This window comes from Streptomyces spirodelae (assembly GCF_017676385.1).
Taxonomy (GTDB): Bacteria; Actinomycetota; Actinomycetes; order Streptomycetales; family Streptomycetaceae; genus Streptomyces; species Streptomyces spirodelae.
This window is the reverse complement of sequence record NZ_JAFFZN010000006.1, coordinates 1-56357: the sequence shown is the minus strand read 5'-3', so window position 1 is coordinate 56357 and position 56357 is coordinate 1. Positions and strand designations below refer to the sequence as shown.

The 56357-nt window shown below is 72.1% G+C and carries 49 protein-coding genes (1 of these 49 running past the window's edge); 21 read left to right on the top strand and 28 right to left on the bottom strand.

Annotated features, from left to right (window positions below; all coding sequences use genetic code 11):
- A protein-coding gene (locus JW592_RS08935; protein ID WP_209264403.1) for a response regulator crosses the window boundary here: on the bottom strand, window positions 1–500 show its 5' portion. The gene continues 205 nt to the left of window position 1, outside the view; the window shows 500 of its 705 coding nt (coding positions 1–500); its start codon is at window positions 498–500; its stop codon lies beyond the left edge, outside the window.
- Window positions 501–601: 101 nt separating this feature from the next.
- On the opposite strand from JW592_RS08935, the gene JW592_RS08930 reads away from it, so the two are divergent.
- From JW592_RS08930 to JW592_RS08915, 4 genes are all read left to right on the top strand, one after another.
- Window positions 602–1960 carry an MFS transporter gene (locus JW592_RS08930; RefSeq protein ID WP_209264402.1) on the top strand — a complete coding sequence of 453 codons (1359 nt, stop codon included), beginning with the start codon at window positions 602–604 and terminating at the stop codon, window positions 1958–1960.
- 59 nt (window positions 1961–2019) lie between these two features.
- Entirely contained in the window at window positions 2020–3843 is a 1824-nt protein-coding gene (locus JW592_RS08925) for a GAF domain-containing sensor histidine kinase (protein ID WP_209264401.1), read from the top strand.
- A gap of 117 nt (window positions 3844–3960) precedes the next feature.
- The gene (locus JW592_RS08920) at window positions 3961–4764 is read left to right on the top strand and encodes an HAD family hydrolase (RefSeq protein ID WP_209264400.1); all 804 of its coding nucleotides are present in this window, start codon (window positions 3961–3963) and stop codon (window positions 4762–4764) included.
- Entirely contained in the window at window positions 4761–7130 is a 2370-nt protein-coding gene (locus JW592_RS08915) for a glycoside hydrolase family 65 protein (RefSeq protein WP_209264399.1), read from the top strand. Before JW592_RS08920 ends, JW592_RS08915 begins: the two co-directional genes overlap by 4 nt.
- Window positions 7131–7240: 110 nt before the next feature.
- Here the strand turns inward: JW592_RS08915 and JW592_RS08910 are convergent, their stop codons facing one another.
- The gene (locus tag JW592_RS08910; protein ID WP_209264398.1) at window positions 7241–8473 is read right to left on the bottom strand and encodes an acyl-CoA dehydrogenase family protein; all 1233 of its coding nucleotides are present in this window, start codon (window positions 8471–8473) and stop codon (window positions 7241–7243) included.
- Between the two features lie 7 nt (window positions 8474–8480).
- Window positions 8481–9503, bottom strand: coding sequence for a phosphotransferase family protein (locus tag JW592_RS08905; protein ID WP_209264397.1), 1023 nt, complete (start codon window positions 9501–9503; stop codon window positions 8481–8483).
- Between the two features lie 188 nt (window positions 9504–9691).
- On the opposite strand from JW592_RS08905, the gene JW592_RS08900 reads away from it, so the two are divergent.
- Window positions 9692–9841 carry a hypothetical protein gene (locus JW592_RS08900; protein WP_209264396.1) on the top strand — a complete coding sequence of 50 codons (150 nt, stop codon included), beginning with the start codon at window positions 9692–9694 and terminating at the stop codon, window positions 9839–9841.
- A 7-nt stretch (window positions 9842–9848) separates the two neighbouring features.
- Here the strand turns inward: JW592_RS08900 and JW592_RS08895 are convergent, their stop codons facing one another.
- From JW592_RS08895 to JW592_RS08880, 4 genes are all read right to left on the bottom strand, one after another.
- A complete protein-coding gene (locus JW592_RS08895; RefSeq protein ID WP_372446472.1) occupies window positions 9849–10376 on the bottom strand; it encodes a gluconokinase in 528 nt (175 codons plus the stop codon).
- Complete coding sequence (locus JW592_RS08890; RefSeq protein ID WP_209264395.1) at window positions 10373–10684, bottom strand: DUF202 domain-containing protein; 312 nt, start codon at window positions 10682–10684, stop codon at window positions 10373–10375. Before JW592_RS08890 ends, JW592_RS08895 begins: the two co-directional genes overlap by 4 nt.
- On the bottom strand, window positions 10681–11079 hold the full coding sequence (locus tag JW592_RS08885) for a YidH family protein (RefSeq protein WP_209264394.1): 399 nt from the start codon (window positions 11077–11079) through the stop codon (window positions 10681–10683). Before JW592_RS08885 ends, JW592_RS08890 begins: the two co-directional genes overlap by 4 nt.
- A 65-nt stretch (window positions 11080–11144) precedes the next feature.
- Window positions 11145–11681: an NUDIX domain-containing protein gene (locus tag JW592_RS08880; protein ID WP_209264393.1), complete on the bottom strand. Its 537-nt coding sequence runs from the start codon at window positions 11679–11681 to the stop codon at window positions 11145–11147.
- Window positions 11682–11795: 114 nt separating this feature from the next.
- Here JW592_RS08880 and JW592_RS08875 point away from each other — a divergent pair, with 114 nt between their 5' ends.
- Window positions 11796–13451, top strand: a complete 1656-nt coding sequence (locus JW592_RS08875; protein ID WP_209264392.1) for an FAD-binding dehydrogenase — start codon at window positions 11796–11798, stop codon at window positions 13449–13451.
- 4 nt (window positions 13452–13455) lie between these two features.
- On the opposite strand, the gene JW592_RS08870 is transcribed toward JW592_RS08875, so the two are convergent.
- From JW592_RS08870 to JW592_RS08855, 4 genes are all read right to left on the bottom strand, one after another.
- On the bottom strand, window positions 13456–14424 hold the full coding sequence (locus tag JW592_RS08870) for an NADPH:quinone oxidoreductase family protein (protein ID WP_209264391.1): 969 nt from the start codon (window positions 14422–14424) through the stop codon (window positions 13456–13458).
- A gap of 64 nt (window positions 14425–14488) precedes the next feature.
- Window positions 14489–15034 carry a TetR/AcrR family transcriptional regulator gene (locus JW592_RS08865; protein ID WP_209264550.1) on the bottom strand — a complete coding sequence of 182 codons (546 nt, stop codon included), beginning with the start codon at window positions 15032–15034 and terminating at the stop codon, window positions 14489–14491.
- 132 nt (window positions 15035–15166) lie between these two features.
- Window positions 15167–16888, bottom strand: coding sequence for an AMP-binding protein (locus JW592_RS08860; protein WP_209264390.1), 1722 nt, complete (start codon window positions 16886–16888; stop codon window positions 15167–15169).
- Window positions 16885–17718, bottom strand: coding sequence for an SDR family oxidoreductase (locus JW592_RS08855; RefSeq protein ID WP_229375469.1), 834 nt, complete (start codon window positions 17716–17718; stop codon window positions 16885–16887). The genes JW592_RS08860 and JW592_RS08855 overlap by 4 nt, the downstream gene beginning before the upstream one ends.
- Window positions 17719–18224: 506 nt before the next feature.
- Between JW592_RS08855 and JW592_RS08850 the strand changes: the two genes are divergently transcribed.
- On the top strand, window positions 18225–18806 hold the full coding sequence (locus JW592_RS08850) for a hypothetical protein (RefSeq protein ID WP_209264389.1): 582 nt from the start codon (window positions 18225–18227) through the stop codon (window positions 18804–18806).
- A gap of 188 nt (window positions 18807–18994) precedes the next feature.
- Window positions 18995–19459 (top strand): MaoC family dehydratase, encoded by a 465-nt coding sequence (locus JW592_RS08845; protein WP_209264388.1) that lies wholly within the window; start codon window positions 18995–18997, stop codon window positions 19457–19459.
- Here JW592_RS08845 and JW592_RS08840 read toward each other — a convergent pair.
- From JW592_RS08840 to JW592_RS08830, 3 genes are all read right to left on the bottom strand, one after another.
- A complete protein-coding gene (locus JW592_RS08840; protein ID WP_209264387.1) occupies window positions 19440–20075 on the bottom strand; it encodes a TetR/AcrR family transcriptional regulator in 636 nt (211 codons plus the stop codon). The genes JW592_RS08845 and JW592_RS08840 overlap by 20 nt on opposite strands.
- Window positions 20076–20141: 66 nt before the next feature.
- A complete protein-coding gene (locus tag JW592_RS08835; RefSeq protein ID WP_209264386.1) occupies window positions 20142–21227 on the bottom strand; it encodes a zinc-binding dehydrogenase in 1086 nt (361 codons plus the stop codon).
- An 86-nt stretch (window positions 21228–21313) separates the two neighbouring features.
- Window positions 21314–22732 carry an aldehyde dehydrogenase family protein gene (locus JW592_RS08830; protein ID WP_209264385.1) on the bottom strand — a complete coding sequence of 473 codons (1419 nt, stop codon included), beginning with the start codon at window positions 22730–22732 and terminating at the stop codon, window positions 21314–21316.
- Between the two features lie 161 nt (window positions 22733–22893).
- Here JW592_RS08830 and hmgA point away from each other — a divergent pair, with 161 nt between their 5' ends.
- The gene (hmgA, locus tag JW592_RS08825) at window positions 22894–24264 is read left to right on the top strand and encodes a homogentisate 1,2-dioxygenase (RefSeq protein WP_209264549.1); all 1371 of its coding nucleotides are present in this window, start codon (window positions 22894–22896) and stop codon (window positions 24262–24264) included.
- 83 nt (window positions 24265–24347) lie between these two features.
- Window positions 24348–25109, top strand: coding sequence for a GntR family transcriptional regulator (locus tag JW592_RS08820; RefSeq protein WP_209264384.1), 762 nt, complete (start codon window positions 24348–24350; stop codon window positions 25107–25109).
- Between the two features lie 86 nt (window positions 25110–25195).
- On the opposite strand, the gene JW592_RS08815 is transcribed toward JW592_RS08820, so the two are convergent.
- Entirely contained in the window at window positions 25196–25462 is a 267-nt protein-coding gene (locus JW592_RS08815) for a hypothetical protein (RefSeq protein WP_099879189.1), read from the bottom strand.
- 296 nt (window positions 25463–25758) lie between these two features.
- On the opposite strand from JW592_RS08815, the gene JW592_RS08810 reads away from it, so the two are divergent.
- Window positions 25759–26976, top strand: coding sequence for a DUF5925 domain-containing protein (locus tag JW592_RS08810; RefSeq protein ID WP_229375526.1), 1218 nt, complete (start codon window positions 25759–25761; stop codon window positions 26974–26976).
- 97 nt (window positions 26977–27073) lie between these two features.
- Window positions 27074–27691 (top strand): hypothetical protein, encoded by a 618-nt coding sequence (locus tag JW592_RS08805; protein WP_209264383.1) that lies wholly within the window; start codon window positions 27074–27076, stop codon window positions 27689–27691.
- Between the two features lie 101 nt (window positions 27692–27792).
- On the opposite strand, the gene JW592_RS08800 is transcribed toward JW592_RS08805, so the two are convergent.
- Window positions 27793–28185, bottom strand: coding sequence for a GntR family transcriptional regulator (locus JW592_RS08800; RefSeq protein ID WP_307805345.1), 393 nt, complete (start codon window positions 28183–28185; stop codon window positions 27793–27795).
- Between the two features lie 97 nt (window positions 28186–28282).
- On the opposite strand from JW592_RS08800, the gene JW592_RS08795 reads away from it, so the two are divergent.
- Entirely contained in the window at window positions 28283–29215 is a 933-nt protein-coding gene (locus JW592_RS08795) for a GNAT family N-acetyltransferase (RefSeq protein ID WP_209264382.1), read from the top strand.
- A gap of 43 nt (window positions 29216–29258) precedes the next feature.
- Here JW592_RS08795 and JW592_RS08790 read toward each other — a convergent pair whose 3' ends face one another.
- Window positions 29259–30455: a MarP family serine protease gene (locus tag JW592_RS08790; protein WP_209264381.1), complete on the bottom strand. Its 1197-nt coding sequence runs from the start codon at window positions 30453–30455 to the stop codon at window positions 29259–29261.
- Between the two features lie 380 nt (window positions 30456–30835).
- Between JW592_RS08790 and JW592_RS08785 the strand changes: the two genes are divergently transcribed.
- Both JW592_RS08785 and JW592_RS08780 read left to right on the top strand, forming a co-directional pair.
- On the top strand, window positions 30836–31852 hold the full coding sequence (locus JW592_RS08785; protein ID WP_209264380.1) for a lytic polysaccharide monooxygenase auxiliary activity family 9 protein: 1017 nt from the start codon (window positions 30836–30838) through the stop codon (window positions 31850–31852).
- Between the two features lie 113 nt (window positions 31853–31965).
- Complete coding sequence (locus JW592_RS08780) at window positions 31966–32604, top strand: pyridoxamine 5'-phosphate oxidase family protein (protein ID WP_229375466.1); 639 nt, start codon at window positions 31966–31968, stop codon at window positions 32602–32604.
- A gap of 10 nt (window positions 32605–32614) precedes the next feature.
- Here JW592_RS08780 and JW592_RS08775 read toward each other — a convergent pair whose 3' ends face one another.
- On the bottom strand, window positions 32615–33553 hold the full coding sequence (locus JW592_RS08775; RefSeq protein WP_372446474.1) for an esterase/lipase family protein: 939 nt from the start codon (window positions 33551–33553) through the stop codon (window positions 32615–32617).
- A 278-nt stretch (window positions 33554–33831) separates the two neighbouring features.
- On the opposite strand from JW592_RS08775, the gene JW592_RS08770 reads away from it, so the two are divergent.
- Together JW592_RS08770 and JW592_RS08765 are read left to right on the top strand one after the other, a co-directional pair.
- Complete coding sequence (locus tag JW592_RS08770) at window positions 33832–36147, top strand: heavy metal translocating P-type ATPase (protein ID WP_209264379.1); 2316 nt, start codon at window positions 33832–33834, stop codon at window positions 36145–36147.
- A 161-nt stretch (window positions 36148–36308) separates the two neighbouring features.
- Window positions 36309–36758, top strand: a complete 450-nt coding sequence (locus tag JW592_RS08765; protein ID WP_209264378.1) for a DUF3515 family protein — start codon at window positions 36309–36311, stop codon at window positions 36756–36758.
- A 44-nt stretch (window positions 36759–36802) separates the two neighbouring features.
- Here the strand turns inward: JW592_RS08765 and JW592_RS08760 are convergent, their stop codons facing one another.
- Complete coding sequence (locus tag JW592_RS08760; protein WP_209264377.1) at window positions 36803–37831, bottom strand: DNA polymerase Y family protein; 1029 nt, start codon at window positions 37829–37831, stop codon at window positions 36803–36805.
- Entirely contained in the window at window positions 37828–41349 is a 3522-nt protein-coding gene (locus JW592_RS08755) for a DNA polymerase III subunit alpha (protein WP_209264376.1), read from the bottom strand. The genes JW592_RS08760 and JW592_RS08755 overlap by 4 nt, the downstream gene beginning before the upstream one ends.
- A gap of 440 nt (window positions 41350–41789) precedes the next feature.
- Between JW592_RS08755 and JW592_RS08750 the strand changes: the two genes are divergently transcribed.
- The gene (locus JW592_RS08750) at window positions 41790–42818 is read left to right on the top strand and encodes an aspartate-semialdehyde dehydrogenase (RefSeq protein WP_209264375.1); all 1029 of its coding nucleotides are present in this window, start codon (window positions 41790–41792) and stop codon (window positions 42816–42818) included.
- A 230-nt stretch (window positions 42819–43048) separates the two neighbouring features.
- Here the strand turns inward: JW592_RS08750 and JW592_RS08745 are convergent, their stop codons facing one another.
- The gene (locus JW592_RS08745) at window positions 43049–44125 is read right to left on the bottom strand and encodes a S1 family peptidase (RefSeq protein ID WP_229375464.1); all 1077 of its coding nucleotides are present in this window, start codon (window positions 44123–44125) and stop codon (window positions 43049–43051) included.
- A 566-nt stretch (window positions 44126–44691) separates the two neighbouring features.
- Complete coding sequence (locus JW592_RS08740; protein WP_372446470.1) at window positions 44692–45606, bottom strand: S1 family peptidase; 915 nt, start codon at window positions 45604–45606, stop codon at window positions 44692–44694.
- A 475-nt stretch (window positions 45607–46081) separates the two neighbouring features.
- On the opposite strand from JW592_RS08740, the gene JW592_RS08735 reads away from it, so the two are divergent.
- Window positions 46082–46540, top strand: a complete 459-nt coding sequence (locus JW592_RS08735; protein WP_209264373.1) for a cell division protein SepF — start codon at window positions 46082–46084, stop codon at window positions 46538–46540.
- A 68-nt stretch (window positions 46541–46608) separates the two neighbouring features.
- Here the strand turns inward: JW592_RS08735 and JW592_RS08730 are convergent, their stop codons facing one another.
- Both JW592_RS08730 and JW592_RS08725 read right to left on the bottom strand, forming a co-directional pair.
- On the bottom strand, window positions 46609–47793 hold the full coding sequence (locus JW592_RS08730) for an acyl-CoA dehydrogenase family protein (protein ID WP_209264372.1): 1185 nt from the start codon (window positions 47791–47793) through the stop codon (window positions 46609–46611).
- 122 nt (window positions 47794–47915) lie between these two features.
- Window positions 47916–49619, bottom strand: a complete 1704-nt coding sequence (locus tag JW592_RS08725; protein WP_209264371.1) for an MFS transporter — start codon at window positions 49617–49619, stop codon at window positions 47916–47918.
- A gap of 325 nt (window positions 49620–49944) precedes the next feature.
- Between JW592_RS08725 and JW592_RS08720 the strand changes: the two genes are divergently transcribed.
- Together JW592_RS08720 and JW592_RS08715 are read left to right on the top strand one after the other, a co-directional pair.
- Entirely contained in the window at window positions 49945–51111 is a 1167-nt protein-coding gene (locus tag JW592_RS08720) for a putative hexosyltransferase (protein WP_209264370.1), read from the top strand.
- Window positions 51112–51403: 292 nt separating this feature from the next.
- Complete coding sequence (locus JW592_RS08715; RefSeq protein ID WP_307805344.1) at window positions 51404–52312, top strand: phosphatase PAP2 family protein; 909 nt, start codon at window positions 51404–51406, stop codon at window positions 52310–52312.
- A gap of 75 nt (window positions 52313–52387) precedes the next feature.
- Here JW592_RS08715 and JW592_RS08710 read toward each other — a convergent pair whose 3' ends face one another.
- The 4 genes from JW592_RS08710 to JW592_RS08695 all read right to left on the bottom strand — a co-directional run bounded on the left by JW592_RS08710 (window position 52388) and on the right by JW592_RS08695 (window position 56164).
- Entirely contained in the window at window positions 52388–52597 is a 210-nt protein-coding gene (locus JW592_RS08710) for an I78 family peptidase inhibitor (RefSeq protein WP_209264369.1), read from the bottom strand.
- Window positions 52598–52865: 268 nt separating this feature from the next.
- Window positions 52866–53852: a helix-turn-helix transcriptional regulator gene (locus tag JW592_RS08705; protein WP_209264368.1), complete on the bottom strand. Its 987-nt coding sequence runs from the start codon at window positions 53850–53852 to the stop codon at window positions 52866–52868.
- A gap of 87 nt (window positions 53853–53939) precedes the next feature.
- Window positions 53940–54914: a hypothetical protein gene (locus JW592_RS08700; RefSeq protein ID WP_209264367.1), complete on the bottom strand. Its 975-nt coding sequence runs from the start codon at window positions 54912–54914 to the stop codon at window positions 53940–53942.
- Window positions 54911–56164, bottom strand: coding sequence for a glycosyltransferase family 4 protein (locus JW592_RS08695; RefSeq protein WP_209264366.1), 1254 nt, complete (start codon window positions 56162–56164; stop codon window positions 54911–54913). Before JW592_RS08695 ends, JW592_RS08700 begins: the two co-directional genes overlap by 4 nt.
- Window positions 56165–56357: the final 193 nt, after the last annotated feature.

Below are 56357 nucleotides of genomic sequence, written 5' to 3'. Positions count from 1 at the left end.
GCCGCCCGGTTCTCGCGGGCCCGCACCCGCGCCATGACCCGCTCCCGCGTCTCCGGGTCGAGCAGCGGGATGCCGGCCGCGACCGTCCGGATGGCGCTGACCAGGTCAGCGCCCCTGATCTGCTTGAGCACATAGCCGGCGGCCCCTGCCATGACCGCGTCCACCATCGCCTCGTCGTCGTCGAAGGACGTCAGGATCAGGCAGACCAGGTCGGGCATCCCGGTCCGCAGTTCGCGGCAGACCTCGATGCCCGCGTGGTCACCGTCCGGCTCGGCGCCGCCCAGCCTGACATCGAGCACCGCGACGTCGGGGCGCACCGCCGGTACCCGGGCCAGCGCCTCCTCCGCGCCGCCCGCCTCGCCGACGACCTGCAGGTCCGGCTCCGCCTCCAGCAGATCGCGCAGCCCTCTGCGCACCACCTCGTGATCGTCGAGCAGGAAGACCCGGACAGGGGCTGTGGGATGGACGGACTCGCCGCCCGGGCTGTCGGAACCCGGCACTGGACCTCCTCGGGACGGGCGGCTTCCAGCCTGCGCCACCGGTGGCCGGAAGAGTAGGGGCCGTTCGGTCCTGCTCAACGGGGGCGGTCTAGGGTTCCGGTATGACCGAGCGGAGCCGACGGCCGCTGGCGGGCGTGCTGGCGGCGATGGCCGTGTCGTTGACCGGCACCCGTATCTCGGCCGTCGCTCTCCCCTGGTTCGTCCTCGTCACCACCGGCAGCACAGCCCGGACGGGACTGGTGGTCCTGTGCGAGATGGCCCCGTACGTACTGGTCAAAGCCTTCACCGGGCCGCTGGTGGACCGGGCGGGGCCGCGTACGGTCTCCTGGCTCACCGATGTGGCCAGCGCGGCGGCGGTGGCCACCGTGGGTCTGCTGCACCTGGTGGACGTGCTCTCCTTCTGGCTGCTGCTGCTCCTCGTCGCCGTGATCGGAGCGGCCCGCGGGCCCGGCGACCTGTCGAAAGAGATCATGGTCCCGGAAGCCGCGGAGCGCGCCCGGGTGCCACTGGAGCGGGCAGCGGGGCTGGCCGGGGTGACCGAGCGGCTCGCCTCCACGGTGGGCCCGGCGGCCGGCGGCGCCGTGGTGGCCCTGCTCGGCGCGCAGGCCGCGCTGTTCGCCATCGCCTGCTGTTTCGCGTCGGGTTCTGCCGTCATCGTCGTGCTGGCTCCGCGCCGCAGGACCAGCGGCCCGGAGGACGGCCCCGGCACAGCGGCCGCGGAACCGGCCGGCTACTGGCGGCGCCTGGCCGCGGGCTTCCGCTTCCTGCGCGGTGACCCGCTGCTGCTGACGGTGATCGCGATGGTCGGGGTCACCAATCTGCTGGACGCCGCCTTCGCCACGCTGCTGCTGCCCGTATGGGCCCGGGAGTCGGGGAACGGCCCGGCCGCGATCGGACTGGCCAACAGCGCGCTGGGGATCGCGGCGGTCGCGGGCAGTCTGGTGGCCGCCGCGATCGGGCACCGGATGCGCCGCCGTGCCGTCTTCTTCGCCGGGTTCCTGCTTGCGGGCGCGCCCCGGTTCCTGATCCTGGCCGTGGACGTGCCGCTGTGGGCGGTGCTGGGGGTCTTCGCGCTCGGCGGCTTCGGGGCCGGCTTCCTCAACCCGATCCTGGGGGCGCTCAACTTCGAGCGGGTGCCCGGCGAGTTGCGGGGCCGGGTCAACGCGCTGGGGGACTCGCTGGCGTGGGCCGGTATCCCCCTCGGCGGCCTCCTGGCCGGTGCGGCGGTCGCCTCTTTCGGGCTGGTGCCGGTACTGCTGGCGTGCGGCGCGGGGTACTTCCTCACCACGAACCTGACCGGATTGCGACCGGAGTGGCGTGAGATGGACCGGCCGCGGCCCTCCCGCCGCGGGAGCGGGAACAGCCGGACGGGGAACAGCGGTACGAGCAGCGGATCCGAGTCCGAGAGCTCCGAGGCCGAGCCGGGAACGACCGCAGATTTGTCGCCTGTTCGGCCGTAGACTGCCGGTTCCGGGGTTCGTGCGGGGGCCTGGAGGAAGTACGGCCTGCGGAGGTGCGCATGGCAGAGGCTGCCAGAGCGGGGCAGCGGCATCCGGACCGGCGAGCGGGCCAGAGCCCGGGCCGCGACGGCGACGGGGGCCGGACCGAGGCCGAGTACCGCGAGGAACTGCCGCACTCCCGACTGGACGAACTGCTGCACGAGCTCCAGACCCGGCTGGATGCCGCGCGCCTCACCCAGGACCGGATGCACAGTCTCCTGGAGGCGGTGCTCAGCGTCGGGCGGGAGCTGGATCTGTCCCAGGTGCTGCGCCGCATCGTGGAGGCGGCGCTGGCGCTGACCAACGCCGAGTACGGGGCGCTGGGCGTCATCGGGGACGGGCAGCGGCTGGCCACGTTCCTGCCCGTGGGCATCTCGCCCGAGCGGGCCGCACGCATCGGACCGCTGCCCTCGGGACACGGCATGCTCGGTGAACTGATCCGCGATCCACGGCCGTTACGGCTCACCGATCTGAGCGAACATCCGGCCAGCCAGGGCTTCCCCGAACACCATCCGCGGATGCGCACGTTCCTGGGCGTGCCCGTACGGGTGCGCGACGAGGTCTTCGGCAACCTGTATCTGACCCAGAAGCGCGGAGGCGCGCGCTTCGACGCCGACGACGAGGCCGTCGTCACCACCCTGGCCGTCGCCGCGGGCGTCGCCGTCGACAACGCCCGGCTGTACGCGGAGAGCCGGCGCCGCGAGCAGTGGCTGGAGGCGCTGGGCGAGATCACCCGACTGCTGCTGAGCGGCGCGACGTCCAACGAGGTGCTGCGGCTGATCGCGCAGCGGGCCCTGGAGGTCGCGCAGTCCGACACCTCGTGTGTGATGCTGCCGGACACCGAGGGCGACGCCGAGGCGCTGCGGGTCGTGGTGGCGGTCGGCGACCTGGCCGAGGAGCAGACGGGAGTGGTCGTGCCCTACGACGACACGCTCTCCGGGCTCGCGGCCCGTACCGGCGAGTCGGCCGTGACGGCGGACATCTCCAGCGACCCGCGTACTCACGCGTTCCCGGACGGGGAGGTGGAGCACGGCCCCGTCGTGGCCGTACCGCTGCTGGCGCAGCAGGACGCGCCCGGCGCGCTGCGGCTGAGCCGGCTCAAGGGCCGTCCGCCGTTCGACGAAACCGAGGTATGGCTGCTCAAGGATTTCGCCGCGCAGGCGGCCCTCGCGCTGGAGATGGCCCAGCACCGTGCCGAGTCCGAGCAGTTGGCACTGTTGCACGAGCGCGACCGGATCGCCCGCGACCTGCACGACCTGGCCATCCAGCGGCTGTTCGCCACCGGGATGACGCTGCAGAGCGCGGGGCGCCTCATCGACCGGCCGGAGGCGGCGGAGCGGGTGAACCGCGCCGTGGACGACCTGGACGAGACCATCAAGATCATCCGCTCCACCATCTTCGCCCTGCGCACCTCGGGAAAGGGCGCGCAGTCCGGCCCCAGCCTGCGCAGAACCCTGGCGAAGGCCGTCAGCGACGCGGCCGACCGGCTCGGCTTCCTGCCCTCGCTGCGGATGGAGGGGCCGGTCGACACGGACGTACCGGCCGAGGTGGCAGAAGAGGTGAGCGCGGTGCTGGCCGAGGCGCTGAGCAACATCGTGCGGCACGCGCGCGCTCACCGGGCGGATGTGGCGCTGCACGTCGGCAAGACGATCGTCCTGACAGTCACCGACGACGGCGTGGGGCTCGGCGACACGGCGCAACGCCGGACCGGCCGGCACGCGGGAGGGCTCGCCAACATGCGGTCGCGTGCCGAGTTGCTCGGCGGCACGCTGACGCTGTCCTCGGTGCCGGGCCCGGGTGACGGCACCCACATCGTGTGGGAGGTGCCGTTGCGCCAGGGGTAGCCGCCCCGCAGCCCACGAACGACGGACAGGGGCACCCCGCACCGGAACAGGCGCCCAGCCGGGCGGCAAAACGCGGGGGCAGGCATGGCGAGCGGACGGCCGGGGGACCCGGCACGCATGACGAACCTCGGTCTGCCGGACAGCATCCGCGCATGTCTGTTCGATCTCGATGGCGTCCTCACCAGGACGGCCGTCGTACACGCCGCCGCCTGGAAGGAGATGTTCGACGCCTATCTGCGCGGCAGGGACGGCCCCGGCTTCCGCCCGTTCGACCCGGTGGCGGAGTACGACGCGTATGTGGACGGGCGACCGCGTGCCGACGGGGTCCGCACCTTCCTCGCCGCGCGCGACATCCGGCTGCCCGAGGGCACCCCCGACGACCCGCCCGGCGCGGAGACCGTCAACGGGCTGGGCAACCGGAAGAACGAGCTGCTGCTGGAGAAGATCCGCACGGACGGAGTCGAGGCGTACGACGGCTCACTGCGCTATCTGCGCGCGGTACGGGAGGCCGGGCTGTACACGGCCGTGGTCTCCTCCAGCGCCAACTGCCGCGACATCCTCGCATCGGTCGGCATCGAGGACCGGTTCGACGTGCGGATCGACGGCATCGTGGCCAGGGAGCGCGGCCTGCCCGGCAAGCCGCGTCCCGACACCTTCCTCGCCGCCGCGCGGGAACTGGGCGTCGAGGCGGGCGAGTCGGCGGTCTTCGAGGACGCGCTGGCCGGAATGGACGCCGGACGCTCCGGCCACTTCGGGTACGTCGTCGGCATCGACCGGACCGGACAGGCCGACGCGCTGCGCGCACACGGCGCCGACGCGGTCGTCCAGGACCTGCGGGAACTTCTCGAAGACGGCGCCGCGCAGCAGGCCCGGCAGGTGCGGCAGAAGCAGCAGGTGCCGGGACAGGAGGAGCGCCCGTGATCAGCCACTCGTCCTACGCCGTCCAGCCCTGGTCGCTGCGCGAGAGCACGCTCAACCTCGATGTGCTGCCGCAGAGCGAGTCCGTCTTCGCCCTCTCCAACGGCCACATCGGCTGGCGCGGCAACCTCGACGAAGGCGAGCCGCACGGCCTGCCGGGCACCTACCTCAACGGGGTGCACGAGCTGCGCCCCCTGCCGTACGCGGAGGCCGGCTACGGCTATCCGGAGTCCGGACAGACCGTCATCAACGTCACCAACGGCAAGATCATGCGCCTGCTCGTGGACGATGAGCCGTTCGACGTCCGCTACGGCAAACTCCGCTTCCACGAGCGCGTACTGGACCTGCGCACCGGGCTGCTGCGCCGGGTCTGCGAGTGGAGCTCACCGGCCGGCTGCACCGTACGGGTGACCTCCACCCGGCTGGTCTCCTTCAGCCAGCGCGCCATCGCCGCCGTCGCCTTCGAAGTGGAGCCCCTGGACACCGACGCGCGGGTGGTCGTGCAGTCCGAGCTCGTCGCGAACGAACAACTGCCGCAGAAGAGCGGGGAGGACCCGCGGGTCGCCGCCGCGCTGGAGAACGTGCTGCTGCCGGAGGAGGACTTCGCCTCCGACATGCGGCTGCGCCTGGTGCACCGCACCGACCGCAGCGGGCTGCGGGTCGGCGCCGCGGCCGACCACACCGTGCACGGCCCCGAGTCGACCAGCACCTCCAGCGAGAGCGGGGAGAACGTCGCCCGGCTCACCGTCACCTCCGAGCTGCGGCCCGGCGAACCGCTGCGGGTGGAGAAGCTGGTCTCCTACGGCTGGTCCGGCGTCCGTTCGCTGCCCGCCGTACGTGACCAGGTCGACGCGGCCCTGGCCGGTGCCCGCAACAAGGGCTGGCAGGGACTGGTCGACCAGCAGCGGGAATTCCTGGACAGCTTCTGGGCGCGCGCCGATGTGGAGGTGGACGGCGACGCGGAGATCCAGCAGGCGGTGCGCTTCGCGCTCTTCCACGTGCTGCAGGCGGGCGCGCGTGCTGAGAAGCGCGCCATCCCCTCCAAGGGGCTCACCGGCTCCGGCTACGACGGCCATTCGTTCTGGGACAGCGAGCAGTTCGTCCTGCCGGTGCTCACCTACACCTCACCTGACTCGGTGGCCGAGGCCCTGCGATGGCGGCAGGAGACGCTGGCTCCGGCGCGCGAGAGGGCACGCCAGCTGGGCCTGCGCGGCGCGGCCTTCCCCTGGCGGACGATCGACGGAAGCGAGTGTTCCGCCTACTGGCCGGCCGGGACCGCCGCCTTCCACGTCAACGCGGACATCGCCGACGCTGTCATCCGGTATGTGCAGGCCACCGGCGACACCGAGTTCGAGCGCGAGACGGCGGTGGAGATCCTGGTCGAGACCGCCCGGCTGTGGCACTCACTGGGCCACCACGACCACCACGGCACCTTCCACTTCGACGGGGTGACAGGCCCCGACGAGTACAGCGCCGTCGCCGACGACAACCTCTACACCAATCTGATGGCGCAGCAGAATCTGCGCGCCGCCGCCGACGCGGTGGAGCGCTACCCCGAGCAGGCCGCCGCGCAGGGCGTGGACGACGAGGAGGCGGCGGCCTGGCGGGACGCGGCCGAAGCTGTGGCCATACCGGTCAACGAGACGCTGGGGGTGCACGAGCAGTCGGCCGGCTTCACCGGGCACCAGATGTGGGACTTCGCCGCCACCCGTCCCGACCACTATCCGCTGATGCTGCACTTCCCCTACTTCGACCTGTACCGCAAGCAGGTCATCAAGCAGGCCGACCTGGTGCTCGCCCTCTACAAGCGCGGCGACGCCTTCGACGCGGAGGAGAAGGCACGCAACTTCGCCTACTACGAGCAGATGACCGTCCGCGACTCCTCCCTCTCGGCGTGCTGCCAGGCCGTGATGGCCGCCGAGGTCGGCCATCTGCGGCTCGCGTACGACTATGTGGGCGAGGCGGCGCTGATGGACCTGGAGGACCTGGAGAGCAACACGCGTGACGGGCTGCACATCGCCTCGCTGGCCGGCGCGTGGATCGCGCTGGTCGCCGGGTTCGGCGGGATGCGGCTGCGGCACGGCGGCCTCGACTTCTCCCCGCTGCTGCCCGACCAGCTCACCCGGCTGGCCTTCCGGGTACAGGTGCTGGGGCGGCGGCTACGGGTGGAGATCAGCGGTACGCAGGCGACGTACACGCTGCTGGAGGGCGAGCCGCTCGAGCTGTGCCACTGTGGGCAGCCGTTCACGGTCACGGCCGGTGAAGCCCGGTCCTTCCGGGTGCGGAGGCCGCCGCCGCGCGATGAGCCGGCGCCGCCGCCGGGGCGCCGGCCCATACGGCGACACGGGGGTGTCGGGGCGCGGGAGTAGTACCCCTGTCCTGCCCCGGTCCGTTCGTTGCGGGCTGCGGCTTGCGTCGTGGCTTGTCGCGCAGTTCCGCGCGCCCCTGACGGGGTACGCACGATGCGCCGGAGCAACCCTTAGGCGTACCGCTTCAGTTCGCGGCGGGCGAGGGAGCGCTGGTGGACCTCATCGGGGCCGTCGGCCAAGCGCAGCGTCCGCGCTGAGGCCCACAGGTGCGCGAGGGGGAAGTCCTGCGAGACCCCACCGGCGCCGTGCAACTGGATCGCGTCATCGATGATGCGAACCACCGCACGCGGGGTGGCGATCTTGATGGCCTGGATCTCGGTGTGCGCACCCCGGTTGCCGACCGTGTCCATCAGCCACGCCGTCTTCAGCACCAGCAGCCGCAGCTGCTCCACCTGCACTCGCGCGTCGGCGATCCACTCGTGCACCACGCCCTGCCGGGCCAGCGGCTTGCCGAATGCCGTACGGTCCACCGCACGCCGGCACATCAGCTCGATGGCCCGCTCGGCCATCCCGATCAGCCGCATGCAGTGGTGGATACGGCCGGGGCCGAGCCGGGCCTGGGCGATGGCGAAGCCGCCGCCCTCCTCGCCGACGAGGTTGGCGACGGGGACGCGTACGTCGTGGAAGAACACCTCGGCGTGGCCGCCGTGGTAGTGGTCCTCATAGCCGTAGACGGACATCGCACGGCGCACCTCGACGCCGGGCGTGTCGCGCGGCACGAGCACCATGGACTGCTGGCGGCGCGTGTCCTCGCCGTCCGGGTCGGTCTTGCCCATGACGATGAAGATCTCGCAGTCCGGGTGCATGGCCCCGGAGATGTACCACTTGCGGCCCGAGATGACATAGGTGTCGCCCTCCCGCCGGATGCGGGTGGCGATGTTGGTGGCGTCCGAGGAGGCGACCTGGGGCTCCGTCATCGCGAAGGCTGAGCGGATCTCGTCCGCGAGCAGCGGCTCCAGCCACCGCTTCTTCTGCTCGGCGGAACCGAACTGGGCCAGCAGCTCCATGTTCCCGGTGTCCGGGGCCGCGCAGTTGAGCGCGGTCGGCGCGAGCTGCGGGCTGCGCCCTGTGATCTCCGCCAGCGGCGCGTACTGGAGGTTGGTGAGCCCGGCACCGTACCGCTTATCGGGCAGGCTGTGCTGGTCCACAAAGAAGAGGTTCCACAGCCCCAGCTTCCGCGCCGTGGCCTTGAGTTCCTCCTGGACCGGCACGGTGGCCCAGGGGGAGTCCTGCGCGGCGCGCTGTTCCTCGGCGACCTGCTCGGCCGGGTACACGTGCTCGTCCATGAAGGCGAGCAGCCGCTCGCTGAGCTCCTCGGTGCGCGCGTCGTATGCGAAGTCCATGTGCTGCTCAGCCCTTCCGCAAGGTGGTGAGTCCGTTGTCGATGAAGACCGGCACCAGCTCGCCGATCCGGTCGAAGCCCGCGCCGACGGTCTGGCCGAGCGTGAAGCGGTAGTGGATGCCCTCCAGGATCACGGCGAGCTTGAAGTAGGCGAACGCGGTGTACCAGTGGACCCGGGAGACATCGCGTCCGGACAGCTCGGCGTACCTCTCGATCAGCTCGGCCGCCGAAGGGTGGCCCGGGGCCCCGCTGGTGGTGCTGACAGGTGAGTCGGGCACCTCCTGGCGCTCGCTGTACATCGCCAGCAGCCCGAGGTCCGTCAGCGGGTCGCCGAGCGTGGACATCTCCCAGTCCAGCACCGCGGCCACCTTGTCGTCGGCGCCGACCAGCACGTTGTCGAGGCGGAAGTCACCGTGGACGACAGTGGGCCGGGGCGAGTCGGGCAGTCTCTCGCCGAGCCCCGCGCGCAGCTCGTCGATTCCGGCGAGGTCGCGGCTGCGGGACGCCTCCAGCTGCTTGTTCCAGCGCCGCAGCTGCCGTTCCAGGAAGCCCTCGGGGCGGCCGAAGTCGCCCAGTCCGACCGCTTCGGGTTCGACGGCGTGCAGCGCCACCAGTGTCTCGGGCAGCGCCAGCACGACCTGGCGGGTGCGCTCAGCGCCGAGCGGTGCGAGCTGTTCGGCCGTGCGGTACGGGGTGCCCTCGACGTGCTCCATCACATAGAACGGTGCGCCGATCACCTCCGGGTCCTGGCACAGCAGTTCGGTCCGCGGGACCGGGACGGGGGTCTCGCGCAGCGCGCTGATGACGCGGTGTTCCCGGCCCATGTCGTGCGCGGTGGCCAGTACGTGCCCGAGCGGCGGCCGCCGCACCACCCACCGGCCTCGTCCGTCGGTGACCCGGTAGGTCAGATTCGACCTGCCGCCCTGCACGACCTCGGCACTCAGCGGCCCCCGCACCAGCCCCGGGCGCTCGCGTTCCAGGTGCGCGGCCAGCCGTGCCAGATCGAGCCCGGGCGGATTCTCTTCCCTCATCGTGCGCGCTCCTTCAGCATCGGTCGCCCCCGATCATGCCGACTAGTCGGTATGTGCGTCCACCCCTTGTTCCCACCACATCGGTGAGCGCCCTGTTTGACCCGTATGTGACCGGCTCGGTGTGCGATGCACCGCTTTCCGCCCGTAGGCCCATGACACACGCCCCGGTCGCGCCCTAGCCTCGGGGCATGCCCATGGGTGACAACGAGCCGCTGTTCGTACGCGACCAGCGCTCAAGGAACGGCTACGTACTCAACCACCGCAACCCCTCAGGACTGGCCCTGATCATCGTCCTCACCGTCGGAGTGCTGATCCTGACCGCCGTCGCGCTCGCCTGACGTCCGCTCAGCGCTCCCCCGCGTCCGCCAGCGCACCACGCACCGCGGCGCGGGTCTCGTCCGGCGTACCGGCGACGGACACCGTGGCCCCCCGCTCGTCCCGGCCCAGCGGCTCCAGGGCCTCGAACTGCGAACGCAGCAGGCTCGGCGGCATGAAGTGGCCCCGGCGCCTGGCCAGCCGGGCGGCTATCAGCTCGTAGGAGCCGTCCAGGTGGACGAAGAACAGCCGCGGTGAAGCGCGGCGCAGCCGCTCGCGGTACCGGCGCTTGAGCGCCGAGCAGACCAGTACGGCGCCACCGGCGGTACGGTCGGCCAGCCAGTCGGCCATCGCGTCCAGCCAAGGCTCCCGGTCCGCGTCGTCCAGCGGGACACCGGCCGACATCTTCCGGATGTTGTGCTCGGGGTGGAAGTCGTCAGCGTCGGCGAACGGCAGGTCCAGCACCTGCGCCAGCCACTCGCCGACGGTGCTCTTGCCCGAGCCGGAGACCCCCATCACCACGACGAGCGGCCCCTGCTCCCTCTCGGCGCCGTTCACAGCACCATCATCCCTCCCACGCCGATCAGCACCAGCACACAGGCCAGCGTTCCGACGGTCTCGGCCGCACCCATCGTCTCCGGCCTGGGCCGCGAGAGCCGGCGGATTCGCCGGTGCGCGGTCACCAGCAGGCCGATCCAGGCCAGCGCACCGAGGCAGGCGGCGCCCGCGGCGAGACCGGACGGCCGTTCGACCGCCACCCGCGCCGTCAGCGCCACCGAGACCGCACAGGTCAGGGTCGTACGCCGCCAGGCCAGCCAGGTGCGCTCCGGCTGTGCGCCCGGATCACGCGGCGGCTCCCCGGTCACCGGCCCGCCAGACCGAGCACCACGACGGCGATGATCAGCAGCGCCGCGAACGCCGTGCCGCTCGCCAGCAGCACCGGGAAGCGCGAAGCCGGCAGGTCCTCGCCGCGCCGCATGGCCCGCTCGCACCGCACCCAGTGGTTCACGGCACGGAAGGCGCACAGCGCCGCACCGGCCAGCAGCACGATCGCGACGCCCGTCCGCACCTCCCAGCGCAGGTCCGTCAGGAACTGGTCGACGGCGATCCCGCCCGCGATCAGGGCCAGGGCCGTGCGTATCCAGGCGAGGAAGGTGCGCTCGTTGGCGAGCGAGAAGCGGTAGTCGGGCGTGGCGCCCTCCTCCCTGAGCCGCTGGGGGGCGAGCCACAGCCGGGCAGTCACCCGGATCCGGTCAAGCATGCTCCAACCGTACGCGGTGACCTGCGGCTCTTCCCCTCCAGGGGCGCAGCAGCGCCGGGAGCGGATCAGCGCGCCGTCAGCCGGCGGTGGCACTCCAGCCCGTCCGGGACGACTTCCTCCTGGGCCTGCCAGCCGGTCAGCCGCCGCTCCAGCTCCTCCTCGGGCAGGAAGTCCCACCACTCGACCTCCTCGGGCTGCGGCCGGACAGGCAGCGTGCACACCACCTCGTACACCTGGAGGAACCAGGAGAACTCCGGCGTCTCGAAGAGGAACTTCAGCCGCCGCTCGGGCTGCGGCAGCCCGCTGACACCCAGCTCCTCCTCGGCCTCCCGCAGCGCCGCCGTGTCGTAGTCCTCGCCCGCGCCCACGACGCCGCCCACCACCACGTCGTACATCCCCGGGAAGATCAGCTTGGTCGGGGTGCGGCGGTGTACGAAGATCCGGCCCGTCGCGTCCCGCACCCGGATGGAGGTGCTGCGGTGCCGAAGCCGCCGCGCGTAGACCTCGCCGCGCGGCCGCTGCCCGACGACCCGGTCCTGCTCGTCCACGATGTCCAGCAGTTCGTCCGCCGCCCGCCCCTGCATCCGCTGTCGCTCCGTCATGTCCCCATCCAAGCAGCGCGAGGGGGCGCGAACCGCTCCGGAGGGGTGCCCGTCGGACGGCGGGAAGGTTACTCTCCGGTCACCAGCCGGTGCAGCCGTAGGAGAGGTGGGAGCATGGCGTACGACGCCGATGTGATCGTGGTCGGAGCCGGGCTGGCGGGTCTGGCCGCGGCGGCCGAACTCGCCGACGCCGGACGGCGCGTCATCCTCCTCGACCAGGAGCCCGAACAGTCGCTCGGCGGCCAGGCCCACTGGTCCTTCGGCGGCCTCTTCTTCGTCGACTCCCCCGAACAGCGCCGGCTGCGCATCAAGGACAGCCGCGAGCTGGCCTGGCAGGACTGGCTCGGCACGGCCGGCTTCGACCGCCCGGAGGACCACTGGCCGCGCCGCTGGGCCGAGGCATACGTGGACTTCGCCGCCGGCGAGAAGCGTGCCTGGCTGCGCTCCCAGGGGCTGAAGCTCTTCCCCGTGGTCGGCTGGGCCGAGCGGGGCGGCTACGACGCGGGCGGCCACGGCAACTCGGTGCCCCGTTTCCACATCACCTGGGGCACCGGTCCTGGACTCGTCGAGCCGTTCGAGCGCAGGGTGCGAGCGGGCGTGGCGAAGGGCCTGGTCGAGCTGCGCTTCCGGCACCGCGTCACCGGGCTGTCCCGTACGGCCGGAGCGGTCGACACCGTGACCGGCGAGGTACTGGTGCCCAGCGACGCGCGGCGCGGCACGGCGAGCAGCCGCGAGGTGACCGGCAGCTTCCAGCTGCGCGCCCAGGCCGTGATCGTCACCTCCGGCGGCATCGGCGGCAACCACGACCTGGTACGCGCCAACTGGCCCGAGCGGCTGGGCACTCCACCCGGGAAGCTGCTCTCGGGCGTCCCCGCGCACGTGGACGGGCTGATGCTCGGCATCACCGAACAGGCGGGCGGACGGCTCATCAACCGAGACCGGATGTGGCACTACACCGAGGGCATCGAGAACTGGAACCCCATCTGGGCCCGGCACGGCATCCGCATCCTGCCCGGCCCCTCCTCGCTGTGGCTGGACGCCACCGGCAAGCGGCTGCCGGTACCGCTCTTCCCCGGCTTCGACACCCTGGGCACCCTCGACCACATCATGCGGACCGGCTACGGCCACACCTGGTTCGTACTGAGCCGGAAGATCATCGAGAAGGAGTTCACCCTCTCCGGCTCCGAACAGAACCCCGACCTGACCGGACGGTCCGTACGCGACGTCCTCGGCCGGGCCCGCCAGGGCGCGCCAGGACCCGTGCAGGCGTTCATGGACCACGGCGCCGACTTCGTGATCGAACGCGATGCCGCCGCACTGGCCCGCCGGATGAACGAACTGACCGGCGACAAGCTGATCGACGCCGACGCGCTGCACCGCGAGATCGCCGCGCGCGACCGCGAGATCCGCAACCCCTTCTCCAAGGACCTCCAGATCACCGCGATCCACGGCGCGCGCCGCTATCTCGGCGACCGCCTCATCCGCGTCGCACCCCCGCACCGCCTCCTCGACCCCGCCGCCGGGCCACTGATCGCCGTCCGCCTCAACATCCTCACCCGTAAGACGCTGGGCGGCCTGGAGACGGATCTGTCCTCGCGGGTGCTCACCGAGGGCGGCGACCCCCTGCCCGGCGTCTACGCGGCAGGTGAGGCCGCCGGCTTCGGCGGCGGCGGGGTGCACGGCTACCGCTCCCTGGAGGGCACCTTCCTGGGCGGCTGCCTCTTCTCGGGCCGCACAGCGGGCCGCGCCGCAGCGCGGGCGGTCGGCTGACGCGTCAGGAGAGCGTCACCACCACGCGCCCCGTGGTCACTCCGTCGAAGACGCGCTGGACGGCGTCGGCGGCGGCGTCCAGTGCTACGCGTTCGCTCACCAGGGGCTTGACGGTGCCCTCCGCCGCGAGGCGGGTGAGCTCCTCGTGGCAGCGGTCGACCGCCGAGGGGTCCCGTTGTGCGTACAGGCCCCAGTGCAGACCGAGGATCGAGTAGTTCTTCACCAGGGCGTGGTTGAGGCCGGGGGTGGGTACGGCGCCGCTGGCGAAGCCGACGACCACGATGCGCCCCTCGAAGGCCACACACTTGGCTGACGCCTTGTAGGCGTCGCCGCCCACCGGGTCGTACACCACGTCGGCGCCCTTGCCGCCGGTGGCCTCCTTGACGGCGGCGACGACGTCGTCGGCGCGCCGGTCGATGACGACGTCACAGCCCATCTCGCGGGCCGCCTCGGCCTTCGCAGCGCCGCCCACCACGCCCAGCACCCGGGCGCCCGCTGCCTTGCCGAGCTGGACGGCGGCGCTGCCGACGCCGCCTGCCGCGGCGTGCACCAGCAGGGTCTCGCCCTTCTGGAGGCCGGCGCGCCGGTGGAGGCCGAACCAGCCGGTCTGGTAGCCGATGTGCAGCGCGGCGGCCTCGGCGTCGTCCAGCGCCTCGGGCGCGGGCCGGGCGCTCTCCTCGCTGATGACGGCCAGTTCACCGAAGGCTCCGCAGGGCAGCACCGGCTGGCCCAGTACCCGCTCCCCCGCCCTGGGCCCCTCGACGATCTCGCCGCACAGCTCCACACCGGGAGTGAACGGCAGCGGGGGACGTACCTGGTACTCGCCCCGGCACAGCAGGGCGTCGGGGTAGTTGACGTTGCCGGCCCGCACTCGCACCAGCAACTGGCCGGGGCCCGGCTCGGGCTCCGGTATCTCCTCCAGCCGCATCACATCGCGGGGTTCGCCATTGCTGTGCACGCGCCAGCCCTGCATGGGGTTTCCTCTCTGCCGAACGTTGTGGTTGGTCGCCGTTGCGGCGGGATCGAATGCGGCGGCCTCACGGCCTGAGTGCCCGCAGCAGCAGATCGGCCAGGTGGTCGGCGACCTCTTGCGGGGTGAGCGGACCGTCGGCGCTGTACCAACTGCTGAGGTGGTGCACGGAGCCGAAGTGGTAGTCCACGACCAGATCCGCGGGAGTGGCGTCGCTGAACACCCCGGCACGCCGGCCCTCTTCGATCAGGGCACGGAACCGCTCGTGGTAGCGGCGCCGCTCCGCCCGCACCTGCTTCTGCTTCTCGGGCGAGAGCTGATGCATGGAGCGGAAGAAGATCATGGCGTCGTCGAGGTTCTCGATGGTGGTGACGACGACGTCGGCCGCCACCTGCCGCAGCCGCTCCTCGACCGGGGCCTCGCGCTCGGCGAGCAGGTCGAGGCGCTCCTGCTGGAGCCGCAGCAGGCGGCCGTAGATCTCGTGCAGCAGGTCGTCCTTGGAGCCGAAGTAGTGGTAGAGGGCGCCCTTGGTGACGCCCGCGGCCTCCACGATCTCCTGTACGGAGGTGCGGTCGTAGCCCTGCTCGGCGAAGAGGCGGGTGGCGGCCGCCATCAGCCGCTGCGGTACGGGGGCCGGGGTGCCGCCCCGGGAGTCGGGGCCCGCCGCTCCCGTCTCGCCCCCGCGCGCCTGACGTCCCGTACCGGCCCTGGTCGCCATGGCCGCCACCTGCCTCTCGCTCATCGTTCACCGACCGGGGTCGCTCGGCTCTTCCCGGTCCTCGCTCGTGTGCCGGGAGCCGCCCGGCTGCCGGGAACGCAGCTCCCGCCGCAGGATCTTGCCACTGGTTGTCTTGGGCAGCTCCCGCAGGATCTCCACCTCACGCGGGTATTTGTAGACGGCCAGCCGCTCCTTGCAGTACGCGCTCAGTTCCTCGGGCGCGGCGTCGGCCCCGTCGCGCAGGCTGACGTACGCCTTGACGGTCTCGCCCCGGTACTCGTGCGGGACACCGACCACGGCTGCCTCGCGGACGGCCGGGTGCGCGTAGAGAACGTCCTCCACCTCCCGCGGCCAGACCTTGAAGCCGGAGGCGTTGATCATGTCCTTCTTGCGGTCGACGACATACAGCCAGCCGTCCTCGTCCATGAACCCGATGTCGCCGGTGCGCAGCTCGCCGTCGGGCATCCCGGCGGCCGTCTCGGCGGGCCGCCGCCAGTAGCCGGGGACGACCTGCGGGCCGCGTACGGCGATCTCCCCCTGCTGTCCGAAGGGCACCGGCTCGCCCGCCTCGTCCAGGATGCGGACGACCGTGTCCGGGCCGGGTACCCCCACCGCGAGGGTGCCGGATTCCGGGTCGACCGGCGCCTGCCTTCCAGGCGGTACCGAGGCACACGGGGCCGAGCACTCGGTGAGCCCGTAGCCGTTGCCGATGTAGGGGCCGAAGGCGGCGCGGAACTTCTCCACCAGCGCGGGCGGCAGCGGTGCGCCGCCGGAGGAGATGTGGTGGAAGGAGGCGAAGTGCTCGCGGGTCACGCCCGGGTGCGCGGCCAGCGCCATGAACGCGGTGGAGGGACCGACCGTGTAGGCGGGACGGTGCTCGAGGAAGGCGTCGAGGACGACGCCGGGCTCGAAGCGGTAGGCCAGCGCGAGAGTGCCCCTGTTCACGATGCAGCCGCACAGCTGTACGACCATGCCGGTGATGTGGAAGAGCGGTGCCAGCGCGAAGACGCAGGAGCCTTCCGGGATGGCGTGACCGACACGCTGCCGCTCGGCGTTGTGGGCGAGGTTGGCGTGGGTGTTCATGGCGCCCTTGGGCGCTCCGCTGGTGCCGGAGGTGTAGCTGATGAGGGCGATGTCGTCGCCGGCCGGCTCGCGCCCGGTGGGCGCGGGCGCGCCGGTGCGCGCGACCGCGAGCAGGTCCTGCGCGTCGTCGGCGGGCGCACACCGCTCGAAGCCGAGCACGCGGGCGTCGTCGCGGGTCTGCAGGTCCAGCTCGCACGCCGTCAGTACGGTGTGCACGGTGCTGCCGGCCGCAGTGGCGCGCAGCCGCTCCTCCCAGGCACGGTCGGAGCACACCAGTGCGGCGACCTCGGCGTCCTCGAGGACGTGCGCCACTTCGCGTTCCTTGTACATCGGATTGACGGGCACGACGGTGGCGCCCGCCTTCCACGCGCCGAGCAGTGCGAGGACGTGGTGCGGGGTGTTCTGCAGCATGAGGGCGAGCCGGTCGCCCTTGCGCAGCCCGCGTTCGGCCAGGTGCGCTGCGACGGCGTCGGAGAGCGCGTCGGTCTCGGCGTAGCCGAGCCGGCCGTCGAAGTAGGTGAGCGCGGTGCGGTCCGGCACTTCGCGGGCGGCGGCGCGGAAGGCGTGCAGCACCGTCTCGGGAGGCGTGACGGGGGCGCGCTGGGCCTCCGTCAGCTGGGCGAGCCAGGGTTTGTCCTCGTAGCGCGCTGCGGCCACCGGTGTCATGCCTGCTTCCCCTCTCGCGCTGCTGCGGGCGCGGCGGGTGCGTTGCACGTGGTGTCCGGTGCGGCGGCGCCCGTGCGGCGTTCGACCTTCTGCTGGAGGTGGTTCATGCCGCCGAGCCAGTCGTCGGTGCTGGTGGCCCGCGCGGTGTAGTGGCCCTGGGTGGTGGCGTGCGGGAGGACGAGGAAGCGCCCGTCGGCCAGCGCGGCGAACAGTGCGTCGGCGACGGCCTCGGGCGCTATGGCGCCCGGTCGCAGCACCACATCGCCCGCCGTGCCGGTGGCCTCCAGCATGTCTGTGCGTACGCCCTCCGGGCAGATGGCGTGGACGTCCACGCCGCGGTGCCGGTAGGTGACCGAGAGCCACTCGGCGAAGGCGAGCGCTGCGTGCTTGGTGACGCTGTACGGAGCCGAGCCGACCATGGTCAGCAGACCGGCCGCCGAGACGGTGGAGACGAAGCGGCCCCGCCCGCGCTCCAGCCAGCCGGGCAGCAGTTCACGCGCGGCCCGCACATGTGCCATCACGTTGAGGTCCCAGGCCGCGTTCCACTGCGCTTCCGGGGCCTCGGGGCCGCCCTCGGTGCCGATACCGGCGTTGGCGCAGAAGGTGTCGACGGCGCCGCCGAGCGCCTCCTGCGCGTGGGCGACGATCGTGGCCGCGTCGCCGGGTACGGCGATCCCGCCGATCTCCTCGGCGACGGCGCGTGCCCGGCCGGGGTCGAGGTCGTTGACGACGACCCGCGCACCCTCGGCGGCGAATCTGCGGGCGAGGGCCGCCCCTATGCCGCCGCCGGCTCCGGTGACGACGACGCCACTGTCGCGCAAGGACTCCATCGGCTGCGCCTCCCACTTCCTCGGACTTGTGCTCCTGCGGCCCCGTTCGGATGCGTACGGCGCGACGGGGTGGCCGGACCCGCATCCGCCGAGCAGACTAACCAGTCGGTATGTGATTACGGAAGGGGCGCCCGTCGATCCCGGGAGCCGGTCCCGCGCCGATCCCACGCCGGTCCTCGCGTCGATCGCACGCCGGTCACGCGCCTTCCCCCCGCCGGCCCCCCGCCGGCCCGGGAACGACAGCGGTGCGAGGCTCGTTCTTCTGCTGTGTGCGGCGCGCGGCGCCGCCCATGCGTGACAGGTGGAGAGTTCCGGAAGCGACTGCGCCCGCTGAGGTGGGAAACCGGCCCTTACAGGAATAGAGGGCCACATCCGGGGTAATCCGCCACGCCGAAGCAAGTGCGCGCTCTCCGCGCGAAAAAAGCATCGCCGGAGACGGATCCGAACTGCGGGGCCGTACGTCACATCCCCGACGACACGGGTCCTCTCCGCCGGAGGTGGGATGATTGGCCGGTTTCAGAGCGCTCGCCCGACAAGTCCGTGACCCAGACAGAGATCCGTCCCAGCGGCGGCAGGCACTGCGCAAGTGCCTGGAACGCTTCGCACCCTACGGCCACCGCGCCACCTGGCAACACCTGTGCAGAAACGCCGGGTTCCATCCCGACGACCGGGAACCGGACCCCGCGCTGCTCGTCGCGGCCCTGGAGGAGCTGGAGGAGGCCCGCGCGGTCTGGCTCGCCTACGAGTCCGAAGTGGCGGCCCGCCGCAAGCGGGAGAAGCGCGAGGGCATCAGACAGCCCACCGCGCTCGACGAGTGGCACCGCCGCACCTGGGGCGGCAGGTCGCTGATGCGGTGCGACCCGGCGCAGCCGCCCACGCCCCGGCTGGCCGAGGTGCTGCGGCGCATGATCGCCATGACGGACGACCTGTGCGAGACACCGCCGCAGCGCCGCGGCCTGCTGATGGACCGGGGTGTGCGCACGGAGATCCGCACCGACGGCACCGGCCGCCGCGAGAGCCGCAACCCGCACCGGCAGGGCGCCGGCCCCCGGCTGGGGTTCGGCAGTCCGCTGCCCTCCCAGGGGTGACCTCCCGGGGACGGCCCGCACATGTTCCGGGGTGACCTCCAGGGGCCGGGCCCCCGGGGGCGGGGTGGCGCCCTACCGGCGCTGCTGGCATGCTGACGTGGCACGTGCTGAGCGGTCGCTTATTCGCCGGGCGCTCATCCGCACCTGCTCCGTACACACGTGACACAGCTGCGTGGGAGGTTGTTTCCATGGCGGAACCCCGGGTCTTCACCACGGCCGACGAACTGCGGGCCGCGGTCGGCCAGGAGCTGGGCACCAGCGACTGGCTGGAGGTGGACCAGAAGCGGATCGACCTCTTCGCCGACTCCACCGGCGACCACCAGTGGATTCACGTGGACCCGGAGCGTGCCGCCGAGGGGCCGTTCGGCAGCACGATCGCGCACGGCTATCTGACGCTCTCCCTGCTGCCCGCCCTCGTGCCGCAGGTGCTGCGCGTGGAGGGCATGCGGATGGGCGTCAACTACGGCACCAACAAGGTGCGCTTCCCCGCGCCCGTGCCCGTCGGCTCCCGGCTGCGCGCCCGGGTGACCCTGTCCGACGTCAGCGAGACGCCCGACGGCGGAGTGCAGCTCGCCGCGCAGGTGACCGTGGAACGGGAGGGCGGCGACAAGCCGGTGTGCGTGGCGGAGAGCCTCAGCCGCTACTACTGGTGAGACCGGCGGGCCGGTGGCCCGCCATCCGCAGGGCGAGGTCGGCATACAGCTCGCCGATCTCGTCCGGCGTCCTGCGCCCTTCCGGGCTGAACCAGCGGGCGACGTCGATGCACAGTGACATCACCGCCAGCGCCGTCCCCCGGATGTCCGGAATGTCGAACTCGCCTGACCTGACGCCCTCTTCGAGGACCCCGCGCAGGATCTCCTCACTGCGGCGGCGCAGCACCACGATCCGCGCGTAGTGCTCCTCCCCCAGCGCCGCGAGCTCGTACTGGACGACGCGCGCCGTGGTGTGGTGCTCAGCGTGCCAGCGCACGAAAGCGCGGACGGCGCGGGCGAGGCGCTCCGCGCTGTCGGCCGCGCCCTCGACGGCCTCCTCCAGGACCGCGACGGACCGCTCGTGACCCACCCTGCTGATGTGGAAGAGCAGCTCTTCCTTGGTCTTGTAGTGGATGTAGAGCGCCGCTGGGGACATCCCGGCGCGGCCTGCGATGTCGCGGGTGGTGGTGGCATGGAAACCCCGCTCGGCGAAGGCCCGTACAGCGCCCAGGAGAAGGCGGCGGGCGGCGTCCGGGGTGACGCCGCCAAACGATTCGTCGATCTCACCCGTCGTCATCCGGCCAGCTTACCGGGAACTGAGCGATCGCTTAGCCCCCTGGCCCCGGCAGCCACTCCCCTGGCCTCAGAACACCACCAGGGTGCGCCCGCCCCGCCCGGCGCGCATCGCGGCGAAAGCCTCACCGATGCCCTCGAGACCGACCCGCTCGGTCACCAGCGCCCCGAGCTCCAGCCGCCCGTCTCTCACGTGCTGTGCCAGCACCGGAACATCCCGGGCCGGGTCCGAGTCCCCGTAGACGCAGCCCCGCAGCTCCCGGGCGAAGTGGAAGATCTCCAGCGCTGAGAACGAGACCTGCTCGTCCTTGCCGCCGATACCGACGACGGTGGTGCGCCCGCCCCGCCGGGTGGAGTCCCAGGCCGCGCGGACGGTCGCCGCACGGCCCACGCACTCGATGGCCACATCGGCTCCGAAGCCGCCTTCGGTCAGCCCGCGGACGGCCTTGGCGGTCTTCTCCCCGGCCACGACGTAGTCCGTCGCCCCGGCGGCCCGCGCCATCTCCTCCTTCTCCGCCGAGACGTCCACCGCGATGACCTGCCCGGCGCCCGCCAGCCGCGCCGACTGCAAGGTGGCCAGGCCGACCCCGCCCACGCCGTACACCGCCACCGACTCGCCCACCCGCACCCGGGCGCTGTGGTGCACGGCCCCGTACCCGGTGAGCATGGCGCAGCCCAGCAGCGCCGCGTCCTCGAGCGGCACCCCGGCGGGCAGCGGGAGGACCGCGCGCCGGGGGACGATCGTCTCCTCGGCGAAGGCGGCGACGCTCAGCCCGGGGTAGAGGCCGTCGCCGCTGCGGGTGCTGGCGTAGGGGGTGGTGGTGGCCTCGTTGGCCCGCACGCACAGCCACGGCTCCGACAGTTGGGCGCAGAAGTGGCACTCGCCGCAGTTCGGCGCCCAGTTGAGCACCACGCGGTCACCGGGCGCCACATCCAGCACGTCCTCGCCGACGGCGACGACGGTGCCGGCGCCCTCGTGGCCGAGGACGGCGGGTACGGGCTGGCGCAGGGTGCCGTTGGCCAGGGACAGGTCGGAGTGGCAGACCCCGGCGGCGGCGAGCCGCACCCGCACCTGGCCGGGGCCGGGCTCCGGCAGGGCTATCGAGGTGACCTTGAGCGGTGCCGAGACGGCGGGCAGTACGGCGGCGCGAACCATGGGAGCTCCAAGCGGCGTGCGGGGTCGGGGGGTGCCTCAGCCGATCGGCGGGTCGAGAGGACGTCAGAGCCGGCCGGACGAGGGTGTCAGAGCTGAAGGGACTTGGTCTGCAGGTACTCCTCCAGGCCGTGTACGCCCAACTCCCGTCCGACGCCGGACTGCTTGTAGCCGCCGAAGGGCGCCAGCGGGTTGAACCGGCCGCCGTTGATGTCGACCTGCCCGGTCTCCATCCGGCGTGCGAAGGCGACGGCCTCGGCCTCGTCCTCGGACCACACGGCGCCCGCGAGGCCGTAGACGGTGCCATTGGCGATGCGCAGCGCGTCCTCGGTGTCCTGGTACTCGAGGACGGACAGCACCGGGCCGAAGATCTCCTCCTGCGCGATGGTCATCTCCGGGGTGACGTCGGCGAAGACGGTGGGCCGCACATAGTGCCCGCGCCCGTGCCCCTCGGGGGGTTCGGCGCCGCCCACCACGAGCCGGGCGCCCTCTTCCTGGCCGCGCCGGATGTAGCCGGTCACGCGCTCGCGCTGCTTCGCGTTGACGACGGGGCCGACGCGGGTGGCCTCGTCCAAGGGGTCGCCGGTGACGTACTTGGCCGCGGCCTCGGCCGCGAGCCGTACGGCCTCGTCGTAGCGCTCGGCGTCCACCAGCATCCGGGTCCAGGCGCTGCACGTCTGGCCGGAGTTGGACATCACATTGGCGACGCCGACCTTGACCGCCTTTGCCAGGTCGGCACCGGGCAGGATGACGTTGGCCGACTTGCCGCCGAGTTCGAGCGCGACGCGCTTGACGCCGGCTGCCGCGAGCGCGCCGACGCGGCGGCCGACGGCCGTCGACCCGGTGAACGAGAGCAGGTCGACACCCTCGTGTTCGGCCAGCGCCTGCCCGGCGACCGGCCCGAGCCCGGTGACGAGGTTGAAGACACCGGCCGGCACTCCGGCCTCGTGTACGGCTTCCGCGAACAGCTGGGCCACCAGCGGCGTGTCCTCGGGCGGTTTGAGCACCATGGTGCAGCCGGCGGCGAGCGCCGGGGCCGCCTTGGCGACGATCTGGTGCAGCGGATAGTTCCACGGCGTGATGGCTCCCACGACACCGACCGGCTCGCGCAGCACCCGGGAGTTGCCCGTCTCCTGCTCGAAGGCGTACTCGGCGGCGAGCTCGGCGTAGCTGCCGCACACCGCGATCGGCACGGCGGCGTGCACCTTCCGCGAGAGGGTGAGGGGGGAGCCCAGCTCGGCGGTGACGGTCTCGGCCATCTCCTCGCGCCGGTCGGCGAGTATCCCCTGCAGCACTTCGAGGCGGGCGGCCCGTTCGGCGGGTGCGGTGGCGGCCCAGCCGGGCAGCGCGGCGCGGGCGGCGCGCACGGCGGCTTCGATGTCCTCGGGCCCGCCCGCGGGCACGGTGGCCAGCAGGCTCTCGTCGGCGGGGTTGGTGACCTGGATCGTCCCGGTGCCCGCTGCGGGCCGCCAGGCGCCGTCGATGTACATGCCATCGTGTGCCTTCATGGGGCCAACCTACTGTCGAGTCACCAAGGTGTCAGCACGGCGTCGGAGTGCCCTGGGTCACCGGCGCACGGCGCCACGGCCCGCGCCGGTGGCGCGTTGACGGGCCCTCGGGATATTCCTATGGTCATCTATAGGAATTCTTGATGCGGCGGGAGTTGGCGATGGGCCAGGGCACCGACAGCACCACCAGTACGACCAGCACCTCCACCGACCGGACCCGGGAGCGGGCACGCGAGGCCGCCGAGGGTCTGGCCTACCTGTCCGGCTTCGGCAACGAGCACAGCAGCGAGGCGGAACCGGGTGCGCTACCCCTCGGCCGCAACTCTCCCCAGCGCGCCCCGCTGGGGCTGTACGCGGAGCAGCTGAGCGGCAGCGCGTTCACCGAGCCCCGGGCGCAGAACCGGCGCTCATGGCTCTACCGCATCCGCCCCTCCGCGGCGCACCCGCGGTTCTCGCGCACCGGCAACGGCAATCTGCGCAGCGCCCCCTTCGAGGAGACGGTGCCCGACCCGAACCGGCTGCGCTGGAGCCCGCTGCCCGAGCCTCCCGCGGGCACCGACTTCCTGGCGGGCCTGTGGACGCTGGGTGGCAACGGTGACGCGCGGCAGCGGTGCGGTATGGCCGTGCACCTCTACGCCGCCAACACCTCGATGACCGACCGGGTGTTCAGCGACGCGGACGGCGAGCTGCTGATCGTCCCCGAGCGCGGCGGGCTGCTGCTGCGCACCGAGTTCGGCCTGCTGCGCGTCGAGCCGAGCCAGGTGGCACTGATCCCGCGCGGGGTGCGCTTCCGTGTCGAGCTGCTGGAGGAGAGCGCGCGCGGGTACGTCTGCGAGAACTACGGACGCCCCTTCACCCTGCCGGACCTGGGGCCGATCGGCGCCAACGGGCTGGCCAACGCCCGGGACTTCCTGGCGCCCACGGCCGCCTACGAGGACGTGGAGGGCCCGGTCGAGGTCGTCAACAAGTTCTGCGGAAACCTGTGGGCGGCCACCTATGACCACTCGCCGCTGGACGTCGTCGCCTGGCACGGCAACCACCTCCCGTACGTCTACGACCTGCGGCGCTTCAATGTGCTGGGCACCATCAGCTACGACCACCCGGACCCCTCGGTCTTCACCGTGCTGACCTCGCCCTCGGACACCCCGGGGCTGGCGGGCGTGGACTTCGTGGTCTTCGCGCCCCGCTGGCTGGTGGGCGAGGACACCTTCCGGCCGCCGTACTTCCACCGGAACGTGATGAGCGAGTACATGGGCCTGATCGAGGGCGCCTATGACGCCAAGGCCGAGGGCTTCGTCCCCGGCGGCGGCTCGCTGCACAACATGATGTCGGCACACGGCCCCGACCGGGAGACCTTCGAGCGGGCCTCGGCCGCCGAGCTGAAGCCGCAGAAGGTCGACGACGGACTCGCCTTCATGTTCGAGACCCGCTGGCCCGTCACGCTCACCGAGCAGGCGGCCGGAGCCGGCCGGCTGCAGCCGGACTACGACGCTGTGTGGCAGGGTCTTGAGCGCCATTTCCCGGCCCCCTGACGCTTGGGGCGGTCTGGACCTGCCGTGCGCGCGGCCGGTCCTGACCGCCGGAAGGGCCGAGCTCACCCGTGGAGGCACCGCCCATGACGCCGCTGTTCACCCCGGACTCCGTCGAACTGAACCGGAAGCTGCCGCTGTGGTACCAGGTCTCGCAGTCGCTCCGGGCCTCCATACTCGGCCGGCCGCCACAGGCCCCCGACCGGCTGCCCCCCGAGGACCAGCTGGCCGGCCACTACGGGGTCAGCGTGCTGACCATGCGCCAGGCCCTCAAGGAGCTGGAGGCGGAGGGGCTGATCAGCAGACACCGGCGGCGCGGCACCTTCATCGAGCCGGACGCGCGCCGCTCCCGTCCGGTGCGGCTGCTGGGTTCGGTCGACACGATCGTGGCCCAGCAGTCCGGGGAGCCCACCACGCTGCTGGGGTACGGCCCCGAGCCGGTGCCCGCCGAGCTTGCCGAGCACTTCCCCGGCCAGCAGGAGGCGATGGCCTACCGCAGGCTGCGCTGCGAGCGGGAGAGCGGTGAGCCGACCAACTGGGCGCTCAACCTCATCCGCCGGGACGTGGCCGAGCGCATCGACCCGGCCGATCTGCGCCGCGGCTGGCCGATGACGAAGGTGCTGCGGGACGGGGTGGGGGTGCGCATCAGCAGGATCACGGACACGGTCGAGGCGCGACTGGCCGATCCGGAGACGGCCCGGCTGCTGCGCGTACCGCTGCTGAGCCCGATCCTGCACTACACGGGGGTGACCTACGACGGGGAGGGAGCGGTGGTGGACGTCGTACGCATCCACTACCGGGGCGACCGCTTCGCCTTCTCCGTCACGCTGGAGAACGTCTCGGACTGATTCCGCTGCCTCGGAGTGACCCTGTCAGCAGTCGGGGTGGGGCCCGGGGGAGAACGGCCGCCGGGAGAAGTTTCCGGCGGCCGTCTTCAGCCGCGCCCGCCGAACAGCGTTCGGCGCAGCTTGCGCAGCGGGGCGAAGAGCGAGACCCGCGCGCCGCGGTTGCTCGCCCGGCTCCGCACCGCGTCGCGCTGCGTGATCTCACGCATCAGCGTGGTCGCGTCCTCCGTCTCGCCCTGGGGGACGGCGGGGCCTGCGAGCACGGAGAGGTGCCGGTCGAGGCGCGAACTCGTCGCACCCGTACCGCATTTGATCGCGGGCACACGCGCCCTGCTGCCGACTGTTATCTGTTCCATGTCACTCCCCACCCGTACGAGGGCACCCGGCCCGGGCAGAGTAACCCTATCTCCCGACTACGACATGCGTGTATCTCGGCCACAGCATTCACCTGCCCCACAAGGCTGTTGACCCACACGGTACGCCGTCCAGGCACCTGCCGGGCACCCCGGGAAACGCAGCAAAACCGGACATACCAGCCGGAGTTCGGAAGCCGACCGGCGCACCCAGGGGGCGGATGGCAGTTACCGGTGCGCGGGTGGCGCGCCGCGAAACCCGCGTGCAAGGGAAGCCATGATGCCGGATCATGGCCCTCATGTGTACCGACCGCCGACCCGACGACAGGAGCGCGGCCCTGGCTTCCGAGACCTCGACGACGCCCCCGACCACGCCTGACCCGGGCTCCGCCGCGCACGCCTCACCGCAGGCCGTGCCCCATCCTACGACCCCGCCCGAGCAGGCGCTGGTCTCCCGGCTGCAGATCGACGACAGCGACTCCACCAGCGACATCATCGACGCCCTCTTCCTGGGCCGCTTCACCCTGGGGGAACAGCCGTACTCGCGCAGCCACACCGTCGACCGTGTCAAGAAGGGCCGCACGCTCCTGCCGCCGGGCGCGCAGGTGCTGCGCGAGGCCAAGGACGACAACTCCGGCTCGGTCCTCGCCGAGGGGGACGGCTGGACGGTACGGGTCTCGCGCTGGAACCGCGGCGCCGAGGTCACGGTCACGGCGGTCAGCGACGAGCTGGCCGAGCAGCGGCTGAAGCAGGCCGTCGACGGCGCGGAGGACGAGCCCGAGCCCCAGGAGGACCAGGTCTCCATGGGGTTCTGGTACCACTCCCCCATGCGCGGCCCGCGCCGCACCTCCCGCACCATCAGCGCCGGGTCGTGGGCCGATGTGCGGCAGAACTACACCACGCGGGTGGCCACCGCCATGGACGACCTGATGAAGGTCACCCCGGACGACATCTCGGGGCGCCTCCTGCTGCTGCACGGTCCGCCGGGCACCGGCAAGACCTCGGCGCTGCGCACGCTCGCCCGCTCGTGGAGCGACTGGTGCCAGGTGGACTGCGTGCTCGACCCCGAGCACCTGTTCAACAACATCGGCTATCTGATGGACATCGCCATCGGCTCGGACGACTCCGACCCGGAGGCGGGGCGCTGGCGGCTGCTGCTTCTGGAGGACTGCGACGAGCTGATCCGCGGCGAGGCCAAGTACGCGGCGGGGCAGGCGCTCTCCAGGCTGCTGAACCTCACCGACGGGCTGCTCGGGCAGGGCCGCAACGTACTGGTGGGCGTCACCACGAACGAGGACCTGGAGCGGCTGCACCCGGCGGTCGTCCGGCCGGGGCGGTGCCTGGCCCGGATCGAGGTCGGCTCGCTCAGCCGGGAGGAGGCCGTCGCCTGGCTCGGCACCGAGGAGGGCATCGGCCGCGACGGCGCCACCCTGGCCGAGCTCTACGCGCTCAAGAAGGGCAAGCGCCCCGCCGGCGTCCCCCACCAGGAGCGAGAGGGCTCGGGCCTGTATCTGTGACCGACCGCAGGTGGCCGGCCCGGCCGCCTGCGGACAACCATCGGGCGCGCTCGGCGGTCTGTTCCCACAACAGCCCGCTCAGGGGGAGGACCCACCCATGCGCACTCGCCCGATCGCCGTCGCGGCCACCGCCGTCGCGGCCACCGCGTTGCTCACCTCCGCGACGGCCACCGCCACCGCGGCGCCGGCCTCGCCCCGTGCCGCGGCACCCGGCTTCCTGACCGCCGACGACCTGCCGCCGCACTCGACCTCGCCGTGGTACGCGGGCCCGGTCACCAAGGGCCTGCCGGAGGAGCTCTTCTGTGTGGACGGCGCGCTCCCGAAGCGGCCCGGCGCCTACCACCGGACCTTCCACACCGAGTACGACACCCACGCCTCGCAGGTCGCCGTCAAGACCGCGTCCGCGAAGGCGGCCGGAAAGCTCGCGGCCAAGCTGGAGAAGCGGGTGGCCAACTGCGCGGCCGACTGGCTGCGCGACAACCCCGGCTCCACGGCGTCCTGGGACGACTACGGCACGGTGGAAGCGGGGAACAGCGCCCACATCTACGGCGTGCACACCGCGCCGCCGGAGTCGGAGCACGGGGTGAACCTGTTCGCGGTGGTCCGCAAGGGCACCAAGGTCACCGTGGTCCGCTGGGCTCAGATGGGCACCCTCCCGGACGCCCCGGTCCCCGCGTTCCGCCACACGACCACCATGGCGGCAGCCCGCCTCTGAAAGGGAGGCGCGCCCACCAAGCCCGCAGCCTGCAAACAACAGCCGAAGGCAGACGCTGACCACGCAGCCGGGAGGGGTGCACAAAAGGGAACCGTCCGATCCTACGTACCGTACTGCGCGCGCAGCGCGTCCCGCACGGCACCCAGCGCCGCGTCCTGCGCGGCGCCCAACCGCCGAGCGCGGGCCGCGAACACCTGTGCGGCCTCCGCCAATTCACGCTCGGCCACACCTCCCGCAGCGGCGACAAAAGTCCCGTTGCGGCCCCGGGTCTCGATCACGCCGTCGGCCTCCAGCGCCCGGTAGGCCTTGGCGACCGTGTTCGCCGCGAGCCCCAGCTCCTCGGCGAGCCCGCGCACGGTCGGGAGCTTGTACCCCGTGGGCAGCTCACCGCCGCGCGCCAGCGCGGCGATCCGCGCCCGCACCTGCTCGTACGGTGCCTCCGGCACGTCGGCGTCGATGATGATGCTCAGGGGGTTCGATGGGTTCCGCGGCACGGGTCCTCCGGGGAGCGAGGGGTTTCGGGGGCCGATTCTCCCCCACCCCGGGCAATCGGGGAGCGGCGCGCCGTGTCGCCGCCGTAGCCTCCGCGCCATGACGTTCACGGTCCGCTCCCTGCGCCCCGACGATCCCTGGGACGCCGAGTCCTGTGCCGCGGTCCGCCGCGCGGCGATTCCGTATCTGGTCTGCACCGCCGAGACGCTCGCCTGGCAGCTGGCGCACGGTGCCGCCGGCCAGCGGCTGCACCGGTTCGTCGCCGAACGGCCGGACGGCACGGTCGCGGGCTGTATCGAGGCGGGCCTGGTCGCGGGCAGCACCGAGCCGGGGCAGGGGTTCGTGCACACGGCGGTGGCGCCCGGCGCGACCGGCCGGGGCGCCGGCTCCGCGCTGGTGGCCGCGGGCGAGGCGTATCTGGCGGGGCTCGGGGTGCGGCGGGTGCTCAGCTGGGTGGCCGACGCGGAGTGTGCCGCGCGCTTCGCCGCGCACCGCGGATACGCCCGCTCCAGACAGGCCCGCTTCCTCGGCCTGGAGCTGCGCCGTGCCGCCTTTCCCGCGCTGCCCGATCCGCTGCCTGCGGGCGTCACCCTGCACCGGGTCGCGGAGTTCACCCACGATCTGCGGCCGCTGTACGAGGCGGACACCGAGTGCTCGGCGGACGAGCCGGGCGCGGTGCCCGTGGGCCGTACCCGGTTCCCCGAGTGGCTGCGGCACAACTGGCAGCGGCCCGACTGGAACGCCGAGCTGAGCAGCGTGGTGCTGGTGGACGGGCAGGTCGCGGCGTACAGCGTCGCGCAGACGGACGGGGTGGACCGCTACTGGTCGGGGATGACGGGCACCCGGCGCGCCTTCCGCGGCCGGGGCCTGGCGCGGCTGGCCAAACTGGCCGCGCTGCGCCGGGCCCGGGCCGCGGGCTACGCGCACGCCTACACCGGGAACGACGCGGACAACGCGCCGATGCTGGCCGTCAACCGACGCCTGGGCTACACCGAGGTCGCCACGGAGTGGCGGTGCGTCAAGCGGCTGTGAGGGCCGACAGAAAGGGGGCCTGCCGGGCGAGGCTGACCCGCCGTCACAGCGCCGAGCGGTCCCCGGTGTCCACCGCGGCGGTGGCGTGCTCGGCCTGCTGTGCGGCAGCCCGCACCTGGTCGGCCGTGAGCGCGTACCCGGTTCCCGCATCGGTGGTGGAGCGGGCGAAGACGACTCCGTACACCCGTCCGGCAGGCGTCAGCAGCGGGCCGCCGGAGTTGCCGGGTCTGACCTGGGAGCGGACGGCGTAGATGTCGCGGGTGGTCAGCGCGTCGCCGTAGATGTCCTGGCCGCGCGCCGGGGTGCGGGCTGCCACGGCTGCCGCCCGCAGGTCGAGGCCGCCGTTCTCCGGGTATCCGGCGACCACGGCCTGGTCGCCCCGGCTCGCGTCGCCCGCGAAGTGGAGCGCCGGCGCGTCCAGGCCCGGCACGTCGAGGACGGCGATGTCCTTCTCGGGGTCGAAGAGGACGACCTTCGCCGCGTACGGGCGGCCGACGCCGCCGACGCGGACCGTCGGCTCGTCCACCCCGGCGACGACGTGCGCGTTGGTCATCACATGGCCGCGGGCATAGACGAAGCCGCTGCCCTCCTGCCCCTGGCGGCCGCCGTTCACATCGGCGACGCCCTCGATCTTGACGGTGCTGCGCTGGGCCGCGGCCGTCGCCGCCCTGGTGACGGCGTCGCCGGAGGGCTGGGGCACCGAGGCGCCTGGCTCCTGCTCGAACGGGTTGAAGACCGGCGGGAAGCCCGCGGTGGTGAGCGCTCCGGTGGCCCGGTTGAACCACGTCGCCGCGCTGCTGGGCATCCGCTCGTGCACGCCCTCCAGCAGCGAGGAGCCTCTTATGGCCTGGTTGAGCGCCGGTGAGGGCGAGGCGGCGAGCGCGCTGCCCGCCACCCAGCCGACGACGAGCACGGCGACGACGTTGACGAGGGCGCCGCCCACCCCGTCCACCCAGCGGGCGGGGGTGCGGTCGAGCGCCTCACGTATCCGCCAGCCGAGCGGGGCCGCCAGCGCGTGCCCGGCGAGCGCGGGCACCAGCACGGTCAGCAGCGCCAGGACGGTGGCGGCCGTCGTACCGCGCTCCGCGAGGTCGAGGACGAACGGCAGCAGCCAGACGCCGAGGACTGCGCCCGAGACGAAGCCGACCAGCGAGACGAGCCCCGCGACCAGTCCCCGGCGGAATCCGGAGCCGGCGTAGGCGAGCGCTGCGAAGATCAGGAGCAGATCCAGCAGGTTCACGGCCTGCTCCCTCCCTTCGTGCTCTCGCCCTCTTCACCGTCGGCCCGCACCGTTGTTCGCAGGCACGGCCAGGCGGGGCGTTCAGGGAGAAAAACGCACAACACCAGCTCGCGGTTCCCCCGGCCGGCGATCCCACCCGTGTGAGAGAGCGCACCCGGTCCGCAGTCTGTCCGGGTGCTTAGACGCGCCTTAAGCGAGCCCTAAAGATCGCCGGAGTGGTGCTCGGCGGGCACTTTCGGGCCTCTCCCGTGGCTAACGTGCCGGTCACCGGGGCGGGTCGCACGGTGCGCCGCTGGGGAGGCGGCTCCCGTGGGCCTGTCCCGGACCCCCCACGTGCCACGCCCGTGTGGCACTCCGTCCCCGTGACAAGGAGCCATCAGATGACCGTTCGCCGCACGGCCGCAGGACGTACCGCCGCCGGGATCGTCGCGCTGGGCTTCGCTCCGCTGGCGCTCAACCTGGCGACGGCCGCTCCCGCCACCGCGCACGGTTCCATGGAGGACCCCGTCAGCCGGGTCTCCACCTGCTTCGCCGAGGGGCCCGAGAGCCCCGATTCGGCGGCATGCAAGGCCGCGGTGGCCGCGAGCGGCACGCAGGCGTTCTACGACTGGAACGAGGTCAACATCCCCGACGCGGCGGGCAAGCACCGCGAGCTCATCCCGGACGGAAAGCTGTGCAGCGCGGGCCGCGACAAGTACAAGGGGCTGGACCTGCCCCGCGCGGACTGGCCGGCCACGGCGATGAAGCCGGGCGAGCACACCTTCCGCTACAAGGCCACGGCACCGCACAAGGGCACCTTCGAGCTGTACATCACCAAGGACGGCTACGACCCGGGCAAGCCGCTCAAGTGGTCCGACCTGGAGCCGAAGCCGTTCGCCAAGGTGACGGAACCAGCACTGAAGGACGGCAGCTACGTCATCGACGGCACCGTGCCGAAGAAGGAAGGGCGCCATCTGATCTACAGCATCTGGCAGCGCTCGGACAGCCCCGAGGCGTTCTACACCTGCTCGGATGTGACCTTCGGCGGAAAGGACGGCGCCAAGGCAGGAAGCAGCCCCGAGGTCCCCGACGAGCAGCAGATCGCGGCGGACAGGGACAAGTCGACCGTCGACCACGGCGGCCACGGCGGTGACCAGCACGGCGCCGGGCACCGGGCGGGGAACGGCACGGCGCCCGCGTCGGCCGGCGACGACCGGTCGGCGGAGCCCGGCGCCGAAGCCGGCTCAGGCCCCAACGCGCCCGCGCCCGCCGGGGGTGCCGAGAAGGCGAACCTCGCCGAGACCGGTGGCGACGACAGCACAGCGCCGCTGGCCATCGGGGGTGCCGCCGTCCTGGCCGCCGGTGCCGGAGTACTCTTCGCCACCGCGCGCCGCCGGGCCGCCAGGTCACGCGGCTGAGCCGGCACGACCGTTGAGCCGGCACGACCTCCGGACCCCGCTTTCCCCGGTGCGCCCGGGGAAGGCGGCGTCGTACGCTCTTATCCCTCTACGGCCGAAAGGGCGGAGCGTTCATGACGATTCCGGAAGCGATGGTGGAGGTCACCAGCGAGGAGGAGCTGCGCGGCCTTGTCGGGGAGCCGGCCTCGCACACGGTGAACAAGAACAGGACCGCGCTGCACCCCTTGGACCGCGACTGGCTGGCGCACTCGCCGTTCTGTCTGGTGGCCACCTCGGCGGCCGACGGAAGCTGCGACGTCTCCCCCAAGGGCGACCCGCCCGGCTTCACCAAGGTTCTGGACGACCGCACGATCGCCATCCCCGACCGGCCGGGCAACAAGCGCATCGACGGCCTGCGCAACATCCTGTCCAATCCGCATGTGGGCCTCATCTTCTTCCTGCCGGGCCGCGGCGACACCCTGCGGATCAACGGGCGGGCACGGATCGTGCGCGAGGCGCCGTTCTTCGACGAGATGGTGGCGCGGCGCAACCGCCCGAAGCTGGCGCTGGTGGTGGAGATCGAGGAGATCTTCCACCACTGCTCCAAGGCGTTCCTGCGCTCCGGCACCTGGCAGCCGGAGACCTGGCAGCCGGACGCGCTGCCGAACCGCGCCCGGCTGGCCAAGGCCCTCGACCGGGCCGAGGACTCGCTGGAGTTCCTTGAGGAGTACTACGGCCCGTCGTACGCCGAGAAGATCCACACCGAGGGCTGACCCCCTCTCCTCAGGAGAAGCAGGTCGTGGGGGTGGCGTGGGCCGGGTCGAGTGCGTTGGCCGTCTCGTGCCACGCCATCCGGTCGGCGAGCGCGACAGCCAGGTGCTCGGAGATGTTGAGCGGGCACAGCTCCTGGAGCGTCACGTTCTTCACGTTCGGGCCTTCGAGGAACTGTGTCTTGTAGGGCGTGACGACCTCGTCGTACTTGGTGGCGATCACGGTGTACTTGACGCCGGGCACCGTGTCGCCGCCCGCGTTGAGCTTCTTGAGGAAGTCCGATCCCTCCTTCTGCTGGAGCAGCGCCGGGCCGATCTCCTCGACCACGTCGCCGATGGGCGGGAACCGGTCGGCCAGCTCCGCCAGACCGCTGAGGGTGGTCCCATGGTTGCTGGGGGCGATACCGATGAGCGCGTTCACCTTGGGGGCGCCTCCCAGGAACCTGAGGTACTGGCGGGGCATCATGCCGCCCTGTGAGTGGCCGACGATGTCGACCTTCTCGGTGCCGGTCGCGGCGAGCACCTTGTCGACGTAGGCGGCGAGTTGCCGGGCGGAGTCCTCGATGGGGCCGAGCCCGTGGAAGAAGGGCTTGCCAGGCAGCTGCCCGTAGTCCAGGGAGAAGACGCAGTAGCCCCGCTTGACCAGGTAGGGGGCGAGTCCCAGCCAGTTGTCCACGGAGTTGCCGAAGGTGCCGTGGACCAGGACGACGGCGCGTGGGTGCGCGGCCGAGGGCTTGCAGGAGTAGTCGTTCCAGCCGCCGGTGGTCCCGCTGAGCGTCCCGGCGCTCTCGGACGCGGGGGCGGCGGTGGGGGTGGCGGCCGCTGTGGTGGTGGCGGGCAGGGCCACGACCGCGACGGCCATGGCCACAGCCGTGGCCGTTGATCCGCGCACTCGCTTCGACGGTCTGCGGGCCGGCTTCGACGGTCTGCGTACGCGTTTCGACGGCAGCATCGACTGCTTCGGCTTCATGTCCGGCTCCTCGTGCTGTGAGGGGAGGGGGGTGGGAGCGGAGCTGTTGGAAACGTCGTCAACTTACGCGCGAGTAAGGTCACTGACCAGTACCCGCGTACGACCAATTTCGGACAGTCGGCGAGCCGCGCACTCCTTGCGCTATATACCCCTGGGGGGTATACATGAAGGCAGCGCTACTCATACCCCAGGCGGGTATGAAACAGTAGTGCGGAGGCACTCGTGACCCGGGCCGCGCCGGGCACCACCGAGGAGAGACGATGACCGCGACGCATGAGAGCACCGAGAGCACCACGGCCACCGGCGGCCCGGCCGCCGGCACCGAGGTCGAGCTGGCGATCGGCGGTATGACCTGCGCTTCCTGCGCCGCCCGCGTCGAGAAGAAGCTCAACCGGATGGACGGCGTCACCGCCACGGTCAACTACGCCACCGAGAAGGCCAAGGTCAGCATGGGCGAGGGCATCCAGGTCGCCGACCTGATCGCCACCGTCGAGGCCACCGGCTACACCGCGGCCCCGCCCCCCGAACCGCGCCGCCCGGACCCGGGAGAGGACCACAGCAGCGAGGGCGCGGCCGCGGAGGGCGGCCGGGACGACGAGCTGCGCTCCCTGCGCGAGCGGCTGATCGGCTCCGTGCTCCTCGCCGTGCCGGTCATCGCGATGGCGATGATCCCAGCGCTCCAGTTCGAGTACTGGCAGTGGCTGTCCCTCACGCTCGCGGCGCCCGTCGTCGTCTGGGGCGCCTGGCCCTTCCACCGCGCCGCCTGGACGAACGCCAGGCACGGCGCGGCCACCATGGACACCCTCATCTCACTCGGCACCTCGGCCGCCATGCTCTGGTCGCTGTGGGCGCTGTTCTTCGGCACGGCGGGGATGCCGGGGATGACACACCCCTTCGAGCTGTCGATCGAACGGAGCGACGGCGCGGGGAACATCTACCTGGAGGCCGCCGCCGGAGTCACCGCCTTCATCCTCGCCGGGCGGTACTTCGAGGCCCGCTCCAAGCGGAAGGCGGGCGCGGCGCTCAGGGCGCTGCTGGAGCTGGGCGCCAAGGAGGTGACCGTCCTGCGGGACGGCCGAGAGGTGCTGATCCGTACCGAGGAGCTGGCCGTCGGTGACCGCTTCGTCGTCCGCCCCGGCGAGAAGATCGCCACGGACGGCACCGTGGTCGAGGGCAGCTCAGCCGTGGACGCCTCGATGCTCACCGGTGAGTCCGTGCCCGTGGAGGTCGGCACCGGCGACAGCGTCACGGGTGCGACGCTCAACGCGGGCGGCCGGCTGGTGGTCGAGGCCACCCGCGTCGGCTCCGACACCCAGCTGGCGCGGATGGCCAAACTGGTCGAGGACGCGCAGAACGGCAAGGCCGCCGCGCAGCGGCTCGCTGACCGGATCTCCGCTGTCTTCGTTCCCGTGGTGATCCTGCTCGCTCTGGCCACCGCCGGCTTCTGGATGGTCAGCGGCGCCGGGCTGACCGCGGCCTTCACCGCGGCGGTCGCCGTCCTGATCATCGCCTGCCCCTGCGCCCTGGGGCTGGCCACTCCCACCGCGCTGATGGTCGGCACCGGGCGGGGGGCCCAGCTCGGCATCCTGATCAAGGGCCCGGAGGTGCTGGAGAACACCCGCAAGGCCGACACCGTCGTCCTGGACAAGACCGGCACCGTGACCACCGGCGAGATGACGCTGCTGGCCACACACGCGGCGGACGGCACCACCGTGGAGGAGGTCCTGCGGCTGGCGGGCGCCCTGGAGAACGCCTCCGAGCACCCCATCGCGCAGGCCGTGGCCAAGGGCGCCGAGCGGGAGTACGGCACGCTGCCCACCCCCGAGGACTTCGCCAACGTCCCCGGACTCGGCGTCCAGGGCGTGGTCGAGGGCCACGCGGTGCTGGTGGGACGCGAGAAGCTGCTGGCCGACTGGGCGCTGGAGCTCCCCGAACCGCTGGCCGCCGCCAAGGAGGCGGCCGAGCGTGCCGGTCGTACGGCCATCACCGTCGCCTGGGACGGCGAGGTGCGCGCCGTCCTGGAGGTCGCCGACGCGGTCAAGCCCAGCAGCGCCGAGGCCATCCGGCGGCTGCGCGAGCTGGGTCTGACGCCGATGCTGCTGACCGGCGACAACCGCGCCGTGGCCGAGTCGGTGGCAGTCGAGGTGGGCATCCCTGCCGAGGACGTGATCGCCGAGGTCATGCCCGAGGACAAGGTCGGGGTCGTCAAGCGCCTCCAGGACGAGGGCCGCTCGGTGGCGATGGTCGGCGACGGCGTCAACGACGCGGCCGCGCTCGCCCAGGCCGACCTCGGCCTGGCGATGGGCACCGGCACCGACGCGGCCATCGAGGCCGGTGACCTCACCCTGGTGCGGGGCGACCTGCGCGTGGCGGCCGACGCCATCCGGCTCTCCCGCCGCACGCTGGGCACCATCAAGGGCAACCTCTTCTGGGCCTTCGCCTACAACGTCGCCGCGCTGCCGCTGGCCGCCGCGGGGCTGCTGAACCCGATGATCGCGGGTGCGGCGATGGCCTTCTCCTCCGTCTTCGTGGTCGGCAACAGCCTGCGGCTGCGGAGTTTCCGGGCGGCGGGGTGAGCCGACGCCGGCACGGCCGGTGATCCGTACCGGCCAGTGATCCGTACGACTCCCGCTGCCGTGGCGACCGGCCACGGCAGCGGGTTCTCGCATGACATCCTGACGGGATGCGGTGGGGAACGGGGAACAGAAGAGCGGGAATCGCCGTCGGAGCGGGCATCGTGGCTCTGGCTGCCGCCGGCGGCTGGTACGCCCTGTCCCCGTCGGCGTACTCGGTCGAGGCAGCGCCCTTCGCCGGCGACCCGGCCTGTTCGGACGTGCTGTCCAAGGCTCCGCGGACCCTGCTGGGAGAAGGCCGGGACGAGGTCGACGGAAAGAGCGCCGCCGCGTGGGGTGACGCCTCGGTCGTCCTGCGGTGCGGCGTCGAACCCCCGTCCTCCACCCTCGATGTGTGCGTGGACGTCGACGGCGTGCACTGGGTGCTCGACGAGAAGAGACTCGACAGCGACGGGGACAAGGTCCTCAGGACCTTCGGCCGCGACCCCGCCGTCGAGGTGGCCATCGACGCGAAGAGCGGACTGAGCGGCGACGCGCTGGTTGTCCTGAACCGAACGGTCGAGAAGATCCCGCAGAAGTCGAAGTGCACCGACCTGAGCGACGTCCCGCTCTGAGTCCCTGGCGGGGCGCGCGTCCCTCCCGCCGAGGCTCCCGCTGGCTAGGCCGCCCGCGGTGGGTTCGAACCGGCTGGGCGTACGGCGGAGACGCCGAAGCGGCGGCGGGCGCGGTCGGCTGCCGCCTCGGCCCGGCGGGCCTTCTCCTCCCGTACGTCGAACGAGAGCTGATGCGCGGCGAGTTCCGCGGCCGTCAGCTCCTCGGCCCGCAGGGTGACACCGCGGACCCGGGCACGCTGGAGGGCCAGCGCGTCGTGCAGGGCGTAGGCCACGGCGGCCAGCGCGGGGGTGTGCGCGGTGGGTTCGGGCAGCGCGCGGGTACGGGTGGTGGCGGTGCGGTCGGCGTACCGGACGGTGAGTGTGAGCGCCCGCGCCACCTGCCCCTCGGCACGCAGCCGGAACCCCAGGTCGTCGGCGAGGGTGAGCAGGGCGCCGCGGCGGCGTCCGGCGTCGAGCTCGTCCCGCTCGAAGAGGTGTTCGGCACTCGCCGAGCGCGGTGGCGCCGTAGGGGTGACGGGCGTGGGGTCGATGCCCCGCGCCCGCTCGTGCAGCCGGCGGCCGGCCGCGGCGCCGAGGATGCGCTGGAGGGTGGCGAGCGGCGCGGCGGCGAGACGGCCGACGCTGTCGAGCCCGTATCCGCACAGCGCCCGCGCCGTCGCCGGACCGACCCCGTGCAGCGCCGCCACCGGTCTGCTGTCGAGGAAGGCGGCGGTCTCCGCCGGGCGCACCTCACGTACCTGGCCCGGCTCGCCTGCCTGTGCGGCCATCCGGGCGAGCAGCGGCCCTGCGGCGACGCCGACGGTGCAGTCGACGCCGTACAGAGCGAGCGCGCGCAGCCTCACCAGCCGCGCCAGCTCGACGGCGTCCCGCCGGAAGTACCGCAGTGCCCCCCGGACATCGGCGAGCGCAGCGTCCGGCGGGAGGGCCTGGACCACCGGGGTGATGTCGGTGAGCAGCGCCAGGAGCGCCTCGTAGTACTCACCCCCGGCGTCCGCCGTCAGACCGCCGAAGTGCACGTAGAGCACATGGGTCTCCCCGCGCTGGCGCGCGTTCTCCCCCGCGTGCCCGCTCATCCCGCGCTCCCCGGGCTGGAGTGCCACATCTTGCGGAGCGCCTTGGGAGAGCCCGCGGCCTCACCCGCGGGACGCAGGTCGGCCCAAGGGTGCATCTCGTAGCCTGGCGCGACCTCGATGGTGCGGCCGGGCCCGGTGGCGGATTCCCCCACACCTCCCGGGGGCTCCCCCAGCCGCGCTGTGACCGCCTCCAGGCCGCCCTCGCGGCGCAGTTCGACCAGCTCGGCCAGGTCCCAGGCGGCGGAGCCGACGACGGTGAGGCTGCGCGGGCCGCGCCGCTGGACGACGCCGCGCACCAGCAGCAGCCAGGAGTGGAAGACGGTGTGAGCGCAGGCCGGGTGCGAGTCCTCGAAGAAGGCGAGGTCGGACAGGCCGGTGCCGTCGTCCAGGGTGGTGAAGATGACGCGCTTGCCCGAGGCGAGCGGCGGTGTCTGGGTGGCGGCCTTGGCGCCCGCGATCAGTACCGTCTCGCCGTGCCGCGCCGAGCGCAGGGTGCGGGCCGAGTGAGCGCCCAGCTCCCGCAGGAAGGCGACGTGGTCGGCCATCAGATGACGGGAGGTGTCCATGCCCAGGACGTCGAGTTCGGCGCCGAGGCGTTCCTCGCTGTCCAGGTCGGGCAGGTGGACGGGCTCCGCCTGCCGGGCCGTGCCCGCGGTCCCGCTCGCAGCGGCGCCCTCCCCCAGCGCCAGCTGTCCCTCGCGCGCCCCGGCAGCGCGCTGCGCCCGGTGCAGTTCGGCGATGTGCAGCAGCAGGTCACGGCGGTTGCCGCCGGGTGCGAAGGCGTCCAGCGCGCCGACCTGGGCGAGGCGCTCGGCCACCGGCCGGGAGGGGCGGGCCCGGCGCCAGAAGTCGGCGAGCGACTCGTAGGGCTGCCCGGCCTCGATCCGGGCGGCGTCGGCCTCGCTGATGCCGTGCACCTCCGCGAGCGCGAGTCGTAGCCCCCATACGCCGGAATCGGACTCCAGTTCGATTCGATAGGCGACCGAGGACCGGTTCACCTCCAGCGGCAGCACCGGCACCCCGCGCCGCCGCGCGTCCGCCAGCAGCAGCCGCTTGGGGTACATACCCGGATCGTGCTCCAGCAGCCCGGCGTAGAAAGCCGCAGGATGGTGCGCCTTGAGCCATGCCGACTGGTAGGTCGGTACGGCGAACGCCACCGCGTGCGCCTTGCAGAACCCGTACGAACCGAACGACTCCACGACCTCCCAGGCGTGTGCGATCACCTCCGGCGCGACCCCCCGCCGTGCGGCCGCCCGTTCGAACCAGAGCTTCGCGCCCGGCCGCTGCTCGTCGTCCTTGAGCACCCGCCGCACCTCGTCCGCCCGGCCCCGGTCGCAGCCGGTCAGCCGGGAGAGGATGCGGATCACCTGCTCGTGGAAGATCGCCACCCCGTACGTCTCGGCCAGCGGCTCGGCCAGGCCGGGGTGCGGATGACGGATACGGCGCCGCCCGTGCCGCGCCTCGATGAAGGGGCGGACCATGTCGGCGCCGACCGGCCCCGGCCGGAAGAGGGAGATGTCGACGACCAGATCGTGGAAGGTCTCCGGCTGGAGCCGCCCGATCAGCTCGCGCTGCCCCGGCGACTCGATCTGGAAACAGCCCAGCGTCTCGGAGGAACGGATCAGCTCATAGGTGGCGCTGTCGCCCTCCGGAATCGCGTCCAGTTCGACCCGCTCCCCCGTCGCCCGCTCCACCTCGGCGACCGCGTGCGCCATCGCCGACTGGAGCCTGACACCCAGCACATCCAGCTTGAGCAGCCCGAGGTCCTCCACGTCGTCCTTGTCGAACTGCGCCATCGCGAAGCCCTCGCCGCTGGTGGGCACCACAGGCGTACGGGCCCGCAGCGAAGCGTCCGACAGCAGCACCCCGCACGGGTGCATGGCCACCCCGCGCGGCAGCCCGTCCAGCGCCTCCACCAGCTCCCAGAACCGCTCTCCGTGCTCCGCGGGCGCCCCCTCCCGCCGCAGCTGCTCCAGCTCCGGCAGCTCGGCCAGCGCTGCGCGCGCGTCCCGCGCCCTGATGTGCGGAAACGCCTTGGCGAGCCGGTCGGTCTCGGCCGGGTCCAGGCCCAGGGCCGCGCCCACATCGCGGATCGCGTGCCGCACCCGGTAGGTCTCGGGCATCGCCACGGTGGCCACCCGCTCCTCGCCGAACCGTTCGAAGATGGCGCGGTAGACCTCCAGCCGCCGGGCCGACTCCACATCGATGTCGATATCCGGCAGCTCGACCCGGCGCGGCGAGAGGAACCGCTCCATCAGCAGCCCGTGCTCGACCGGGTCGGCGTGCGCGATGCCCAGCAGATGGTTCACGAACGACCCGGCACCCGAGCCGCGGGCCGCCACCCGGATGCCCCGCTCGCGGATGTCCTCGACGATGCGCGCGACGGTCAGGAAGTACGAGGAGTAACCGAGCCCCTCGATGACGGCCAGCTCCTCGTCGAGCCGACGCCACCGCTTCGCATCCCGCTCGTAACGCCGGGTGATCATCCCGGCGGCGCACCGTGAGCGCAGGGCCCGCACCGCCGTACGGCCGCCGGTCCCGGCCAGACGAGGCTCGGGAAAGTGCACCCTGCCCAGCCCCAGGTCCTCCTCCGGATCGACCCGGCAGGCCGCCGCGGTCTCCTCGGTGAGAGCGAGCAGCCGCAGTGCGGTGCTGTGCCCGTACCCGGCGGCCCGGGCGATCCGCTCCGCCGCCTCGGCCATCTCCTGCGGCCCCTTCAGCCAGCGCTCACCGCCGTCGAGCCCTCTGCGCGGGTCGACGGGGACGAGGCAGCGGGCGGCGTCCAGCACATCGGCGACGTTCACCTCGGCTGCCGGGGCCGGGTCGGCGTAGCGCACGGCGTTGGTCAGTACGGGCTTCACCCCCTCCTGGGCCGCCAGCCCCAGCATCCTGGCCGCCTCCCGCAGCGGCCCGGAACCGGTGACCGCCAACCGGAGCGCGTCCCCGTAGATCTCCCGCCACCCGGCGAGGAGGGCCGCCGCGCGGTCGGGGCGGCCCGCCGCGAGGGCGCGCCCGATGTCGGACTCCGCGCCCAGCAACACGATTACGGCTTCGCCGTGCAGCGCCGCCCATGGGAGGAGCGGCTTTTCCTGGTTGCTTCCCATTTGGGAGGTCCCAGCCCCGTGGTCGTGGGCTGCGGTGATCATCCGGCACAGTTCGGACCAGCCGTGTGCGCCGTCGCGGGCGAGGAAGACGGCCCGCTGGGCCGACTCATCGATGAAGCGTCCGCCTCTGGCCGGCGTTCGCCCCTTACTGGTGACACCACTGCTGGTGCCCCCTCTCCGGTCCGGCTGCTGTTCGACGGCGAGCTCGACCCCGTACACCGGGCGTACGCCGGCGCGGGCGCATGCCTTGGTGAAGCGGACGGCGCCCGCGAGGCTGTCCCGGTCGGTGAGGGCGGCCGATTCCATCCCCCGTTCGGCGGTGCGCTCCGCGAGGGTTTCGGGGTGGGAGGCTCCGTATCGCATGGAGAAGCCCGAGGTCACGTGCAGGTGCGTGAAGCTGAAGCCTGGCCTCATCTGTGCCACCTCCTGCCTCTGTGCCCCCTCTCGCTGTCCCGAGCCACCACAATAAACCAGCCATCGAAACTTTATTCGAATCTCGCCGCCCCCCTTGGCACCCCCGCCCTTCGGGGTCCGCCGCTTGTGAACGCGGGCCCCTCACGGGGTGGCCCCCCGCGTTGTGGACGCACGCCCCGTTTGTTGCTTCGAAGTCCCCCGACGCCCGTCCGGCGAGGACCCGGGGGTTCGGGGCGGAGCCCCCAACATGGGGAGAGAGTCAGAGGGCCGGGCCCTCAGCCAATGGCGGCGGCCCTCAGCCAATGGCAGCTGTGACTCAAATCAAAGTGCTGGCCCCCCGTACCCGACACCAGGCAGGGTAGAAGCGGAACACGCACGTAACCCGAGCGCACAGCGGCGACCCCAGGCCGCCACCCGCTCAGCAAGGCAAAAGGAGCCCCATGAAGGTCGGGATTGTCGGAGCCACCGGTCAGGTCGGCACAGTGATGCGCGAGATTCTGGCCGAGCGCAATTTCCCGGTCGACGAACTGCGCCTGTTCGCCTCCGCCCGCTCCGCGGGCCGCACGCTGCCCTGGAAGGACGGCGAGGTGACCGTCGAGGACGCGGCGGCGGCCGACTACAGCGGACTGGACATCGTCCTGTTCTCGGCGGGTGGCGCCACCTCCAAGGCGATCGCCGAGAAGGTCGCGGCGCAGGGTCCGGTCGTCATCGACAATTCCTCGGCCTGGCGGCTGGACCCCGAGGTGCCGCTGGTCGTCTCCGAGGTGAACCCGGAGGCCGCCAAGCGCCGCCCCAAGGGGATCATCGCCAATCCGAACTGCACCACCATGGCCGCGATGCCGGTGCTGCGTCCGCTGCACGAGGAGGCGGAGCTGACGGCGCTGGTCGTCGCCACCTACCAGGCGGTCTCCGGCAGCGGTCTGGCGGGTGTCGCGGAGCTGGAGAGCCAGGCCCGCAAGGCGGTGGAGAACGACGCCGCGCGGCTGACCTTCGACGGCGAGGCGGTGGACTTCCCCGAGCCGGACAAGTTCAAGCGGCCAATCGCCTTCAATGTGCTGCCGCTGGCCGGCTCGATCGTCGACGACGGTCTGGCCGAGACGGACGAGGAGCACAAGCTCCGCAACGAGAGCCGCAAGATTCTGGACATTCCGGACCTGAAGGTATCCGGCACCTGCGTGCGGGTTCCCGTCTTCACCGGCCACTCGCTCCAGGTCAATGCCCGTTTCGCCCGTCCGCTCAGCCCGGAGCGCGCCGCCGAGCTGCTCGGAAAGGCGCCGGGTGTGGAGCTCTCGCCGATCCCCACCCCGCTCCAGGCGGCGGGCAAGGACGCCAGCTATGTGGGTCGTATCCGCGCTGACGAGACCGTGGAGCACGGCCTGTCGCTCTTCCTGTCCAACGACAACCTCCGCAAGGGTGCCGCGCTCAACGCCGTGCAGATCGCGGAGCTGGTCGCGGCCGAGCTGAGCTGACAGCCCCCGGCTGAAAAGCCGCACGGAACCCCCCGGACCTCGTCCGGGGGGGTTCCGCTGTGGGGGGTTCCGAGCCCCTCGGCAAAAGGGGCTCACCAGGATCCCGCGTGGGGGCCGGGCGCCGAACCGGCCGACGCGACCGCCGGAAGCGTCAGCCGGAGGCATCAGCCAGAGACGTCAACCGGGAGGCATCAGCCAGAGGCATCGGCCAGAGGCATCAGCCAGAGACGTCAGCCGATCTTGGCGCCGAGCGCGTCCAGCGCGGCAGGCACCGGCTGGAAGTAGGTCTCGCCGCCGGAGGAGCAGTCACCGCTGCCGCCGGAGGTCAGACCCAGCGCCTTGTCGCCGGCGAAGAGCGAGCCGCCGCTGTCGCCGGGCTCGGCGCACACGTCGGTCTGGATCAGCCCGTTGACGGTGCCCTCCGGGTAGGAGACGGAGGCGTCCAGCGCCTTGACCGTGCCGTCGTGCACCTGGGTGGTGCTGCCGCTGCGGGTGACCTTCTGGCCGACCTGCGCCTCGCCGGCGCCGGAGATGGCCTGGGTGCCGCCGTCGTAGAGGTTGACCTCGCTCGGGTGATCGGTGTCGCCGGTGTAGGTGGCGATGCCGTAGTCGTTGCCCGGGAACTTGCCGTCACCGCTCTTGGCGATCTCCTGGCCGCCCTGCTTGTCGGACCAGGACGAGATCGCGGTGGTGCAGTGACCCGCGGTCAGGAAGCCGGGCTTGCCGTCCTTGGTGGTGACGTTGAAGCCGAGCGAGCAGCGGCCGCTGCCGCCCCAGATGGCGTCGCCACCGGCGATCTTGGTGGTGAACTTGCCGTTGGTGCGCTTGAGTTCGGCCTTGCCGCCCTGGGCCTTGATCTGCTTCTTCAGCGCGGTGAGCTTGGCGCCCTTGACCGTGCTGTCGGCGGTGACGACGACCTTGTTGGCCTTCACGTCGACGGCGCGGGCCGTGCCGGTGACGTCGTGCTCGGTGAGGGTCTCCTTGGCGGAGGCGAGCTGGGAGAGGGTGTGGTCGACGACCCGTGCCTTGGCGCCCGCCGCCTCGGCCTTCTTCTTGGCCGCGTCGTCGGTGACATTGACGACGAGTTGCCTGGCTTTGGCGTCGTAGTAGGAGCCCGCGTGGCCCTTGAGGCCCGAGGTGAGCTTCGAGGCCAGCTTGGCTGCCGAGGCGGAGGAGAGGGTCTTGGCCGTGGGGGCTTCGGGTGCGGCGTTGGCGGTGGTGACCGTCAGCGCTCCGGCGGCGAGGGCGGCGGCGCCCGCGCCGGCGAGCAGAATCCGCCGTTTGGGTACGCGTCGGTGGTTGGACAACGTGATACCTCCAGTGGGGGGTTGGGCCCGCCCGAGGCGTGGGCGGGCCCGGAGGATGTACGGACACGCCCCTCTTACCCAAGAGGAAGTCGCGTCCATGCCAACTTGTGCGCCGAGTATTGCGAGTCGGCGATCTCCGCACAAGACTCAGATCGCGTCAGCCGACCGGAAGTTCGGTCTGCCGGTCAAGGGGCCGAACGTCCCTTCCTGTCCCCTGACGTCCGGTAGAACGAACACGCGGGGCAACGTGGTGTGTTCAGTACGTAAGGCATGGACCTGTCCGGTATTCGTCCCCTTCAACGGCCGGATTCCGGCGAGGGATCGAAGCATCCGCAGCAGCCGACGCCCGCGCGGACAGCGCGTCCGCGCTCGCGCGCGCGAACACACCCGCGCAGCGGCACACAAAGACGCGCGCCCAGAGAGATGTGCGCCTGCCGCCGGACCGGAGGCCGACCGGCACCGGCACCGGCCCCTTGCACACGGAAGTGCCCGTGCACGCACCCAGGGGGCGTGCACGGGCACAGGGTGACCGCGCCGCGTTCAGCGCGGCTACTGGTGACGGAGCGTCAGTAGACGTTCACGCCGTACCTGCTGAGCGCCTCGGTCACCGGCTGGAAGAACGTCGTCCCGCCGGTACGGCAGTTGCCACTGCCGCCGGAGGTCAGACCGTAGGCGGTGCTGCCCCGGTAGAGAGGGCCGCCGCTGTCGCCCGGCTCCGCACAGACGGAGGTGCGGATGAGGCCGTAGACGATGTCACCGCCGCCGTAGTTGACGGTGGCGTTGAGCCCGGTCACCGTGCCGCTGTGGGTGCCGGTGGTGCTGCCGCGCCGGGTCACCGCCTGGCCGACGGACGGCGTGCCGGCGCTGGTGATGTCCTGGCCGCCGACGGTGCCGGGGTGCGAGACGGAGGAGTTGCTGTAGCGGACGATCCCGTAGTCGTTGCCGGGGAAGCTGGAGCCGGCGGTGGGACCGATGAGAGTGGAGTGGCTGGAGTTGGTGTACCAGTTGCCTCCGCCGTCGGTGCAGTGCCCGGCGGTCAGGAAGTAGTAGGTACTGCCGCTGCGCACGTTGAAGCCCAGCGAGCAGCGGTAGGACCCGGAGTAGATGGCGTCCCCGCCCGAGATGTACTTCTGGAACTTGCCCTTGACGCGCTCGATCTTCAGAGCGCCCGCGTTCTTGCCCGCGGTCTGCCGGATCTCTGCGATCTCGGCACGGGAGACGCGGCTGTCGACGGCGACGACGAGCTTGTTGCTCTTCTTGTCGACGTGCCACGCCGTGCCCGCGACATCGGCGGCCCGCACGGCGTCACTTGCCGTGCTGAGCTGACTTGCGGTGTAGGTGTGGGGGGCCGGAGCTTCTGCTGAAGCGGTGGCCGGCGCGATGAGCGCCCCCGCCGCCGCCATGCCCGACGCGACGGCGATCAGCCCGTTGCGTCTCCGGCGTGCCAAGCTGCCGTTGGCTTTTGTGCGTTTGGTCCTCACTTTTCCTCCCGATCAGGGAAACCAAGCGTGCTCCTGACAAACGCTGCATGGAGTATTCGCAGCGGCTTTCCAGCCCCGCAAGGGCGTCTTTCGGACTCCTTGGGTCCAGTTCGCGTGCCGTCCACGCCGTTTGACAACGGGAGGAGTGGGGGAGGAGACGATTCTGGCCTACAGCCGGCCAGCCCCCGGTCAACCTGGGAGCACGGCGGGGCAGTCGCTCACTCGGATGGCATCGACGGCCACCCGTCCGGCCGGAACGGGACAAGGCGGAACATCCCGCACCCCGTCACCAGCCGCTCGGAACAACAATCTTGGTCGAGCGCCACCCCGTTGTGCACCAGAACCGTCACGAATGCCGTGCTGGACGGGTAACCGCTTGGCGCATCATCAGCATCATGGACGACCATAGGGGTTGCGGACCCGCGGCGGAGCGCTAGAGAACGGTGGGACACCGCGCAGAGGAGAGGAGGCGTCCATGGGATCGGTGCGCAAGGCGAGTGCCTGGCTGGGCCTCGTCGACGACAGTGAGATGCGGTACTACGACTACGCCGACGGGGCGGACGGCCCCGCCGAGGCTCCCGAGCCCGGGGACGCCGCGCGTGAGCCGTGGGTCACCGACCCCAGAGTGCGCGTCACGGCCGAGACGGCGCAGGACCAGGGCACCAAGATCGCGACGGTCAGCCCGGAGTGCTTCCGCGACGCCCGCGGCATCGGCGAGCTCTTCCGGGACGGGGTACCGGTCATCGTCAACCTCACCGCGATGGAGCCCGCGGACGCCAAGCGGGTCGTCGACTTCGCGGCGGGGCTGACCTTCGGGCTGCGCGGCTCCATCGAACGGGTCGCCAACCGGGTCTTCCTGCTCACGCCGCCCGACTACAGCGTCGTCACCAACGAGGACCGCCGCGACCCGGGCGGCTTCTTCAACCAGAGCTGACCACCGCAGGGGCTACCCGGTAGCCCCTGCGGGCCGGCGGGCGTCTCCCGAGGGGAGACGGAGCCCCGCTACCCCCGGAACGCGTCGATCCCCGTCAACGCCTTCCCGAGCACCAACTGGTGCATCTCCACGGTCCCCTCGTAGGTGAGGACGGACTCCAGGTTGGTGCTGTGCCGCATCACGGGGTACTCCAGCGAGATCCCGTTCGCCCCCAGCACGGTCCGTGCGGTGCGGCAGATCTCGATCGCCTCCCGCGTGTTGTTGAGCTTGCCGAAGCTGATCTGCTCCGGCCGCAGCCGTCCCGCGTCCATCCGCTGTCCCAGGTGGTGCGCGAGCAGCACGCCCTTGTGCAGTTCGACCGCCATGTCGGCCAGCTTCGCCTGGGTGAGCTGGAAGGCCGCCAGCGGTTTGCCGAACTGCTCCCGCTCCTTGGCGTACCACAGCGCCGCCTCGAAGCAGGACCGGGCCGCTCCCATCGAGCCCCATACGATGCCGTACCGGGCGTGGCTCAAACAGCTCAGCGGGCCGCGCAGCCCCTCGGCGCCGGGCAGTACCGCGTCCGCCGGCAGCCGCACCTCGTCCAGCACCAGCTCGCTGGTGACCGAGGCGCGCAGCGAGAGCTTGTGCTTGATCTCGGGTGCCGAGAAGCCCGGGGTGTCGGCGGGTACGACGAACCCGCGCACGCCCTCGTCGGTGCGGGCCCAGACCACGGCGACCCCGGCGACCGAGCCGTTGGTGATCCACATCTTGCGCCCGGTGAGCACCCAGTCCGAGCCGTCACGCTTGGCAAAGGTGCGCATGCCGCCCGGGTCGGAGCCGTGGTCGGGCTCGGTCAGCCCGAAGCAGCCGATCACCTCGCCGGCGGCCATCGGCGGCAGCCAGCGCTGCTTGTGCTCCTCGCTGCCGAACCGGTGGATGGCGTACATCGCCAGCGAGCCCTGGACGGAGACCAGGGAGCGGATGCCGGAGTCGGCGGCCTCGAGCTCCAGGCAGGCCAGGCCGTACTGGACGGCACTGGCGCCCGCGCAGCCGTAGCCGGTCAGCGACATCCCCAGGGCGCCGAGGGAGCCGAGTTCACGGGCGAGGTCACGGATGCCGGGCAGCTCGCCACGCTCGTACCACTCGGCGACGTGCGGCAGGACGCGATCGGCGGCCCAGGAGCGCACGGTGTCGCGCACGGCGCGGTCCTCGTCGCTGAGCAGGTCGTCGATCCCCAGCGGATCGTGCGCGTCGAACGCGGGCAGTGAGCTCATGGGCAGCGCCTTTCGTGAAGATCACGCGTCGTGAAGATCACGCGTCGAAGAGAGCACGCGTCGTGAAGAGAGCACGCGGTGGCGGATCACCCGGAGGGACGGTCCCGGACACCGAACCGACGCTACGACCCGGTAACGCCCCGCGACAAGGGGTGCCCGGAGCGTCGTGGCCGGTCATGTGGCGCACTGTCGCGCTGTTCCGCACCGCCGTGTGCGGCCTCGTGGCCCGCACCGCCGCGGGTGGCGCTTCCGGTGCCCTCCATCCGGCGCGGCAGCCGCAGCGCGGCCAGCGCGCCGAGCAGCAGCAGGCAGGCGCTGACCAGCAGCGTCACATGGAGTCCTGTGACGAACGAGGAGCGTGCCGCCGACCGCAGCGCCTCCCCCGGGCCGCCGCCGAGATGTCCGGCGACCTCGTACGCCTCCCCCAGCGAGTGGCTGGCGTCGGCCCCGGTCGTCCCGGGCAGCCCGAGGCGGTGCGCCGCGCTGCGGACGCCAGGGCCGTACGCGGCGTTCATCACGCTGCCCAGCAGGGCGATGCCGATGCCGGCGCCGAGCTGGTAGGCGGTCTCACCGACGGCCGCCGCGCCGCCGGACTGGCCGGGCGGCGCCTCGCTCAGCATGGATTCGTAGCAGCCGAACAGAGTTGTCTCCAGGCCGAAGCCCAGCAGCACGAAGGCGCCGATCAGCAGGCCCGGCCGGTCGTGCTCGCCCACTCCGGTCAGGCACAGCACCGCCAGCGCTGTGACCACGAAGCCGAGCGCGACCATGAGGCGCGGCCCCAGCAGCGCCAGCAGCCGGGAGCCGAGGAGTCCGGCCGCGATGGCGGCGACCGACAGCGGCAGCAGCCGCAGCCCGGTCTCCAGTGGGGAGAGCCCGAGGACGAGCTGGAGGTACTGGGCCGCGATCAGCGCGAGACCGACCAGTGCGAGGACGGTCAGCACGATGCAGCCGACGGAGGTGCCGAAGGCGGCGCGGGTCAGGGTGCCGAAGTCGATCAGCGGGTGGGGGCGCCGCTGCTGCCTGCGGACGAACAGCGCGATCAGCACCGCGCCGGTCAGCAGCGGGAGCCAGCACAGCGGGGTGAGCACCTCGCCGCCGCCCGCCTGTTTGACGCCGAGTATCACCCCGAAGAGGCCGAGCGCCGCCATGCCGGCGCCCAGCACGTCCCAGGGGCCGTCGCTGCCGGTCGCGGACTCCGGCAGCAGCCACCGTCCCACCGGCAGACCCGCGGCCATCAGCGGAATGTTGATCAGGAAGACCGAGCCCCACCAGAAGTGTTCCAGCAGCGCCCCGCCCACCAGCGGTCCGACGGCCGCGCCGACCGCGGCGACGGCGCTCCAGATGCCGACGGCCAGCGCGCGCTCGCGGCGGTCGGGGAAGACCTGGCGGAGTATCGAGAGCGTGGCCGGCATGATCATGGCGCCGCCGACACCGAGCAGGCCCCGGGCGCCGATCAGTACGGCGGGGGTGGCCGCGTAGGCGGCGACGGCCGAGGCCGCGGCGAACAGCGCATAGCCGAACAGCAGCACCCGGCGGGTGCCGATCTTGTCACCGAGCGTGCCGAAGAGGATCAGCAGCGAGGCGCACACCAGCGGATAGGTGTCGACGATCCACAGCAGTTCGATGGAGCCTGGCCGCAGGTCCTCGGAGACGGCGGGCACGGCGACATGCAGCACGGTGGCGTCCACGGCCACCAGGAGCAGGCTCGCGCACAGCACGACGAGCACGGTCCACCGGCTCACGTCCCGGCCCGGCCGCCGTGCTCCCGCTCCGCCTACGGGGACGTCCGCCGCCTTCCGCGATATGGCCGTGGTCGTCCCGGACATGTACGCACCTCCTGTTGCTCTCGCACCCGCGGGGCGGACCGTGGGGGTGGGGGACGGTCACCCGGGTCGCGGCACCTGCCCGCGCGGCCCGTTCGGCGTCGGCGTCCGGCCCCGATGGAGAGGGGCGAGTGCCGGTCAGCGTACGCGAACCGGCGCAGGCGTCCAGCGCTCCCCCATGCATCTGGTGGACCGTCGCCGGTGCATCTGCCCGGGACGCAGCCGTCCATGACCGCGATTTTCCAGCGGTTTCCCCGCGTCGGTCACCTTCGCGGAGGTTTCCGTCCCGCCGAGCGGCGCTGCGCCGCGGTGGCCAATAATCGTCCGAATGACTGACCTCGCCGACCCCGGCAAGCCCCGGACGCGGAGCGGGTCCGCCGCGCGCGGCCCCACCAGGACCCGGCCCGGGCCCGCCCACGCGCTGCTGGCGTACGTGGGCGTGCGCGCGCTGGGCCTGCTGGCGCTGGCCGTCTGGAGCGCGACCCGTGGCACGAGCGCGCACACGCTGCTCACGGGCCGCTGGGACTCCTTGTGGTACGCCCGGGTCGCCGAGGGCTGGTACGGCTACCAGGTACGGCTGCCGGACGGCGGGGTCCACTCCGACCTGGCGTTCTTTCCGCTGCTGCCGGCGCTGGAGCGAGGGCTGTCGCAGCTCTCGCCGCTCGCCGCGCCCGACGCCGGCATGGCGGTGAGCTGGCTCTCCTCGCTGGCGGCGGCCTGGGCGCTGTATCTGACCGGCACGCGGCTGCACGGGCACCGGGCGGGGGTGTGTCTCGCGGTGCTGTGGGCGGCGGTGCCGGTGGGTGTGGTGCAGTCGATGGCCTACAGCGAGTCGCTGTTCACCGCGCTGGCCGCGTGGGCGCTGTGGTCGGTGCTGAACGGCCGCTGGGTGTGGGCCGGCACGCTGGCGGCGCTGGCGGGGCTGACCCGCCCGGTCGGGGCCGCGGTGGTCGCCGCCGTGTGGATCGCGGCGCTGCTGGAGCTGCGCGGCGGGCGGCGGGCGCCCGGTGCCCGGATGGTGCTCGGGCTGCTGCTGGCGCCGGTGGGCTGGTTCGGGTACGTCGCGTGGGTGGGGGTGCGCACCGGAAGTGTCACCGGATATCTGGACATCCAGGGCCAGTGGGGCAACGGCTTCGACGGCGGCTGGGCGTTCGCCGGTTTCATCTGGGAGAACCTGACCGGCACGGTCGTCGGCGGCCTCGGGCTGCTCGCGGGTGTCGCGCTGGTGATCTGGCTGTACGTGCTGTGCGTACGGCAACGGCAGCCCGCCGCGCTGCTGGTGTACGCGGGCGTGGTGGTGACCCTCGCGCTGTGCGCCAAGGGTTACTTCGGTTCCAAGCCGCGGCTGCTGCTGCCCGCCTTCCCGCTGCTGCTGCCGGCGGCGGCCGCGCTGGCGCGGTGGCGTCCGGCACGCGCCGCGGCGGCGCTGGCCGCGCTGGCGGTCGCGTCGGCCTGCTACGGCGCCTGGTGGCTCAACGGCTCGGGCCCGCCGTGAGAAGTGGGACGGGAGGTACGCGGAGGGGCGGGAGGTGTACTGGGGGCAGGAGGTGCGCAAGGAGCGTTTGTCCCCGGAAAACAGCGCGCGGGAGCGGGGAATGAAGAAATTTCCCGTCAACCCGCCTGTGACCGAAGTCGCTTCATGGCCCCGTCCGACAATCAATCGGCGCCGGAAACGCGGGAGATAAACAGAACCTAAGCCCGCGTGAGGCGCTTTTGCACATCACATCGGCATCACGAACGGGCCGTCATCGCCGGAGCGGCTCTTCACGCCCGGTAATCTCGATTAGGTGCGTACCGACCGAATCTTCTCCCGGCTGGAGCAGGAGCCTCATCGCCCCCGCGGGCCCTTCCCGCGCATGAGCCCTGTCCGGCTGGGCCTGTTCAGCGCCACGGTCGCCTTCTATCTGGCGATCGTGGTGGCCGTGCTGGGTACGACGTGGCTGGTGCGGCTCGACTGGCAGGTCATGCTCTTCCGCCCGTACAAGCAGTGGCCTCAGATCCACGGCTTCCTGGACGCCTTCGTGGTGCTGGGACAGCGCGGCCCCACCGCGGTGCTGGTGGCGGCCTGGCTGGGCTGGCGCTCCTGGCGGCAGCGCACGCTCCGGCCGCTGCTGGCACTGGGGTTCGCCCTGCTGCTGCTCAACGTCTCGGTGGGCGCCGTCAAGATCGGCCTGGGCCGCCTGGGTCCGCACTACGCCACGGAGATCGGCTCGGCCGAACTGTGGGCCGGCGGCGATATATTTCCTTCCGGCCACACCGCGAACGCGGTGGTGACCTGGGGCATCCTCGCCTACCTGGCCACCACCCCGCGGGCTCGCCGATGGCTGTCCGTGGTGGCGGCCGTCTTCGCGCTCGGCGTGGGAGCGACCACCGTCTACCTCGGTACGCACTGGGTGAGCGACGTGCTCCTGGGCTGGGCAGCCGGGCTGCTGATCCTGCTCGGGCTGCCCTGGTGCGAGCCCGCGATCGCCCGCGTCGAGGCGTTGGTCTTCGCCCTGCGGGAGCGATTCGGCACCGCCGGCTCACCGCTGGCGCCCAAACCGTCCGCGGCGTCCTCACCCGCCGCGCAGCCGGTGCCGGCCCGGCAGCCGCTGGTCGGCGCGCGGGTACCGGCGCAGGACTCCGGAAGCGGGACCCGCGCGGCGCTGCCGCGTACGGCCGAGGAGACGCGGGCTCCGGCCTCCTCGCGGTACTGAGGCGCCGGCTGAGGGCTTTTCTCCCCCACCGTGAGCCGGCTGCTACCGGGAGCTGCCGGCGGCTGAGTCGGCCCTTCAGCCCGCCCAGCAGCGCACCACCTGACCGTTCTCGACCGTCAGATTCAGCCGCCCGGTGACGTACTCCATGGTGATGATCGCGTCCGGAGCCAGGTGACGCACGCTGGACCAGCCGCGTTCCCGGGCGCGCCGTTCGGCCTCCTGTGCGGCGAGGCCGACATAGCTGTCCGGGTCGTCGTCGGGCGGTTGCGGTGCGAAGGATTCCATGGGGCCACCGTATGCGGACGGGAAGGCAGCCGGAAGTCCCGTCCCCGCAGCGGCGGCGTCACGCTTGCGTCACAACACTCGGTGCACGCCCATGCGTTGTCCGCTTCACTCGTCCGTGGCCTCCGCGCACTCGTCCCACTCGCAATTCGACGCATTCGATATTCCGCTTCCCGCTCCGGAATCAGCGGCGTCGACGTCGCTCTCACGTATTTCCGAACTGCGGGGGAAGGACATATGAAAAGCGGTGGAAGAGTTACCGAAGAGCCGATTACCTGCCCTCCCCGCCCGGCACCGCGGGGGCCAGCGCGCGGGACAGCCGGTCCCGCAGGGTGCCGACGTACTCCGTCAGCTCAGCGGGCTCGCGCACCTCGAAATCGAAGCCGAGCATGAGGATGTGGACCAGAATCCCCTCCAGCGAGACGGCTCCCGTGCGCAGCAGGCAGCTGTGCTCGTCCAGCGGCTCCAGGGTTCCGGAGGACATGGAGATCCGCTCGGCCGCCTGTTCCATCGGCGCACGCAGCAGCACGGTCGCCCGCGCCGGGTAGACGCGGGTGGAAACGCCCTCGGAGACCCAGGCTGCCAGGTCCTCCGCCGGGGGCGTGCGGGGTTCGAAGCGCGGCCCGTGCGGCGGGGTCAGCGTGATGCGGTCGGCCCGGAAGGTGCGCCAGTCGGCCCGGTCCAGGTCCCAGCCGACCAGGTACCAGCGGCGGTGTGTGGTCACCAGCCGGTGCGGTTCCACGGCGCGACGGCCGGTTGCGCCGTCGTGCGTCTCGTACCGGAAGCGGAGCCGTTCGTGGTCGCGGCAGGCGTGGGCGAGCTCGGCCAGGGTGGCGGCGTCGACCGCGGGGCCGCGGTGGGCGCCGCCCATCGGCACGGTGAACTCGCTGAGCGCGCTCACCCTGCGGCGCAGCCGGTGCGGGAGGACCTGTTCCAGTTTGACCAGGGCACGGGCAGAGGCGTCGCTGATGCCGTCCACGCCGCCGTCGGCCGCGCCGCGCAGACCCACCGCGACGGCCACCGCCTCCTCGTCGTCCAGCAGCAGCGGCGGCAGCTGGGCTCCGGCGCCGAGCTGGTAGCCGCCTGCCGTGCCGCTGGTGGAGTGGACGGGGTAGCCCAGCTCGCGCAGCCGGTCGATGTCCCGCCGCACGGTGCGGGGGCTGACATCGAGCCGCCGGGCCAGGTCGGTGCCCGACCAGTCGCGGTGGGTCTGCAGCAGTGAGAGCAGCCGTAGCAGGCGTGCCGAGGTCTCCAGCATGCGCCGAGTCTGACACCGCTCGCGGACAGCTTGCGTCCGCGAGGGCCTGCCGTGGGCCGGCACTCACCGGCGGGGCCTGGGGGCTGCTCAATCCACGCGGTCCACGCGTACGGCCAGGTCGTTGTTGAGCGTGTAATAGGGCTTGGCCCTGGCCGTGGGCTGCTCGTTCGCCGGCTGCGGTCCGGTGAGCGGTTCGACGGCGTGCGCGGGGTAGGTGAAGATCCGCTTCTTGTCCGGGACGTCGTCCAGGATGCGCGCGATCCGCACCGCCTCAGCGCCCTTCTCAGGGCGCAGCCACAGGTCCCACAGCCGGTTGGCGGCCAGTGGCGAGTAGGGCAGGACGGCGGTGAACTCCCGCAGGTCGGTACCGGCGAGGGCGTCCACGACGACCGGCTCGGTCTCGCCGCGGCGCGGCCACGCCTCCAGCCGCGCGGTGTCGGTGACCTCGACTCCGTACAGCCGCCCCGCCAGCTCCAGTGCGCCGTCGCCCACCCGCAGCGTCCCGGCCTCGGCGTGCGGCCAGCGCATCCAGGCGCGGACGCTGAGATTGCCGTGCTTGGTGGCGTAGGGGATGCGGACGCCCAGCCAGTTGCGGGTCTCCTGCGGGACGCGGTCGACCAGCGAGCGCAGGTCGTTGACGCCGGGCGCCAGCCTGCGCGGTGGCCGCCCCGGGAGCGCGAGGAAGACGTTCCAGCGGCCCTCGGCCATCCGCACCGTGCTGGGCAGCGCGGCGCGCAGAGTGCCGGGTTCCGCCTCCTGTACGGGCGTCAGCGGCAGCCGGATCTCCTCGGTCTCGCCGGAGAGGGCCGGACGGCGACGCAGCAGCAGCCCCACGTCGCCGCCCTGGGCCTCGGCGACGGGAAGTCTCAGATCGAAGGTGAGGCCCCCGGCGCTGTCGGCGGTGCAGTCGACGGCCGGGCCGCGCTGGGCGGACTGTGAGGGCAACGGTTCTCCAGCGTTGTGGCGGTGCTTCTCCCTGGCGGTGGTGGCCAGCGGCGCGAGCGGGCTGTCGGCGGTGGTGGCCGCCGGCGGTGGAACGGTCTCGGTGGTGCTGCCGCTCATGCTGTGTGTCCTCCCTGGAGCGCTCCTGGCCCGGTGCCGGTGAGGGCGTCCTTGACGGCGTAGGCCCCGCCCAGCAGCGAGGCACGGGTGCGGTGCATGCCGCGGCTGCCCTTGCCGACCAGGTCGCGCAGTATCGACTCGTAGCGGGCGCCGATGTGCGCGGGATCGAAGCGCGCGGAGTCGGCGAGCGCCGCCCGGCCCATGCGGTGCCGCAGTTCGTCGTCGTTGATGAGGCCGAGCAGCGCCCCCGCGACGGCGTCCTCGTCGCCCGTGGGCACCAGGCGGCCGTCGACCCCGGGGCGGACTATCTCCGCGGGGCCGTGCGGGCAGTCCGTCGCCACGACGGGCAGTCCGCAGCGCATGGCCTCGACGATGGTCATGCCGAAGGACTCCAGGCTGGAGGTGACGGCGGCTATCGATCCCTTGGCCCACTCCGGCTCGATGGGGTGGATGGGCCCCATCAGGAAGACGTGGTTGTAGAGGCCGAGTTCGTCGATGAGCGCGCGCAGTCCCGGCTGCTCCCGGCCGCCCCCGTAGATCCGCAGCCGCCAGTCGGGGCGCTCGGCCACCACTTTGGCGAAGGCCCGCACGAGCAGGTCGTACCGTTTGGCCGGGGCGAGACGGCCGGCCGCGACGACCCATTTGCTGTTGCCGTCGGCCGGGGTGACGCCGGGCTCGGGCACGCTGTTGGGCACGGCCTCTATCCGCACCCCGGGCAGCCGCAGCATGCGGCGGTAGTCGGCGGCGTCGGCCTCGGTGACGGTGGTCAGTGCGTCGAGCCGGGGATAGACGCTGCGCAGTACGAGCTTCAGGCGGCGGGAGTGGGTCGCGAGGGTGAGGTGCTCCTGCCCCAGCCGCACGGGACCGCGCCTGGTCTGGCGTGCGATATGGGTGTTGAGGCCGGGGCGTGTGCCGATGACGACGTCCGCCTCGGTGCTGCCCAGGTGGTCCCCGATGAGGCGGTCGGTCAGCGCGCTGTACATCGGGTACTTGCCGTCGGCCTCCGGGAAGACCTCGGCGGGCCGGGCATGGTCGGTGCCCAGCGCGTCCGGGGTCCGCACTCCCCTGGTGTCGAGGAGAGGGCGCAGCTTCACCCCCGGCCCCGGGTCGAAGACGGGGCGGTCCCGGGTCCGGAAGACCGAGACCACCTCCACGTCGTGGTGCTCGGCCAGGGTGCGGGCCAGGTTGTAGGTGGTGCGGACGGTTCCCCCGATGGCATACCCGTTGTGGAGCAAAAAAGAAATGTGCATTTTTACCCGAGTCCCACGCATCCTCGCGGTCAGTCCCCCTCTGTCCGCCTGCCACCGAGCTAGACCGTTAAGTACCGGCGAGGGTTGGGCACTCTGAGCAGGTTGTTTCAGAAGAGTTCTGAATAGTTTTACTTTTGTGACCCTGTGCGGGGAACTTCTGCTGCGCGTGGGACGTTCGCGGACCACGACAGGC

Coding starts and splice junctions, on each gene's coding strand:
- JW592_RS08820 (WP_209264384.1), top strand. CDS start 24,348: ATGACGCCGCTGTTCACCCCGGACTCCGTCGAACTGAACCGGAAGCTG.
- JW592_RS08885 (WP_209264394.1), bottom strand. CDS start 11,079: ATGCTTGACCGGATCCGGGTGACTGCCCGGCTGTGGCTCGCCCCCCAG.
- JW592_RS08780 (WP_229375466.1), top strand. CDS start 31,966: ATGACGATTCCGGAAGCGATGGTGGAGGTCACCAGCGAGGAGGAGCTG.
- JW592_RS08810 (WP_229375526.1), top strand. CDS start 25,759: ATGTGTACCGACCGCCGACCCGACGACAGGAGCGCGGCCCTGGCTTCC.
- JW592_RS08830 (WP_209264385.1), bottom strand. CDS start 22,732: ATGAAGGCACACGATGGCATGTACATCGACGGCGCCTGGCGGCCCGCA.
- JW592_RS08835 (WP_209264386.1), bottom strand. CDS start 21,227: ATGGTTCGCGCCGCCGTACTGCCCGCCGTCTCGGCACCGCTCAAGGTC.
- JW592_RS08720 (WP_209264370.1), top strand. CDS start 49,945: ATGACTGACCTCGCCGACCCCGGCAAGCCCCGGACGCGGAGCGGGTCC.
- JW592_RS08930 (WP_209264402.1), top strand. CDS start 602: ATGACCGAGCGGAGCCGACGGCCGCTGGCGGGCGTGCTGGCGGCGATG.
- JW592_RS08905 (WP_209264397.1), bottom strand. CDS start 9,503: ATGAGGGAAGAGAATCCGCCCGGGCTCGATCTGGCACGGCTGGCCGCG.
- JW592_RS08910 (WP_209264398.1), bottom strand. CDS start 8,473: ATGGACTTCGCATACGACGCGCGCACCGAGGAGCTCAGCGAGCGGCTG.
- JW592_RS08750 (WP_209264375.1), top strand. CDS start 41,790: ATGAAGGTCGGGATTGTCGGAGCCACCGGTCAGGTCGGCACAGTGATG.
- JW592_RS08735 (WP_209264373.1), top strand. CDS start 46,082: ATGGGATCGGTGCGCAAGGCGAGTGCCTGGCTGGGCCTCGTCGACGAC.
- JW592_RS08860 (WP_209264390.1), bottom strand. CDS start 16,888: ATGACACCGGTGGCCGCAGCGCGCTACGAGGACAAACCCTGGCTCGCC.
- JW592_RS08840 (WP_209264387.1), bottom strand. CDS start 20,075: ATGACGACGGGTGAGATCGACGAATCGTTTGGCGGCGTCACCCCGGAC.
- JW592_RS08700 (WP_209264367.1), bottom strand. CDS start 54,914: ATGAGCGGCAGCACCACCGAGACCGTTCCACCGCCGGCGGCCACCACC.
- JW592_RS08925 (WP_209264401.1), top strand. CDS start 2,020: ATGGCAGAGGCTGCCAGAGCGGGGCAGCGGCATCCGGACCGGCGAGCG.
- JW592_RS08900 (WP_209264396.1), top strand. CDS start 9,692: ATGCCCATGGGTGACAACGAGCCGCTGTTCGTACGCGACCAGCGCTCA.
- JW592_RS08855 (WP_229375469.1), bottom strand. CDS start 17,718: ATGGAGTCCTTGCGCGACAGTGGCGTCGTCGTCACCGGAGCCGGCGGC.
- JW592_RS08880 (WP_209264393.1), bottom strand. CDS start 11,681: ATGACGGAGCGACAGCGGATGCAGGGGCGGGCGGCGGACGAACTGCTG.
- JW592_RS08770 (WP_209264379.1), top strand. CDS start 33,832: ATGACCGCGACGCATGAGAGCACCGAGAGCACCACGGCCACCGGCGGC.
- hmgA (WP_209264549.1), top strand. CDS start 22,894: ATGGGCCAGGGCACCGACAGCACCACCAGTACGACCAGCACCTCCACC.
- JW592_RS08875 (WP_209264392.1), top strand. CDS start 11,796: ATGGCGTACGACGCCGATGTGATCGTGGTCGGAGCCGGGCTGGCGGGT.
- JW592_RS08725 (WP_209264371.1), bottom strand. CDS start 49,619: ATGTCCGGGACGACCACGGCCATATCGCGGAAGGCGGCGGACGTCCCC.
- JW592_RS08705 (WP_209264368.1), bottom strand. CDS start 53,852: ATGCTGGAGACCTCGGCACGCCTGCTACGGCTGCTCTCACTGCTGCAG.
- JW592_RS08755 (WP_209264376.1), bottom strand. CDS start 41,349: ATGAGGCCAGGCTTCAGCTTCACGCACCTGCACGTGACCTCGGGCTTC.
- JW592_RS08920 (WP_209264400.1), top strand. CDS start 3,961: ATGACGAACCTCGGTCTGCCGGACAGCATCCGCGCATGTCTGTTCGAT.
- JW592_RS08795 (WP_209264382.1), top strand. CDS start 28,283: ATGACGTTCACGGTCCGCTCCCTGCGCCCCGACGATCCCTGGGACGCC.
- JW592_RS08710 (WP_209264369.1), bottom strand. CDS start 52,597: ATGGAATCCTTCGCACCGCAACCGCCCGACGACGACCCGGACAGCTAT.
- JW592_RS08870 (WP_209264391.1), bottom strand. CDS start 14,424: ATGCAGGGCTGGCGCGTGCACAGCAATGGCGAACCCCGCGATGTGATG.
- JW592_RS08785 (WP_209264380.1), top strand. CDS start 30,836: ATGACCGTTCGCCGCACGGCCGCAGGACGTACCGCCGCCGGGATCGTC.
- JW592_RS08775 (WP_372446474.1), bottom strand. CDS start 33,553: ATGCTGCCGTCGAAACGCGTACGCAGACCGTCGAAGCCGGCCCGCAGA.
- JW592_RS08760 (WP_209264377.1), bottom strand. CDS start 37,831: ATGAGCGGGCACGCGGGGGAGAACGCGCGCCAGCGCGGGGAGACCCAT.
- JW592_RS08865 (WP_209264550.1), bottom strand. CDS start 15,034: ATGGCGGCCGCCACCCGCCTCTTCGCCGAGCAGGGCTACGACCGCACC.
- JW592_RS08815 (WP_099879189.1), bottom strand. CDS start 25,462: ATGGAACAGATAACAGTCGGCAGCAGGGCGCGTGTGCCCGCGATCAAA.
- JW592_RS08805 (WP_209264383.1), top strand. CDS start 27,074: ATGCGCACTCGCCCGATCGCCGTCGCGGCCACCGCCGTCGCGGCCACC.
- JW592_RS08730 (WP_209264372.1), bottom strand. CDS start 47,793: ATGAGCTCACTGCCCGCGTTCGACGCGCACGATCCGCTGGGGATCGAC.
- JW592_RS08695 (WP_209264366.1), bottom strand. CDS start 56,164: ATGCACATTTCTTTTTTGCTCCACAACGGGTATGCCATCGGGGGAACC.
- JW592_RS08845 (WP_209264388.1), top strand. CDS start 18,995: ATGGCGGAACCCCGGGTCTTCACCACGGCCGACGAACTGCGGGCCGCG.